Below are 57,135 nucleotides of genomic sequence, written 5' to 3'. Positions count from 1 at the left end.
ACCGTCTTGCGCTGATGCGCGGCCCAGGACGGCGCCTTCTTGGCGTCGGTGCCGAGCGGCGTCACCACCACGGGGCCGCTGTCGGCGACGTGGTGCAGGTAGCTATTGGTGGCCTGGATGTAGTTGCTCGGCGTGACGATCAGGCGCAGCTGGCGGTTGTTGCGGAACAGCGAGGCGAAATCCTGGTAGGCGAAGAACACCACCCCCAGCAGCACCGCCACGCTCACCAGCAGCGTCACCAGCCGCACCCCCAGCTCGCGCAGCGGCGGGCGGTAGGCGATCGGGGTCTTCCACAGCCACAGCGCCGGCAGCACGCCCAGCCCGAGCGCGAACAGGCCCATCTTGACGGTGAGCAGGTCGCGCGTTTCCGCCGGATCGGTCTGGAACACGTTCTGGATCATGTGCATGTCGACCATGATGCCGTACTGGTTCATGAAGTACGTGACGAAGGCCGTGCACACCAGCAGCAGCGTCATCACCGGCTTGAACACGTAGGGCCAGGCCAGGAGCGCCAGCACCAGGTTGAAGAACGCCAGCAGCAACACGAAGGCTTCCGCCAGCAGCACCGGGCCGTGCCCGCCCAGGCCGGCGGTGATGCGGCCCATCTCGTGCCAGAACGGCACGTTGTAGAACACGATCAGCGCCAGCGAAAGCAACAGCGTCATGCGCTCGGGGCGCAGGGGTCGAAACAGGAACATGCGATCTTTATTCAGCAAGTAGAGGAATCGTAGGGTGCCCGGGGCACCCGGAAAGCCGCCATACTAACGCACCTCGGCCGTCTTGGTACAAATACCCCCTATTTATCAGGGGGATGGCGTGTACGATCGCCACAAAAAAGCCCCCGCCACGACGGGGGCCAACGAGACACGCCAACCCTGTCCGCAGACAGGGCCAGGGTCTGGTCGCTTGCTGCTCCGGTTGCCCTGAGAGCCTAGCTTAGAGTCGGCCGCGGCGCGGCGGTTCCGGGGCCGGGCGCACGGAACGGCGGCGGGAGCCGTGCCGCGACCAGGACAGCCGCCGCCGCGCGGCGGACGAAATAAACGAGGGCGCGTACGCCCTCGCCTGATCATGCCCTCAGCGGGCGTCGGTGTACGTCAGACCGGCGCGATCTCGACCATGCCGGAATGGCGCAGCAGCGCGTCGATCTGCGGGTCGCGGCCGCGGAAGGCGCGGAACGACTCCAGCGCCGGACGCGAACCGCCCACGGCGAGGATTTCGTTCCAGAAGCGGCGCCCGGTGTCCGGGTTGGCGCCGCCCGCCTCCTCGAACGCGGCGTAGGCGTCGGCCGACAGCACCTCCGCCCACTTGTAGCTGTAGTAGCCCGCCGCGTAGCCGCCGGCGAAGATGTGGCCGAAGCTGTTGGGGAAGCGGTTGTATTCCGGCGGGAAGTTCACCGCCACCTCCTCGCGCACCTTGCCGAGCAGTTCCAGCCAGTTGCCGTGCTCGGCGTCGAAGGCGGTGTAGAGCAGCATGTCGAACAACGCGAACTCGAGCTGGCGCACGGTCTGCATGCCGCTCTGGAAGTTCTTGGCGGCGAGCATCTTGTCGAACAGCTCACGCGGCAGCGGCGCACCGGTCTCGACGTGGGCGGTCATGCCCTGCAGCACGTCCCATTCCCAGCAGAAGTTTTCCATGAACTGCGAAGGCAGTTCCACCGCGTCCCACTCCACGCCGTTGATGCCGGCCACGCCCAGCTCGTCCACCTGGGTCAGCATGTGATGCAGGCCATGGCCGAACTCGTGGAATAGCGTGGTGACCTCGTCGTGGGTGAACAGCGCCGGCTTATCGCCGACCGGGCGGCTGAAGTTGCAGGTGAGGTAGGCCACCGGGGTCTGCAGTGCGCCGTGGCGCACGCGGCGGCCGCGCGCGTCGTCCATCCAGGCGCCGGAGCGCTTGCCTTCACGCGCGTAGAGGTCGAAGTAGAAGCTGCCGACCACGGCGCCGTCCTTGACGATGTCGAAGAAGCGCACGTCCTTGTGCCAGGTCGGCGCCCGGCTTTCCTGCACCGTCACCCCGTACAGCGTGTCGACCACGCCGAACAGCCCGGCCAGCACGCGCTGTTCCGGGAAATACTGCTTCACTTCCTGGTCGGAGAAGGCGTAACGCGCCACGCGCAGCTTCTCGGCGACGTAGGCGAGGTCCCAGGCCTCCAGCGTCTCCATCCCCAATTGCTCGCGCGCGAAGGCCTCCAGCTCGACGCGGTCGCGCAGCGCGAACGGCTTGGCGCGCTGCGCCGGGTCGCGCAGGAACGCCACCACCTGCTCCGGGGTCTCGGCCATCTTGGTGGCCAGCGACAGCTCGCCGAAGCTGGCGAAGCCCAGGAGCTGCGCCTCTTCGCGCGCCAGTTGCAGCTTCTCGCGGATCACCGGGGTGTTGTCGAGCTCGGCCGGGCCGAACTCGGAGGCGCGCATCACGTAGGCGTCGTAAAGCTGGCGGCGCAGCTCGCGGTTGTCGGCGTACTGCATCACCGGCAGATAGCAGGGGAACTGCAGGTTGAGCTTGTAGCCTTCTTCGCCCTCGGCCTTGGCCATCTCGGCCAGCATCGCGATCACATCTTCCGGCAGGCCGGAGAGCTCGGCCTTGTCGGCCACCCGCAGGCTGAAGGCGTCGGTAGCGTCGAGCACGTGCTGCTCGAACTGCGCCGACAGCTCGGCGAGGCGGGTCTGGATCGCGGCGAAGCGGGTTTTCTCGGCCTCCGGCAGCTCGGCGCCGGAGAGGCGGAAGTCGCGCAGGTCGTTGGCGATGATCTTCTTCTTGGCGGCGTTGTAGCCGGCGTACTCCGGTTGTTCGGCCAAGGCCTTGAAGCGCGCGAACAGCGCCAGGTTCTGCCCCAGTTCGGTCCAGAACGCCGACACCGCCGGGATGTTGGCGTTGTAGGCTTCGCGCAGTTCCGGCGTGTTGACCACGGCGTTGAGGTGGCCCACCACGCCCCAGGCGCGCGACAGTTTCTCGGTGGCGTCGGTCAGCGGTTCGACGAAGTTGTCCCAGCTCGGCGCGGCGCTCTGAGCCGTGAGCCGCGCCACGGCGGCGCGCGCGTCGGCCAGCAGTTGTTCGACGGCCGGGGTAATGTGGGCGGGGGTGATCTCGGCAAAGCGCGGCAGACCGGAGAGATCAAGCAGCGGATTCTGGCTCATGGGCGTGGCATCCTTGGACGGTTCGGCTGATGGACTCCTCGACAACGCCTCCGCCGTGCCGGCCGGCAACGCCCTCCACGGACCGTTTCGCCTGTCCCATCAAGGACATGCCATGCCGAAACGGTCCATGCGCGCCGGATCGTGCACGGAAGCTGAGGTTTTGCGAGGAGCCCCTGTATCATAATGATGGTTTTTAGATGAGGACGTTCCGATGAATCGCAATATCCGCCGCTACGACGGCCACACCCCGCAGGTTCCCGCTTCCTGTTTCGTCGACCCCTCCGCCGTGGTGATCGGCGAGGTGACGCTGGGCGAACGCGCCTCGGTCTGGCCGTGCGCGGTGATCCGCGGCGACGTCAACAGCATCCATATTGGCGAGGGCAGCAACGTGCAGGACTTCGCCATGCTGCACGTCAGCCACAAGCGCGACGAGGACCCGCTGGGCGCGCCGCTGGTGATCGGCGACAACGTCACCATCGGCCACCACGTCACGCTGCACGGCTGCACCATCGGCGACGAAGTACTGGTGGGCATCGGCAGCACCGTGCTCGACCGCGCGGTGATCCAGCACCAGGTGATGATCGGCGCCGGCAGCCTGGTGCCGCCGGGCAAGGTGCTGGAGTCGGGCCATCTCTACTTGGGCAACCCGGTGAAGCAGGTGCGCCGCCTCACCGACAAGGAAATCGCCTTCCTGAAGTACTCCGCCGAGCACTACCAGCGCCTGGCGCTGAAACACCAGCAGGCGCTGGACGAGGCCGACGGCGCCACGGGCTAGGGCCTGTTCAGGATCTGTCGCGAGCGGCCCTCAGCGGGGTGAAGAGCAGCACAGGAACCGGAATGTACCAGTAGTACATGAGGATTTCGCGCAACGAATGAACCCCGATCAGGGATCGCGCAGCAAGATCATGAATAGGTTCTAACGCGCACTGTAGCTGATGCCGTTGGGGCCGTCCCCGACGGGATGGGTGGCCACTACCTTCCGGCTGGCGGTGTCGATCACCGAGAAGGTGCCGTCCTCGAGATGGCTGACGAAGGCGTAGCCGCCGTCCTGGCTCATGGCCACGCCGTGCGCCCCGCGCCCGACCTGGATGGTGGCGAGGAGCCGGCGCGTGGCCGGGTCGATCACCGACACCCGGTTGTCCGGGGACTCCGCCGTGCCCTGGTTGGCGACGTAGAGCTGGCGCCCGTCGGGTGTGGCGAACAGCTGCACCGGCAGGCGGCCGACCGCGACCTTGCCGAGCAGCCGGCGCTGCGCCCGGTCGATCACGCCCACCTTGTTTTCCGCACTGAGCGAGACGTAGACCTGCTTCCCATCCGGGGCAAAGCCGACCTGCACCGGGGCGTGTCCGACCGCGATACGCGCCGTCTCTTCCTGCTTGGCGACGTCGATCACCGACACGCTGTCGTCCTTCATGTTGGCGACGTACAGCTCCTTGCCGTCCGGGCTCAGGCGCAGGCCGTGCGGGTAGCGCCCGGTCGGGATCGCGCCAACCCGGGCGCGGCTGGCGAGGTCGAACACCAGCACGGCGTTGGCGCCGGAATCGCTGACGAAGGCGAGCCGGCCCGCCGCGTCGCTCACCACGTGCGCCGGGTGGCTGCCGGCCGGCAGCACGAAGGCCGGGCGCTCCAGATCGGCGGTATCGAACACCAGCAGCTGGCCGGCGTCGCCCGCCGCGGCGTGATGGCCGGCGTGGGCGCTCATGCCCACCGCGAGCAGCCATTGCCCGTCGGGCGTGACCTGCACGTTGTGCGGCGCGATGTCGAGCGCAACGGTGCGGGTGGCGCCGTCGGCCAGGTGCACCGCGCTGATCGAGCCGCCGCGTTCGTTGGCGGTGAACACGGTGCCGCTCGGCGCGGCACGGCTGATGACGCTGGCCAGCAGCAGCGCGCCGGCCAGCAGGGTGAATCGGGGGAAAAGCATGCTTGAGACTCCGGCAAGACGGTGAAGGAACAAGGGCCAGGCAGGGGCCTGCCACGGCAGACCCCTGCCCGGCTGCCGCAGCAGCGGCGAGCAACTCCGGATGGATTACGGCCGCGGCGGCATGCGCGCGTTCTCGCGGTCCATCATCATCTGCATCATCATCTGCATCATGTCCATGCGCTTCATCATCATGGTGTTGCCCGTCTGATCGCCCATCATGCCCATGCCGCCGCGCGGCCCCATCATGCCGCCCATGTCCTTCATCATGCCCATGCCCTCCTGCATCAGCTTGGCCTGCTCATCCATCAGCTTCTGGCGTTCCTCGGGCGTCTTGGCGGCCAGCATGCGCTCGTGCATGTCCTGCATCCGCTTCATGTGCTCGTCCATCAGGCGGAACGACGGCCCCTGGGCCGCCGGGGGCTTGGGGGCGTCGGGCGCTTTGGCCGCCAGCAGGATACGCGGGCTCGCCGCCGGCGCGGCGTCGGCCGGATGGTGGGTTTCGTTGGCCCAGGCGGTGCCGGCCACGAGCGGCAGGAGGGTCGAGGCGGCAACGACAATGATCTTCTTCATGGTGTGACTCCTGAGTGATGTCGGGGAAACAGCAGGGCTTGCGCACCGTGACCGGCCCGGACGGATCGGACGGCCGTGCGCCTCCCGGCCCTGGGGCGGGAAGGACGGTGAAACGGCAGGCTAGTTATTGAAGCGGTGGAAACGGATGGTTGGCGGTGGATCGCCGACGATGGTGACCTGGGCATCGGCAAGGCGCCGGGCGGGCATCGCCAGCGGCAGGCTGGCAAGGCGCATCACGCTACACAGCACCAGGATCAGCATGCCGAGCTGGAAGAGATCGGAGGCTGGCGGCTTCAGCACACCGCCGAGGCTGTCCTCGCAGTGCTTGGCACAGGCCACGCGTGCGCCGGCGTCCGGGGCGGCAGGAACGGCAAGCTGGGCATGGTGCGGGTGCGCCGTCGCCAGCTGCGGCATCACCGCGTTGGCCGGCCACGCCGGCTGCGGGGTGAAACACTCGCCCAGCATGCCCGCCGAGAGCGAAAACAGCCATAGCGCGGCCAGCAGGCCGCACAGCAGGAGCAGGTGTTTTCGCAGGAAGGGCATGTCGTCGCCTTGGCGGAGGACTGTTTTCAGCCTAGCAGGCGTGGCGCCGATAATCATTGCGGCAGATCAAGGGGGGACCGCGGGGGCCGTCATGGTCGTGTCATACAGGCACGCTAGACTCAGTCGTCTATCATTGCGGCGCTCCCCCATGACCCTCGTGAAACGCTTGTGGCTGACGGTGCTGTTCAGTGTCGCCAGCCTGATCCTGGTGCTGGCGCTGGCCGGCTACCAGCTCACCTCCCTGACCCGCCAGTTCGAGCACTACCGCGAACGCCGGGCGCTTTCGGCCAACCTCAACGAACTGAAGGCCGCGGTGCTGTCGCTGGCACGCGCCGACCCGCTGCTGCCGGACACCCCGCAGCGCCTGGCCGGCATCGAGGCCAGCGTGTCACGCTTGCGCCAGCGCATCGTCCCCGCCCTGCCTGCCGCCCAGCGCCAGGCCGTCGGCGCGGCGCTGGACAAGCACTGGGGCGAATTCGCCAAGAACCTGAAGAACGCCATAACCATCGCCGAGACCGCGCCGCAGGACGCACTGTCGATCCCCGAGCAGGCCTACCAGCTGCATATCGTGCCGCTGGTCGAGCTGATCGACGCCCGCTTGCAAGGCGAGCAGCAGGCACTCACCGGGGAAGAGGCGCGCATGCAGAATGCGCTGGGCGAACTGGCGATCATGGTGCTGGGGCCGATGGCGCTGGCGAGTGCTCTGGTGGTGCTGATCCAGCTGGCGCTGGCACGCCACCTCAAGCGCCAGCTCGGCGCCATGTCACAGGCGGCCGACCGCCTCGGCGAAGGCGACCTCGGGGTGCGCCTGCCGGCGCACGGCAAGGACGAGCTGGCGCAGGCATCGGCCCGCATCAACCGTTTTCTCGACCAGCTCGGCAAACTGATCCGGGCGGTGCACGACAATGCCCAAAGCGGTGAGCGGCACAGCCGCCGAGGTGCGGCTGCTGACCGTGCAGGTGGAAGAGGAAACCCGGCTGCAGGCCGCCAAGAGCGAGGACAGCCGGCTCGCGGTGGGGCTGATCGCCGAGGCTTCGGCCAACATCGCGCGCCACGTCAGCCACGCCGGCCTCGGCACCCAGGACGCCGCCAGCCGCACCGAGGACGCGCGCCGCGTCGGCGCCGCCAGCGCCGAGGCCATGGCCCTGCTGGCCGAGCGCATCCAGCACGCGCTGGCCGACATGCAGGCGCTGCGCCAGTCGATCGGCGACATTTCTCAGATCAGCACGCTGATCCGCGACATCGCCGAGCAGACCAACCTGCTGGCGCTCAATGCCGCCATCGAAGCGGCGCGCGCCGGCGAGGCCGGACGCGGCTTCGCCGTGGTGGCGGATGAAGTGCGCAAGCTGTCGGAACGCACCTCGGACGCCACCACACGCATCTTCACCACGCTGCAGCAGGTCGAGAGGGCCACCCACACCCTGCAGCAGACCATGGACGAGGCGCGCGGCGCCAGCGCCGAGAACACCGCGGCGCAGCAGACGCTGGGCAGCGCCCTGCTCGCCGTCGACCGAGGCGCTCGCCGAGGTCAACCAGCTGATGAACGACATCGGCCAGGCCACCGAGGAACAGGGTCAGACCAGCCAGCAGATCCGCCAATCGGGCCAGGAAGTGGCCGAGCTCGCCGCCGGCATCAACCGCCAGATGCAGGAAATCACTCCGGCCATGGAGCAACTCTCCGGCGCCGCGCGGGAACTCAACCAGAACCTGGCCTGGTTCCGCCTGGACGGACGGGCGGACACGCCCCAGCCGGACGCCACCCTGGCGACGGCGCAACCGGCCTACCTGGCCGGCTGAAACGACGGCGGCAACGAAAAAACGGGGCGAATCATCGCCCCGTTTTGCATGCTGCCTCGAACCGGCTTACAGCGCGGCCAGCGCCGCGTCGTAGTTGGGCTCGCTGCCGATCTCGGCCACCAGTTCGCTGTGCAGCACGGCGTTGTTCTCGTCCAGCACCACCACCGCGCGCGCGGTCAGGCCGGCGAGCGGGCCGCTGGCCAGCTTCACGCCCAGTGCCTCGGCGAATTCCGGATGGCGGAAGGTGGACAGGGTGGTGACGTTGTCGATGCCTTCGGCGCCGCAGAAGCGCTTCTGCGCGAACGGCAGGTCGGCCGAGATGCACAGCACCACGGTGTTGTCGCGGCCGGCGGCCTTCTCATTGAACTTGCGCACCGAGGTGGCGCAGGTCGGGGTGTCGATGCTCGGGAAGATGTTGAGGATTTTCTTCTTGCCGGCAAAGGAAGCCGAGGCTGACTTCGGACAGGTCGGCCGCGGTCAGGGTGAAGTCGGCGGCGCTGCCGCCTTGGACCGGGAGTTGGCCGGCGACGTCGACCGGGTTGCCGCGCAGGGTTACGGTTGCCATGGTGTGCATCCTCGAGAGTGGGTGGACGAATCCCGTAAGTGTGGGGGAACACGCCAGGATTTCAACCCCGCCGGCAACAGGGTCGGCGCCGCGGTCGGGCGTAAATAGCCTATTTTCCGGATGGAAAATCCCTGCTCAAGCTGGCATACTCCCGCCCCTTTCACTGGGTATGGGGATGATTTCGATCATTTTCATGACACCCGGCTGTACATATCGTTACAGAACTCAGGACGGCGCCGCTCTACAGTGCCGGACTTTCATCCAAGGCAGACCTACAAGAAACCGGCCACGATCCGGGCGCATGACGGAGCCGTACCACGGCCCCTTCCCAACACACAGACAGGAGAGTCTTCCCTTGAATCACCAGCATTCCCGCCATATCGGCCCGATCGCCCTGATGCTGACCGGCCTCGGCTCCATCATCGGCTCCGGCTGGCTGTTCGGTGCCGCGCACGCGGCGCAGATCGCCGGGCCGGCCGCCATCGTGGCCTGGCTCGTCGGCATGGTCATCATTCTGTCGATCGCCCTGAGCTACGCCGAACTGGGGGCGATGTTCCCGGAATCCGGCGGCATGGTGCGCTACGCGCGCTATTCGCACGGCTCGCTGCTCGGCTTCATCGCCGCCTGGGCCAACTGGATCGCCATCGTCGCGGTGATCCCGATCGAGGCCGAGGCCTCGGTGCAGTACATGAGCTCGTGGCCGTGGCCGTGGGCGCAGGCGCTGTACCAGCACGGCGAGCTGAATCCGACCGGCCTCGGCATCGCCGCGGTGCTGGTGGTGGTGTACTTCCTGCTCAACTACTGGGGGGTGAAGCTGTTCGCCAAGGCCAACAGCGCCATCACCGTGTTCAAGCTGGTGGTGCCGGCGCTCACCGCGCTGGCGCTGATCGGCAGCGGCTTTCACAGCGGCAACCTGGGCAGCGCCACGCCGGGCGGCTTCGCCCCGTTCGGCTGGGCCAGCGTGATGACGGCGGTGGCCACCAGCGGCATCGTGTTCAGCTTCAACGGCTTCCAGAGCCCGATCAACCTGGCCGGCGAGGCGCGCAATCCGGGCAAGAGCATCCCCTTCGGCGTGATCGGCTCGATCCTGCTGGCGGCGGTGATCTACGTGCTCTTGCAGGTCGCCTTCCTCGGCGCGCTGACCCCGGCCGACCTGGCGCACGGCTGGCAGGGCATCGACTTCAGCTCGCCGTTCGCGCAGCTGGCACTGGCGTTCGGCCTGAACTGGCTGGTGATGACGCTCTACTTCGACGCCTTCGTCAGCCCGAGCGGCACCGGCGCCACCTACATGGCCACCACCTCGCGCATGATCTACGGCATGCAGAAGAACGGCACCATGCCGGCGCTGTTCGGCCACATCCACCCGCTCTACCGCATCCCGCGCGCGGCGATGTGGTTCAACCTGGCGGTGTCGTTCGTGTTCCTGTTCTTCTTCCGCGGCTGGGGCACGCTGGCGGCGGTGATCTCGGTGGCCACGGTGATCTCCTACCTCACCGGCCCGATCAGCGCGGCCTCGCTGCGCCGCGCCGCGCCGGACCTGCCGCGCCCGCTGCGCCTGGCCGGCCTGAACCTGATCGCGCCGTTCGCCTTCGTCTGCGCCTCGCTGGTGCTGTACTGGGCGCGCTGGCCGCTGACCGGCCAGATCATCTTCCTGATCGTGGCGGCGCTGCCGGTGTACTTCTGGTACCAGGCCAAGGCCGGCTGGCCGGACTTCGGCCGTGAGGTGAAGGGCGCGCTGTGGATGGTGCTGTACCTGCCGGCGCTGGCGCTGCTGTCCTACGTCGGCAGCACCGACTTCGGCGGCATCGGCCTGCTGCCGTACGGCGTGGACATGGCGGTGGTGGCGCTGATGGCGCTGGGCTTCTACGCCTGGGGCGTGAACAGCGGCTGGCGCACCCGCTACCTGGAGCAGGAGCATGACGCCGCCGCCGTGGCGGCGATGCACGAAGCGTCGCAGGAAAGCAAACGCGCCGGCCGCCTGGCCGGGCAGAGCGCCTGATCTCCGCCGTTTGACAAGCCTGTAATAGCAAAACGGCCAGCTTCGCTGGCCGTTTTGCCGTCCGGGCTACGGTTCGTCGGGCAGTTCCAGCCCGAGCTCGGCCAGCACCTCGCGCGCCGCGCGCACCGCCTCGAGCATGGCCGGGGCGCCGGCGTAGACGGCGGAATGCAGCAGCACCTCGCGCAGTTCCACCAGGCTGGCGCCGTTGTTGAGGGCGCCGCGCACGTGGCCTTTCAGCTCGTGGCTGCGCCCCAGCGCGGCCAGCATGGCGCAGGTGACCAGACTGCGCGTCTTGAGGTCGATGCCCTCGCGCTGCCAGGTGCTGCCCCAGGCGTGTTCGTTGATCCAGTCCTGCACCGGGCTCGAAAAGCCGTCGAGCTTGTCCATCGCCCGCTCGACGAAGGCTTCGCCCATCACCCGGGTACGCATCGCCCGGCCATTGTCACGGTCTTGCTCGCTCATCGCGAAGTTCTCCTTGTATATAGTGGTGCTCAGCTCTTGGCAAAACGGGTGGACAGCAGCACGCCGGCCAGGATCGCCGCGATGCCCGCCACGTGGTAGACGCGGATCGCCTCGCCGAGAAACAGCAGCGACAGCAGTGCGCCGAACGCCGGCATCAGGTGGATGAAGGTGCCGGCCCTCGCCGCGCCGACCTGGGCCACGCCGTAGTTGTAGCAGTAGTACGCCGCCACCGAGGGCAAGGTGCCGACGTAAAGGAAGGTGGCCAGGGTGGCGGCGTTGAGCGGGGTGGTGCGCCCGCTCGCCAGCTCGGCGGCGAACAGCGGCGCGATGCCGGTGAGCCCGACCGCCACCAGCACGGTGAGGATGCCGATGCGGTCGAGCCCCGCCGGCAGGCCGCGCAGCAGCAGGGTGTAGAGCGCCCAGACGACCATCGCGCCGAACACGATGGCGTCGCCATGGTTGATGTCGAGCTCCAAGAGCCGTGCCGGCTCGCCGTGCGCGACGATCGCCAGCACGCCGAGAAACGACACCGCGATGGCGCCCGCCTGGCGCAGGGTGAGCCGGAGACCGAAGCCCAGCGCGCCGAAGATCACGATCAGGATGGGGATGAAGGAATTCATCAGCACCGCGTTGGTGGCGGTGGTGCTCTGCAAACCGAGGTAAACCAGCGAGTTAAAGCCGCCCACCCCCAACAGACCGAGCAGCAGGATGCGGCGCCAGTGCGGCAGCCACAGCGCACGCTGGCTCCAGGCCGGGCGCAAACCGAATGGCAGCAGCAGCAGCAAGGCGATGCTCCAGCGCACAAAGGACAGGGTCATGGGTGCGACGCTGGCGTGCATGGCGCGTGCCAGCACGAAATTGCCGGCCCAGAACAGCGGGGCCAGCGTCAGCGACAGGTAGGCGAACGAGGGGAAGAGCGGGTGGTCATCGCATGACCATGCCATGCTCCCCCTGCGGCTGGCAAGCCCCCGTCACCGTCGGCGCTCAGACCTCTGAGCCGCGCTCGAGGAACAGTCCTTCCTGCTCGACCTTGTGCTGCCGCTCCCGGATCGCTTCGGCCAACTTCGCCAGGGGCGGCGGCAGCGTGCCGCCCTCCAGCCGCGCCAGCCGCACCGCGTCCTGCTCGGACAGGGGCTGCGCGCCGTTGGCCAGCGTCAGCGCCTCGGCCTCCATCTTCCACGGCTGCCAGGCGCAGCCGACCTGCTCCGCCACGGCGCCGACCTGCAGCGCGATGGCGATGCCGGCCGGGTCGAGGTCGCACCCCACCTGCAGCGGCAGACGCAGCAGCGCCAGCAGGTGGCCCACCGCCGTGCACCAGCGCCGGTGCGGGTAGCCCGGCACCCACACGGTGAGGAAGGGCTGCGCCGCGCGCGTCAGCCCCTCGAACACGCTCAGGTTCTGCACCACGCGCACCCCGCGCACGCTGCCCTGCAGCGCCGTCACCGCCAGCAGCGCCTCCGGCGCCAGCGCCACGCCCTGGCCCAGCAGGTTGGCCGAAGCCAACGGCTCGGCGCCGGCCACCAGCGTCAGCGGCCCGGACAGGAACAGGTGCGGGGTGTGTGCAGAGATGCCGCAGGCTTCCAGCTCGATGCCGTGGCCGGCGAGCCAGTCACGGTCGCCGGCGTTGAACGCCTTGCTGCGGCCGAAGGCGTGCTGCGAGAACTGGCGCTCGCTGCCCCACTGACCGGCGCTGAGCCGGGCGTCCAGCGCCTGCGCCAGCTTGAGGCGGCGCTCCAGCGTCGAGGTCGGTAGGCGGCTGCCCAGGCTGTCGGCAAGTCCCGCCAGCTCGGCGTTGTGCGGCTGCCAGCCGCGCCACAGCGCCACCGTCTCGGCCTGCTCGCGCGGATCGACCAGCCCGGCCAGGCTGCGCAGCCCGTACATGTCGCGCCAACTCACCCAGAACGGTTGCAGCGGCGACTGGCGCAGGCCGGCTTCGGCGTGCAGCTCGATCTCGCACCAGCCCGCCTCCAGCAGGCGGCGCAGCAGGTCTTCGGCCAACCCCGGGTTGGCCGTGGCGGCCAGCAGCGTGCTCCAGCGCACCCGGCTCGCGCGCGAGCCGAGCCGGTGCCGATCAGCAGCGCCTCCTCGGCGCCGAGCAGCACCGGGCGCGGCTCGCCGCGCGGCGTCAACAGCAGGTTGTGGCCACGCACGCCGAGCGGGGTGCGGGCGACGTGGTCGGGGTCGATCAGGGCGAGCCAGCGGGACATGGGCGATTCCGGAAACGGAGGGGTGGAAAGGAATAGACCGGGCGGGCGGCGACGGTTTCCGCCGCCCGGCAAAAAAATCGGCCGCCCCGGGCGTGGCCAGCACGCCGGGGCGCGAGCTCAGAACCTGTCACGGCGCCGGTTCCGCGCCCTCCACCCGCCGCCGCGCCTGCAGGATCGGCGGCGCCCAGGTTTCGCCCGGGCGTTTCTTGCGCGTCGCCAGGGTCAGCTCGGACGGCGCGAAGATGTTGACGTTATGGGTGTTGGGCGTGGTGATCAGGTACTGCGCCTCGGTGGCCTTGAGGAAGCCGGCGACGCGGTCGATGTTGAAGATGTCGAGGTGCGCGAACGGCTCGTCGATGAACACGAAGCCGGACGGGTTGGCCTCGTCCATCATCAGCGCGATGAGCAGGATCAGCGACTTCATCACCTGCTGGCCGCCGGACGCCTCGCCGTCGTTCATGCCCATCATGCCCTTCTGGTCGAAGTTGAACTTCAGCACCAGGCCGGCCTGCGCCAGCACCGCGTCGTCGTTGGCGAGCTGCGGCAGCTCGACCTCGACGCCGATGCCGGCCAGTTCGCCGAGCCGACGCACGTTCTGGCCGTAGGCACGCACCGTGGCGCGCAGCTTGCCGATGTAGGCGGCACGGGCGTCGTCGGTGAGCTCGCGCGAGCGGTCGACCTCGGCCTGGCGCCGGCTGCGCTCACGGTCGATCTGCGCCAGGTCGTCGACCAGCTTGTCCTTGAGCTGCAACACAGCGTCGTCGGTTTCCCACTCGCCGTTGCCCAGCCGTTCTTCCAGATAATTGAGCTGGTGGCGCGCGTCGGCGGCACCGTCGAACTCGTCTTCCAGCGCGGCGATGTGCTCCGGCGCCAGCGCGCCGTCGGGCAGCCGCGCCGCGCCCTCGCGCAGCTCGGCCAGCAGCCGGCGCAGCTGGCGGCGCGCGCCGTCCACCTCCTGGCGCTGCTGCTGGTAGGCGGCGAGGCTGTCCTGCTCGCGCTGGCACACGCGGTCGTGCGCCAGGCGGGCGTCGCCGTAGCGGGTGTCGGCGGCGCTCTTCTCGGCGGCGGCCTCGGCCAGCACGGCGCCGAGGCGGGCGATTTCCGCCTCCAGCGAAGTCTTGCGCGCTTCCAGCGCGGCGAACTCCTCGGCGCGGCCGTCGAGCTGGCGGATAGCATCCATGCCGGACAGGTAGTCGGCCGAGGCCGGCCGCCTCGCGCGTCGCCGCCACCAGTTGCTCCTCGTCGGCGAGGATCTGCACGTTGAGGCGCTTCAGCTCGTCGCGCAGCGCCAAGAGGCGCGACTGGCGCGCCGCCTCGCCGAAGGCGAAGTCGTGCGGGGCGACGCCGATGTGACGCGCGCCACGCCGTTCGCGGAAGTAGCCGTCGCGGGTGATCCAGTCGCCGTCCACCTCCGCCCCGGCACTGGCGTCCTCGACGCGCGTCACGCTGTTCATCTGGCGGTAGAGCCAGTCCGGCGCCTTGGCCGAGAAACGCACCACCTCGAGCAGGCTGCCCGGCTTGGCCGCCGGCGAGCTGGCGCGCTCCGGCACGATGAAGTGGCGGTAGCGCTGGCGCTCGCCCAGCTGCCAGGCGGCGCGGCGGTCGGCAGGGTCGTCCAGCAGCACCACGTGGCGATACGGCCGCAGCAGCGCCTCGACCGCGCCCTGCCAGCGCGCGTCGGTAACCTCGACCAGTTCGGACAACATGGCGTGGCCGATGCCGGCCTCGTCGAGCGCGGCGCGGAAGTGGCGCACCTCGTCCGGGGCACGGCCGCGTCCCAGCTCGAGCGCCTCGAGCTGCTGCGATTTGTCCTCACGCTGCTGCTTGAGCGCGCGCAGGCTGTCCTTCAGCGTGTCGGCACGGTCGCGCAGGCCGGCCAGTTGCGCCGCCAGCGCCGCCGCGTCGGCGCCGTATTCCTTACCGGCCAGCGCCTGCAGGCGGTCGCGCTCCTTGAGCTGGCCGGCCACGCCGGCATGCTCGGACTTGGCCGTCATGAAGGCGTCCTGCGCCGCCTGGCGGGCGCTTTCCGCGGCGCCGCGCGCGGCGTCGGCGGCGACCTCGGCGGCCTTGAGCCGCGCCACCAGCTCCAGCGTGTCGGCGTGCTCGCCGCGCGCCCGGTTCAGCGCGTGGTAGCCGCTGCGGTAGCCGCGCCACAGCCCGGCGAACGAGGCCTTGCCGTCGAGATAGCCCAGCACCGGCAGCGCCTCGTCGCGCAGGCGGGCGATGCTGTGCTGCAGCTGGCGCCACTCCAGGTGGCGGTTGGCGCGCGTCTTCATGGTTTCGACGCGCCCTTCCAGCAGCTCTTCCTGGCGCGTCAGCGCCTCCAGCTCCAGCTCGGTGGCGCGCTGTTCCTCGCGTGCGCGCTGGTAGTTGTCGAGCACGTCCTTGTCGCCGAAGACTTGAAAGACGAGGTCGAGCAGCTGGCGCGGGCTGTACTCGGTGAGCTTGTCGGTATCGCCCTGCTCCAGCGCCAGCACTTCGGCCACCGCCGGGGTCAGCCCGGCCGCTTCGAGACGGCGGCGGTACTCCTGCACGCCGAGCCACTGCGCCTGGCCTTCGGCCAACTCCAGCGCCACGTCGCCGTCGAGGATGGCGTAGTGGCGCACCCAGTCGCCGCCCTGCTTCTTGATGCGGCACAGCAGCGTCACGGTGTCGCTGACGATGGGGAAGAACGGCGTCGGGTAGAGGCCGCCGGAGGGGCGGCGCGGGTTGTCGACCACGCCGCGCAGGTAGGCGAAGGCCTCGCGGTTGTTGCGCACGTAGCGCTTGTAGTCGCGCTTGCCGGAGCACTTGATCGCCAGCAGCGTGCGCATCGCGTCGAGCAAGGTGGTCTTGCCCGAGCCGTTGGGGCCGATGATGGTGACGATCTGGGCGTCGAGCGGCACCGTCAGCCGCTGCCAGAAGTCCCAGTGCACCATTTCCACCGCTTTCATCTGGAACATCAGCGCGTCTCCTCTTGCTCGAACAACGGGCCGTCACCGGCCGCGGCGGGGTCTTCGGCCAACGTGTCGGCCTCAAGGTTGGCCGAAGCAGCGGATTCCAGCGCCTTGTCGGCCAGCGCCGCGCGCCCCTCGCGCTGGCGCAGCACCTCGGCTAGCGCGCCGTCGATGATGCGCGGCGCGAGCTGGGCGTAGTCGATCATCAGGTCCAAGAGCGGCCCCTCGTCCAGCCACTTGTTACGGCGCACCACGAAACCCAGGTTGACCAGCCGCCCGAGGTTGGCGTTGAAGCGGGTACGCCCCCAGCGCCTTGCCGAAATCGGCGTACAGCGCCTCCTCCGACACCCCGGTGGAGACGGCCTCGCCGGTTTCCAGCGGCTTGTGCGCGCCGAACATGTCGTGCTGGCTGTCGCGGCCAGCCTCGACGCGGGCGATCTGGCGCTCGCGCTTGGGCAGCACGATCAGCGCCCACAGAATCACCAGCAGCGCCACGCCGTCGCGCGGCAGGCCGAGGTTGTTGTTGAGCCGGGCCTCGCCCGAGCCGAACACCGGCTCGGTCATCTCCGGCAGCAGCGCCACCGCGACGTGTTCGGCGTAGGGGTTTTCCACCAGGCGCAGGCCGACGTCGGCGAGACGGCGGTCCAGCTCGCTGCGGAAGTTCTCGTCGAGCAGGGCGCGGCGCGCCAGCGCATCGGCGCGCGGCAGCACGCGCTGTGCCAACAGGCGCGCGGTGAGGGTCTTGAGTTCCAGTTCCATGGCTCAGTTCGGGGTATGGGGCCGCAGCCGCGCGTCGGACAGCGCGGCCACTTCCGGGTGATCGGGTTCGATGACGGCTTCGCCGCCGGCCAGTTGCAATGGCAGCTTGGCCAGCGCGGCGACGATGCTGGCGTCGCCGCGGCTTTCCGGGTCGCCGAGCAGCGACAGCAGCGACAACCGGTAGGCGGTCTCGTTGTAGCTGTCGGCCAGCACGGCGCGCGCGATCGGCAGCTCGGCCGCCCCGCTCTCGCCCAGCTCCAGCCCCAGTTGCAGCAACTCGTCGTACATCGCCTCGGCGGCGAACAGGCGTTCCACCTCCGGCGCGTCGGCCAGCGGCGCGGCCTCGGCGCCCGGCAGCACCGCCACGCCGGCCTTGGCGCGCTCGCGCGCCAGCAGCTCGAATTCGGCCACGTCGGCCAGCTCCGGGGTGGCGAGGAAGGCCGGCTCCGGGCAGATCGACAGGCAGCCCGACAACTGCGTCGCCAGCTGGCCGACCTGCTGACGGCGCAGCCAGTCGGCGATGTCGGTCGAGGTCAGCCCGGAGCTGCCCAGGTGCACGCGCTGCGCCGCCAGCTGCGCCAGGCGCCGCTCGAAGGTGCCGGCCAGCGCCAGCATGCGGCTTTGCGCCAGCGCGATCGCCTGCGCCTGGTTCAGCGTGGCCAGGTCCAGCGTGTCGTCGGCGGTGAGGCGGCGCACCACCTCGGTCGATTTGGCCACCCAGCGCCACACCGCGTCGAGGCGGTGCTGCGCAGCGCGGATGCGGAACTCCGACTGCGACTCCAGCGCCGCCTCGAACTCGGCGTACAGCTCGTTGAGCCGCGCCAGGAGGTGGCGTAGCGCCTCGTCCGACACCTGCCCCACCGCCTGCCCGGCGGCGACCTGGCTGGTCAGATAGCCCAGCTCCACGTCGTCGCCGGCGAAGTCGATCATGGTGGCCAGCGCCGCCAGCGCCACGCGCGCGCCCTCGGAGAGCTGGTAGCGGCCGCCGTCGGACTCCCACACCAGGAGCTCGCCCTCGCGCAGGCGCTTCAGAATGGTGTCGAGCTTAGTCGGATTGAGGTAGGCGAAGCGCTGGGCAATCTCGGCCGGGGTCCACAGCGGCGCATCGGCGCGGTTGCCCAGCTCGCGCAGCACCAAGAGGCGCAGCAGCACTTCTTCGTCGCCGCCGCGAAACAGCGTGATGAAGACGGAAAGATAGGGCCAGGCGGCGGTCAGGCGATTGACCGAGGACAGGCCGTCCGGATCGATGCCGGGCTGGAAGAAATCGGAAAGCGAGTGCACGGACAATCCGGTCATGACAAAAACCGGATTGTCCGAGCGGAGGGATTACTCGTCAACGCCCGCGGTGCGGGTGATCACGTTCTGGCGCGCCGCCTTGGCCGCGGCCTTGGCTTCGGCTTCGCGCTGTTCGGCCAACTCGGCGGCGGCGCGCTCGGCCTGCCGCACGCGCTCGATGTATTCCATCATGGCGTAGGTCACCGCCTGCGTGCCCTCGCCGGTCAGCGCCGACACGGTGAACACGCGCGGCGCTCCCATGTCAAACTCGAACTCGTCGTTGGGCTGCTGTTTCGGCCAACCGAAGGCCTCGAGGAAGGCGGCGATGCGCTCCTCGCGCTCGTCCTCCGGCAGCATGTCGACCTTGTTCAGCACCAGCCAGCGCGGCTTGTTGTACAGCTCCTCGTCGTACTTCTTCAGTTCTTCGACGATGGCATGCGCTTCGCGCACCGGGTCGACCTCGGGGTCGAACGGGGCGATGTCCACCACGTGCAGCAACAGGCCGGTGCGGGAGAGGTGCTTGAGGAAGCGGTGGCCGAGGCCGGCGCCTTCCGCCGCGCCTTCGATCAGGCCGGGAATGTCGGCGATGACGAAGCTGCGGGTATCCTTCATGCGCACCACGCCCAGGTTGGGGTGCAGCGTGGTGAACGGATAGTCCGCCACCTTGGGCTTGGCGGCGGACACCGCGCGGATGAAGGTCGACTTGCCGGCGTTGGGCATGCCCAACAGGCCGACGTCGGCCAGCACCTTCAGCTCGAGGCGCAGGTTGCGGCGCTCACCCTCCTCGCCCGGCGTGCACTGGCGCGGGGCGCGGTTGGTCGACGACTTGAAGTGGATGTTACCCAAGCCGCCCTTGCCGCCGCGCGCCAGCATCACGCGCTCGCCGTGACGCGCCAGGTCGGCCACCACCTCGTCGGTATCGGAGTCGATGATCACCGTCCCCACCGGCATTTTCAGCTCGATGTCGTCGCCGCCCTTGCCGTAGCAATCGGCGCCGTGCCCCTTCTCGCCGTGCTGCGCCAGGTATTTCTTGACGAAGCGGTACTCCACCAGGGTGTTGACGTTCTCGTCGGCCACCGCGTACACGCTGCCGCCCTTGCCGCCGTCGCCGCCATCCGGCCCGCCGAACGGCACGAACTTCTCGCGGCGGAAGCTGGCCGCGCCATTGCCGCCCTTGCCGGCGATCACTTCAATACGGGCTTCATCGATAAACTTCATGGGTCCTCCAGATAAGTCCAGTGAGGAGTCAGGCGTCAACGGCCGCGGCCAGCCGCTCACGCCTCACGCCTCGTGAAAAAACAAAAAAGCCCTATCGCCAGGATAGGGCTTTTAACCGGTAACTGACGATTACTCGCCGTCTACACCGGTGTACGGAACCACGTTCACGGTCTTGCGGCTCAGAGCACCCTTGGTGGTGAACTCTACATAACCATCGACCTTGGCGAACAGGGTGTGGTCCTTGCCCATGCCGACGTTTTCGCCAGCGTGGAACTTGGTGCCGCGCTGACGCACGATGATGGAACCGGCCGGAATCAGTTCGCTGCCGTAAACCTTAACGCCCAGGCGTTTGGCTTCGGAGTCACGACCGTTGCGGGAGCTACCGCCTGCTTTCTTGTGTGCCATGACTGTTTACTCCTTACTTGGAAATCTCGTCGATGCGGATTTCGGTGTAGTTCTGACGGTGACCCTGGTGTTTCTGGTAGTGCTTACGACGACGCATCTTGAAGATGCGAATCTTCTCGCCACGGCCATGAGCGACCACGGTCGCCTTCACGGTCGCGCCAGCAACGCGCGGAGTGCCCACAACAACCTGTTCACCGTCAGCAATCATCAGCACTTCTTCAAGTACGATTTGGCTGTCGACGTCTGCAGGTATCTGTTCTACTTTAAGTTTTTCGCCGACGGCAACTTTGTACTGCTTGCCACCAGTTTTTACGACCGCATACATTCGCTTAGCTCCTGAATAGGGAATCCAAATTCCTGCACCAGGCACGCCCGACACAGGAAGCCGGGAATCATACTTAAGTCACTGAAACATGTCAATTTTTTTACCCGCACTACACCATGCGAGTGGTGCATGGCGGGAACAGGGGCTTTTCTGGTAACATCGGCCGGGATTTTCGGCCAACGAGCCTGTCCCAGTTGTAGGCGAGCGAGCCAAAGCAGGTTGAGTGCCGCCAGAGCACAGGAAGCGGAATGTACAGACCGTGCATGAGCATTCCGGGCACTGCCGGCGCTCACGATGCAAAGGCGCAGCCGCCTAATCGAATGGGCTCCAAGTACAACATAAACAACCGGTTTACCATCGTGTCCACCACCCCGCTCTTCCGCTCCCTGCTCGCCGACGACATGCAAACGGTCGACCGCGTCATCCGTGCCCGCCTGCACTCCGACGTCGTCCTGATCCGCCAGGTGGCGGAATACATCATCTCCGCCGGCGGCAAGCGCCTGCGCCCGGTGCTCACCCTGCTTGCCGGCAAGGCGCTGGACTATCGCGGCGAGCACCTGCACGAACTGGCGGCGATGATCGAATTCATCCACACCGCCACGCTGCTGCACGACGACGTGGTGGACGAATCCGAACTGCGCCGCGGCCGCGAAACCGCCAACGCGCTGTTCGGCAACGCCGCCAGCGTGCTGGTCGGCGACTTCCTCTACACCCGCGCCTTCCAGATGATGGTCACCACGCGCAACATGGCCATCCTCGAAGTGATGGCCGAAGCCACCAACATCATCGCCGAAGGCGAGGTGCTGCAGCTTCTCAACATCGGCAACACCGACGTCACCGAGGCGCAGTACCTGCAGGTGATCCAGTACAAGACCGCCAAGCTGTTCGAAGCCGCGAGCCGCGTCGGCGCGCTGATCGCCGCCGCCTCGCCGGAGCAGGAGAAGGCGCTGGCCGACTACGGCATGCACCTGGGCACCGCGTTCCAGATCATCGACGACGTGCTCGACTACTCCGGCGACGCCGAGACCATCGGCAAGAGCCTGGGCGACGACCTGGCCGAAGGCAAGCCGACGCTGCCCCTGATCCACACCATGCGCCACGGCAGCCCGGAAGCCGCCACCACCGTGCGCGACGCCATCGAGAATGCCCGTGGCGACCGTTTCCACGAGGTACTGGCTGCGGTACAATCCTGCGGCGCGCTGGACTACGCCAAGAGCGAAGCGGTGCGTGCCGCCGAGCAGGCGGTCGCCGCCATCGCCGGCCTGCCGGACAGCCCCAGCAAGCAGGCGCTGGTCGAACTGGCCCGGCTCTCGGTCGAACGCAACAGCTGACCCCGTTTTCAGGCCGTCCCTGTAGTTAAATGGATATAACAGCCCCCTCCTAAGGGGCAGTTCCAGGTTCGATTCCTGGTGGGGGCGCCAAACCACTTTCCCAAGCAGTCCGAAACATACCGCCAAACCCGCACAGCACAAGGCTCTGCGGGTTTTTTCATGTCCTAACCGTTCCGACCGATACCAACAGAAGCCGTCATTTTGTGTTGGTATATTTGTTGGTATCTGGTAAAAATGACAATGTAGATACCAACAGATACCAACGGGAGCGATACCAACATGCCGCTGACCGACGCCACCATCAAGAACGCCAAGCCGCGCACAGACGGGAAACCCGACAAGCTGGCCGATGGCGACAGCCTGTTCCTATGGGTGATGCCCAACGGCGCCAAGTACTGGCGCATGGCCTACCGCTACGCCGGCAAGCAAAAGACGCTGGCCTGTGGCGTGTACCCGGAAACCTCTCTCAAAGAGGCCAGGACCAAGCGCGATGCCGCCCGCAAGCTGCTGGCCGATGGCATCGACCCCGGCGAACAGCGCAAGGCCGAGAAGGTCAGCGCCCGCGTAGCCGCCGGCAATACCTTCGAGGCCATCGCCCTGGAGTGGCACGACAAGGAAAGTCACGAATGGTCGGCGGTGCACAGTGAGCGCGTCATGTCCGCCATGAAGCAGCACCTGTTCCCGTTTATTGGCCATCGCCCGGTAGCGGAGATTCTGCCGCTCGAGCTGCTGGACGTGCTACGCAAGGTCGAGCGGGCCGGCAACATCGACACCTGCAAGCGGCTGCGCCAGCGCTGTTCCGCCGTGTTCCGCTTGGGTATTCTCACCGGACGCTGCACCACAGACCCCGCCGCCGCGCTGGTGGACGCGCTCAAGACGCCCCAGACAGAGCCGCGCAAGGCGCTCAAGCGCGAGGACATCCCCGACTTCCTGGACGCCCTGGCCAAATACGACGGCACCCTACAGACCAAGCTCATGATGGAGCTGCTGTTGCTGACCTTTACCCGCGTCGGAGAGATGGCCACCGCCAGGTGGGAGGAAATCGACTTTGACGGCGCTCTGTGGACGATCCCGCCCGAACATCGCAAGCTGACCGAGAAGGCGAAGAAAACCGCCCCGCCACACCTGGTACCCTTGTCACAACAGGCCCTGTTCATCTTCCGACAGTTACAGATGATCAGCGGCGGACGCGAGCATGTTTTCCCGAACCGTAACGACCTGAACCGCCCTATGTCGCCGGAAACGCTGCGCCGTGCGCTGCATCGCATGGGCTACCGGGGCAAAGCCGACGTACACGGCTTCCGTTCGACCGCCTCGACCATCCTGAATGAAACCGGCTTCAACCCGGATGCCATCGAGCGCCAGCTATCTCACGCCGAAGGTAACAAGGTGCGCGCAGCCTACAACCGTGCCGAGTACATGGAGGAACGCCGCACCATGTTGCAATGGTGGGGAGACTACATTGACAGCATCAAGGCAGGCGGCAAAGTGATTCCGTTCCCGACCAAGGCCGCCTGACACACCATCTTTGCCGCACCTACTCCGACCGGAGGAAAACCGGGATACCCTGCCCGGCTGGTATGGCGATCTATTTACAAGGGTGCTGAGGGGGTGCGATGGAGAATCCAAAGAATGACGTTATCAAACATCCGAACTTGCCCAAGCTAAAAGACGATAATCTGCCGCCAAAGGCTTATTACCGCCTAGACGAAGCGGCTGAAATCATGGAATGTAACGTAACCGACCTAATTCACTACGGAGCCATTGGAAAACTGGAACTGGTAACGCCGAGACCATCAGGTTTGAACGTCATCCCAAGAAACATTTCTACCGGTGAGACCGACGTACCTTTTATTAACCCCAATCTACTGGTACTAGATAGTCACGACTGCATGGATATTGATCTGAATGGGCGAACAACCATATCAACCTTCCGTTCAGGTTACGAGTTTTGGACTGATGTACCTGAAAAATCATTTGCATATACGCAAACCATTAATGCCAATGACATAAACGAAGCTTTCCGCTGGGTTTCACCCTGGCCAAGGACTGGCGCTCCGATCAGATAGAAAGCATTACTATCAGTCCTGAGCAGCTTCTTCTCATTGCGTTCGAATTACACCGCTTCAAGACTGGTGCGCAGCCTACGATGGGTGAAGCCCCACCAAAGGAGCGGCAAATACCCCCTCAGTTCAATAAATCCGAAAAACTCACAGTACTCAACCACACTTTTACTAAGTATTGGGGCAATGCCGACCCCCTTGACCGCACGAGCCATCCCGACAATAGGGTCGTTGAAATTTGGCTGATAGCGCATGGTTATAGCGATAGCCTTGCCAGAAAGGCCGCTTCAATCATCCGCCCTGAATGGGCTGGGACCGGGCGCAAGCCCGAGAAATAGGGACACCAGAAAAGCTTTGCCGGACGGGATTTTCCGAATAGGGACACCCTTTCGAGAAAACCCCTTTCCGTTTTTTTCCGATTCCATTCCACCACCATTCAGCCATCGAAACCGCAACAGCCCGTGGAGGGCAGACGATGGCCGCACTCAACCAACAGCATCACACAATCCTGCGCCGTAAAGACGTGGAAGTCCGTACCGGGCTTTCTCGCACCACGATCTACGACAAGCTCAACCCCAAGTCGCCTCGCTACGACCCGACGTTCCCGAAGCAGATCAGCTTGGGGGCGGAGTCTGTCGGCTGGATCGAGTCCGAGCTAAATGCCTGGATCGAATCACGCATCGCCGCCAGCCGGCACGCGGCGTAAGGGGGCGAGCGATGAAAAAGAAAAACGCCCGCCCCGCCGAAGCAGTAACGAGCGCCAACACATGGCCCCATCGTAGCACCGCCACGCCGCCCGCCGTCAGCGGCCAATGCGCCGAGGTGCTCGCCATCCTTCGTGAACGTCCCACATACAACGTCGAATTGAAGATGGAATACGGCATCACCGAGTCTGCCGCACGAGTATTTGAGTTGATCGGACAGGGCTTCAACATCGTCACCATGATTGAGCCGGAAATTACCTACAAAGGCCGTGTACGCCGCCGAGTCGCCCGCTACACGCTGCGCACGCCGGCATGGCCGCGCCCTGGCTTTCTGACCGACGAGGGGGATGCCCACGCACACAAACAAAAACCGCTCACCGACAAAACCGGGAGCGGCAGCAAGTCCACACAGGAGAGGAGGAGACAACTGCTTTCAGTATTAGCTCCGGTTTCCAGTTTCGCTAGTCATATCGGCCAACTGGCAGCCATCCGCCTGCTCTACGCGCTGCGCTGGCACCTGGGCGCCTACGACACCAGCGAGGACAGCCAAGAGCCCGCCGTGGCGTTTCTGGACGGCTTCTGCGACGTGTTCGCCAGCCAGATCGACGAAGCCATGCAGCGATCAGGGCCGGACGCCGTGCCGGCGCTGTACCACGCCATTGCCCGTGACACGTCCGACCTGATCCAGCGCCTCGACCGCTGACCCCCACTGACAAATGAGAATCTAAGGCCGCTCCCCAAGGCCGAGAATGGGCAAACGGGAGCGGCACGTTCGGAGAACATGAATCATGTCTCGAATCGACCTTCAAGCAGTGCGCCGCGCCGCCTTCGGGCGCTGGCCTGACCTCCTCGCCGCACTCGGCATCCCCGGCGAGGTGCTGAGCAAGAAGCGCAACCAACCCTGCCCGGCGTGCGGTGGCACCGACCGTTTCCAGTTCATCGACAAGGGCCAGGGCCGTTTCGTCTGCCGCGCCCTGGAGGGCCAAGGGGGCGACGGCTTCACCCTGGCCATGCACTGGCTCAATGCCGACTTCCCGACCGCGCTGCGGGCCGTGGCGGGGGCACTGGGCATGGAGTGCGGCACCACCCCACCAGCCAGAACCGCGCTCGCCCCCGTTACTGCGCCGGCACCCCGCGACGACAGCGCCAAGCTGCGCCGCCTGTGGGGCCAAGCCCAGCCGATCCAGCACGGCGATCCGGTAGACCGCTACCTGGCCGGGCGCGGGCTGGTGCTGGGAAGCTACCCCGCCGCGCTGCGCCACCACCCCGCCTTGCCCTACTGGTGCGAGGTAGACGGCCAGGCGGTGCGGCTGGGCACCTTCCCCGTCATGCTCGCCGCCGTCACCTCGCCGGCTGGTGAACTGGTTGGCCTACATCGCACCTACCTGACGCCCGAGGGCCAGAAAGCCCATCCCATGCATCCGGCGACCGGCGAAGCCCTGGACGTGAAAAAGCTGCTCACCGCCTTCGACGGCGCGACCAAGGGGGCGGCCATCCGGCTGTACCCGCCGCACCATGGCGAGCTGGCCGTGTGTGAGGGCATCGAAACCGGCTTGGCCGTCTGGCTGGGTTCCGGCCTGCCGGTATGGCCGTGCGTATCGGCATGGGGGCTGGAACACGCCCAACTGCCCGAGTCCGTCAGCGACGCGCACATCATGGGCGACAACGACGTGAGCGGCACCGGCCAGCGTGCGGCCCAGCGCCTGGCGCAAAGGTTGGCCGAAGAAGGCCGCCGCGTGCGCGTCCACATCCCCACCACGCCCGGCACCGACTGGCTGGACGTGTACCAAGCCCGAGAACAGGAGGCCGCATGAGTGCCGCCCACGACTTTGACCGACTGAGCCAGGCCGGTGACGCCGCACCGGTAGACCCCCTGCAACTCGAAACCGAGGACGAGCTGATAGAACGCCTGGCCGGGCTGTCGGTGCTGGCCTACGAGCGCACCAAGAAGGCCGCCGCCGAACGGCTGGGGCTGGATCTATCCGGACTTAAGCGCGTGGTGGACGAACAGCGCAAGCGCAGCCAGGCCGCCAACGACGAGGACGCCGCCGGGCGGGGAATGCTGTTCGAGGACATCGAGCCGTGGCCGGAAGCGCTGGACGGCTCCATGCTGCTGGACGATCTGACCGCCGCCGTGCGCTGCTATGTGATCTGCCAGCCGGAAACCGCCCAGGCCGCCGCCTTGTGGGCCTGCATGACCTGGCTCATCGACGTGGTAAACGTGGCGCCGATTGCCAACATCACCGCGCCGGAGCGCAACTGCGGCAAGTCGGTGATGCTGTCCACGCTGGCCAAGCTCGCCAAGCGCCCGCTGATGGCCTCGAACATCACCCCCGCCGCCCTGTTCCGCGCCGTCGAGCAGTGGCAGCCGACCTTGTTCATCGACGAGGCCGACGCCTTTGCCGACGACAACGAGGAGCTGCGCGGCCTCATCAACTCCGGCCACACCCGCGAAACCGCCTTCGTGGTGCGCGTGGTGGGCGACGACCACGAGCCGCGCATGTTCACCACCTGGAGCGCCAAGGCGATGGCCGGCATCGGCAAGCGGGCCGGCACCATCGAGAGCCGGGCCAATCCGCTACGCCTGCGCCGCAAGCTGCCGCATGAGAGCACCGCCCGGCTTCGCTCGGCGGACGCTGACGAACTGTTTGCCACCCTGCGCCGCCAGGTGATGCGCTGGGCCACCGACAACGCCAGCAGGATGGCACGCCACGTTCCCGCTATGCCCGAGGCGCTACAGAACCGCAACGCCGACAACTGGGAGCCGCTGCTGTCCATTGCCGACTTGGCCGGGGGGCATTGGCCGGCGACGGCTCGCCATGCCGCACTGACGCTCTCGGGTGTGGAAGATGCGCCGAGCGTGGATCAGGAGCTGTTGGGCGACATCCGGGAGGTGTTCGAGGTCAGAGGCGTGGCGCGGCTGTTCACCGCCGATCTGCTCGCCGCTCTGCTGGAAGATGAAGAAAAGTCGTGGGCCACCTACAACCGGGGCCGCCCAATGAGCGCCAAGCAACTAGCGAACCGGCTGAAGGGCTACGGCATCAAAGGCGGCACCGTTCGCACCCATCACGAGACGCGCAAGGGCTACAAGCTGGAGGACTTCGAGGACGCTTTTGCGCGTTACCTAGCCACACCCGCCGTTTTATCCGTCACACCGTCACAACCCAATAACTACGCGGGTTTCGGTGTGACGGGAGAGGATGCGGCAAGCGTCACACGTCACACTGCCGTCACGCGCAAACCCGCGCCGGATAAGGCTTGTGACGTTGTGACGGGAGAAATCCCCGTATCGGCGCAATCCGACGCTGAATGGCTGTCCGACTACGCCACTGCCGAAGCGAAAGAGGAGCGGTTCTAATGAGCATCACACTCCCCGCCGCCACCCTGTTGCGTGAACTGGCCGCCGCTGGTGTAGAGCTGTCGCTGATGGATGGCGACACGATCAAGGCGCGAGGCAACCCGGCAGGCATCGACCGGCACCGCGACCAGATCAAGACCAACAAGCCCGCCCTGCTGGCTTACCTGAAGCAGCAACACCAGCAGGTTGGGCCGCGCCCAGTGGCCGACCTGACTGCCGCTGTCACCACAACCGCTGTGCTCAAGCAGCCGCTGCTCGACCGTAGCCTCGCCCCCACCCACCGCACCACCGCCCCGCTACTGTTCCACCAGCCGGGCAAGGGGCCATTCCTGATTGGTACCGGCGAGCTGGTGCACGTGTTCCCGTCCCTGTTCGCCGCCAAGGCTGCCGGCCTGCCTGCCGAGGTGTGGCAGGCGCTGGGCGAATGGGCGGCACAGAAGAACACCGAGAAGGGCTATCGGCTGGTATGGATAGAAGGCGATCTACGCGGCGTGCATCCTGACCATCTGGAGGAGCTGGACCAATGAGAGGTACTGCCAACATCCATGTAACGCGGGCGTTTCCTGCCAAGGGGTTTCCACTAAATTTGACTGATGATTTCGTATGGCCAAGACACTAACCAATGACCTGCGACATGTGGACGTGCGCCGCCTGGCGCGTGACGGCCTGCTTGTACCAGGGCATCCGTTTAGCTGGGAATGGCGACGAGATGGCGAGGTCGTTGCATCGATAGGACTGCACGTCCACGATGGTGCGGTAACGTTCGACTACAGCATCGGCAGCGGGGAGGAGCGGCAACCGGTACGCCAGCGGGTGCGGCTGCTGGCCACGCCCTGCACCTACGGCGGACAGCGGCTATGGTTCACCTGCCCGTACTGCGACAAGCGGGCGGCCTTGCTCTACGTCGGGCGGCAAGTAGCCTGCCGGTGCTGCTTTGGCATGGCCTACCAAGTACAGCGTGAGAGCAAGCACGACCGCGAGGTGCGCCGCCTAGACACGATCCGCGCCCACCTTGGCTGGGAGCCGGGCTTTCTCAACGGCGACGGCTGGAAACCCAAGGGGATGCACTGGCAGACGTTCTACCGCCTGAAAGTCGAGCATGATCAACTCGTGCTTTCTGTGGTCGGCGCTATGGATGCCCGTCTTGACCGGGCTTATGAGCGGATAGCACGCCTGCTAGGTGGGGACGACTGGCTGACATCCGTCTACAGTAGAGGCAAGTAGATGGCTGCGGCTGGCATCTCGTTTGAAAAACAATCAACGCTTATCAAAACAGCCGACACGCCCACGTAGCTGGCATTTAATGCCAAAAACATGTTGCACAATGTCAGTCATGCTAACATCAACTTGTTTGAGCTGAAGGAGTTTGGCATGAAGAAAAGGCTATTGGCCTCCGTTTTGTGTCTAATGGCGGCCACCGCAGCCCATGCAGCTGAATGGCGCCCTATAGCAAGCGGATCTAAGGAGGTTTGGTTTCTTGATTCGTCCAGCTTAGCAACCGTGTCTGGATCAAAAATTGGCTGGGTGAGAATTGTTAAGAAGACCGATAGTGTTGCAATAGGTAGCACTAAGTACTCCATCAGCAAGTATGCAGCCCACTGCAAGACAAGACAGCTACAAATACTGTCTTGGGCTGAATACATGTCAGATGGAAAAGTAAAGACATCAGGCAATATGTCGGCACCCAGTGAGGTCTATCCAGATAGCGTTGGAGAACAACTTTTTGCCTACATGTGTGGGTCAACTGCAAAGTTGACCAGTATTTCCGAAATAAAGGACACGTCAGATTTCACTGATTGGTTCTTTAGCAAGGAACGCCAGTAATTTTTTGCAATATTTCCAGCTAACATGGAACCCCGAGGGGGACCAGTCCATGACAGATGTAACACATCATACCCCCCTCGGGGTTGGCCTATTGATACGTGTTCAGTAGCCCCTCGTGGAGCAGCTTGGAAAGGCATACACGTCAAAAGCAACGCCTGAAAAAAGATGGGAAGTGCCATAAGGTGACGCCCAGCGAGAGGGGCCTTGTTAGTCCCGAAAAAGAGGCTTGCTGGACAGAAAGTCGGGCAGCAACACAAGTTTGTTGGTATATTTGTTGGTATATTTTGAACTATGCAAACAAAGCCCCCTTATCTGGCGTGGCTTACAGACCACAGTTCGATTCCTGGTGGGGCGCCACCAAATACCGCCAAGCAAAACCAAGAAGATCGACAAAACCCGCAGAGCCTGTGCTGTGCGGGTTTTTTCATGTCCTAACCGTTCCGACCGACACCAACAGAAACCGTCATTTTGCGGCAAACGTTTTCGCCTGCTGACGTGTCTATGGGTACCCCCCACTCAAGCCTCGGGCAAGCCGACCAACGACAGGCGTAATGCCCCCGAGCTCGCTTGATACCTGCAGATAAACCCCTGTGAGATCAATCGATGGCCAGGCGGGCATGCCGCCACAAAAATGACAAAAACCGAAAAATGGCAAAAATACCATGTCGAATGGGCAATTTATCGAATAGCCATCAAAACGGTGAACGTTTCGAAACCGCCTCATAATGAATGATGTAGCATCACTGGCTTTACCATTCTGGACCGCCACAATGCGACGCCTCTTCGCTTGCATTCTGATTGCCGCCCTTTCCGCGCCGTCCCTGGCCCAGGCGCTGTCAGAGAAGGAAGCCTCTGATCTGCTCACCGTCACGGACTACTTGAATGGCGAATGCCGCAACGGCATTGGCGACGATCAGAAAACACTGAAGGCCTGCAATATGCGCGACGTGATGTTTACCCACGTCAAGAACAATGGATGGTGCTATGGCGCCCCCACCGCACCGACCGCAAAAGGCAAGTGGCAGCCCTGCAAGACCACCGCAAAAAAGATCAGCCAAGCCAAGGCACCATCACGTCAGGTTAAACCGCCATCGCGTCAGGCCAAGACGCCCCGTTTAGCCCGCCGTGCAACGCCCCGCCACGTCACGTACAAGCACGCATAACGGCGCCCCCGCGGACAAAAAGCGGGGCAGCACCGCGCGTTTGTTGGTATATTTGCCGGTAAATTTTGAACGGCGCACACCAAGATCCTTGTCTGGCGTGGCTTGCAGGCCACAGTCCGGTTTCTGGTGGGCACCATTTCATTTCCTGCGTCCGCGCCCGGCCCTTGCGCCGCCGCGGCTTTACCGTCTGACATCATGTACGCCGATATCGACCGCACCAGCACCTGGTTCAAGTACAAGGATTCGTTGTGCCACGACTGCATGGCCAGCTGCTGCACCATGCCGGTCGAAGTCCGACTGCCCGACCTGATCCGCATCGGCGTGGTGGACGAGTTCGAAACCGGCGAACCGCCCAAGAACATCGCCAAGCGCCTGATGAAGCAGGGCGTGATCGAGCACTTCAACTTCAAGCGCGAACTGTTCACCCTGGCGCGCCGCGCCAACGGCGACTGCCACTACCTCGACAAACACACCCGGCGCTGCACCATCTACGCCCAGCGGCCGGACACCTGCCGCAACCATCCGCGCATCGGGCCGCGCCCGGGCTACTGCGCCTACCGCAAGAAAACCACCGCATGAGCACGCCGCAACCCAACAACCCGCTGCACGGCATCACGCTGGAAAGCATGCTGACCGAACTGGTGGCCCACTACGGCTGGGCGCGGCTGGGCGAGCTGATCGAGATTCGCTGCTTCAACCACGACCCCAGCCTCAAGTCCAGCCTGACCTTTTTGCGTCGCACTCCCTGGGCACGCAGCCAGGTCGAGGCGCTGTACCTGCAGCTCAAGCGCGCTCCCGCCGCTCCGTCGGGCGGCAAGGCCGGCTTCATCAAACCACGCCGCGGCTGAACACCCCGCCAGCCCGTCCCACAACTCGCGCAAAGAAAACGGCCCGCTCAGCTGCTGCCGACCGGGCCGTCACCTTCATCCTATCGCTGCCAAGGTTGGCCGAAGCCTCGACCCACCCCGGCCGACACTCAGAACAGCAGCTCCTTGACGTTCTCCACCGCGTCACGCGCCGGCGGCGTCTGGCCATCACCCTGAGGCTCGGCGCCGCCATTGCTGGCATCGCTGGCCGCGCTGCCGCCCGGCACGGTACCGGAGTTATCCAGCCGCAACTCCGGATTGGTGTGCTGGAACTCCTCGTAGTAGTACTCGTCGCCGCCACGCAAGCCGCCTCCCGGACGCACCACCACCCCCGGCGGCGGCGGCAGATCGATCTCGGGCGACCCCTTCAAGGCGTTGGCCATGTAGTTGATCCAGATCGGCAGTGCCGCGGTACCACCGTAACCGTAACGGCCCAGGCTGCGCGGCTGGTCGTAACCCACCCACACCACGGCAGCCAGATTCGGATTGAAGCCGGCAAACCAGGCATCGCGGAAATCGCTGGTGGTACCGGTCTTGCCCGCCAGATCCTGGCGTCCCAGCGTCATGGCCCGGTTGGCGGTCCCGAAGCGCACCACATCCTTCATCATGCTGGTCATGATGAAGGCGTTACGCGGATCGATCGCCTGCGGTGCATTCTGACCCGCCACCGTCGGCACGGTCTTGGCCAACACGCGGCCGTTCACATCCTCGATACGGTCGATAAAGTAGGAACGGGTACGATAACCGCCGTTGGCGAAGGTGGAATAGCCCTCCGCCATCTGTAGCGGCGTGGCCGAACCGGCCCCCAGCGCCATGGTCAGGTAAGCCGGGTGCTGCTTGGCGGCAAAGCCGAAGCGCTGGATGTACTGCTGGGCGTAGTCAGTGCCGATGGCCATCAGCACACGGATCGACACCAGGTTCTTCGACAGCGCCAGCGCACGGCGCATCGGGATCATGCCGGCGAACTTGCCGTCGTCGTTCTTCGGCTCCCAGCGCTGCCCGCCCAGCGCCTGCGGATCGATCGTCAGCGGCGCATCGTTGATCAGCGTCGACGGCGTGAAACCCCGCTCGATGCCGGCCGAGTAGATGAACGGCTTGAAGGTGGAACCGGGCTGACGCCAGGCCTGGGTCACATGGTTGAAGCTGCTGCGGTTGAAGTCGAAGCCCCCCACCAGCGACTTGATTGCGCCGGTGCGAGTATCCATCGACACGAAAGCGCCCTCCACTTCCGGCATCTGGCCGATGCTCCAGTCCCCCTTGCTCTCGGCCCGCACACGCACGATGGCGCCCGGCCGCAGCTGCTGCGCCGGGGTCAGCTTGCTGCTCAGTGCACGGCGTGCAAAATCCAGGCCGCGCCCGCTCACCGACACCTCCTGCCCGCCACGCAGATACACCTTCACCGCGCGGTTCGACGCTTCGAGCACCACGCCCGGCTGCAAGTCGCCGCTATCGTGGATCTCCGCGAGCGCCTCGTCCAGCGCCTCGATCCGGTCATCACCCTCCAGCCCGGACAGGTCGACGAACCCCTCCGGCCCGCGGTAGCTGTGGCGGCGGTCGTAATCCATCAGGCCGGCACGCAGTGCGTCGTACGCCCACTGCTGATGCTTGCTGTCGATGGTAGTGAAGACCCTGAAGCCCTGGGTGTAGGCCTGGTCGCGGTAACGGTCATACATGGCCTGGCGTACCATTTCCGCCACATATTGAGCCGGCATGCTGGCTTCCGCCCCCTGCCCCGCCACGTGCAGTTTCTCCGCCAGCGCGTTGTCGTACTGTTCCTGGCTGATGAAGTTCAATTCGTGCATGCGGCGCAGCACATACTGCTGGCGCAGACGGGCCCGCGCCGGGTTCACGATCGGGTTGTACGCCGACGGCGCCTTGGGCAGACCGGCGAGCATGGCCATTTCCGCCACACTCAAGTCTTTGATTGATTTGCCATAATAGGCCTGCGCCGCCGCGGCAAAGCCGTAAGCACGTTGCCCCAGGTAGATCTGGTTGAAATACAACTCGAGAATCTGGTCCTTGGAGAGTGCGTGCTCGATCTTGAAAGCCAGCAGCGCCTCGTTAAACTTGCGGCTAAAAGTCTTTTCACTGGAAAGGAAGAAATTTTTTGCCACCTGCATGGTGATGGTACTGGCACCAGAGCGCGCATGGCCTGATACGATATTGCCGACGGCGGCACGCATCACGCCGACATAATCGATACCGCTATGCTGATAGAATCGATCGTCCTCGGCGGCCAGCACGGCCTCCTTCATCAGCACCGGGACCTCCTGGATGCGCATGAATGAACGTCGTTCTTCGCCGAATTCGCCGATCAACTGGCCATCCGCGGCAAAGACGCGCAGCGGCATCTTCGGCCGGTAATCGGTAAGGACGTCAAGACTGGGAAGACGCGGATACGTTATGATGATTGCGATTGCCAGGCCACCTGCAGCAAGGATGGCACCACCAATAAGCAAGCCGGCAAAAATCGCAAAAATTCGTTTAAGCATGATCAGAATGGGCTTTCGCTGGAAAGCGGATTATAACGTCTTGTAAGTCAGGACAAGACACAACATTAGATTGCGATACCGTCCCGACGGATCGCCACTTAAAAATACTTGGGGCCCTCACCGATGCTATCCGACAAACTTGGATTCGGCGCCAACTGGTTGAGCCTGGTTGGATTAGGGAAATCCGGCAATGTTCCGCTGCTAGGACTGGATATCAGCAGCAGCGCCATCAAGCTGGTAGAACTTTCCCGTTCCGGCAACAGCCTGCAAATCGAGCGTTACGTCATCGAGCCCCTGCCCAAGGAAGCGATCACCGAGGGAAACATCAACAATATCGAAGGCGTGGCAGAGACCATCCGCCGCGCCTGGCAGCGCCTCGGCAGTTCAGCCCGCAACGTCGCCGTCGCCATACCCACCACCATGGCGATCTACAAGAAGATCCTGGTGCCGGCAAACCAGGCCGACGACCTCGAAGCACTGACCGAAACCGAAGCCAACCAGATCATTCCCTTCCCGCTGGAAGAGGTCAACCTCGACTACCAGATTCTCGGCCCCTCGCCTGCCAGCGTCGACGACCTGGAAGTCCTGCTGTGCGCCGCCCGCAAGGAGAAGGTGGAAGAACGGGTGGCCGCGGCGGAAATGGCCGGACTCAAGGTCAAGATCGTCGACGTCGAGTCCTTCGCCATGATGACCGCGTTCGAGCAGATCCAGTTGCACTTGCCCGAACAAGGCCACAACCAGACCTTCGCCCTGTTCGATATCGGCAGCAGCAAGCTGCACTGCAGCGTGCTGCGCAACGGCCAGCAGATCTACTTCCGCGAACAGGCCTTTGGCGGCCAGCAGCTGACGCGCGACATCCAGCGCCGCTACGGTATCTCGTTCGACGAAGCCGAATCCGGCAAGCGCGCCATGACACTGCCCGACGGCTACGAATCCGAACTGCTGCACCCCTTCGTCGACTCGCTGGCGCAGGAAATCCAGCGTGCCCTGCAGTTCTTCTACACCACGGTCAGCGTCTCGCAATACCTGCGGGTCGACTACATCCTGCTGGCCGGCGGCTGCGGCATGTTGAGCGGGCTTGACGACACGGTGGCCGCACGCACCCAGATCAGCACCATGATCGCCAACCCCTTTACCACCATGGTGCAGTCCTCCTCCATCCGCCTGAAGGAGCTGCTGCTCGATGCCCCTTCGCTGCTGGTTGCCTGCGGCCTGGCCATGAGGAGGTTCGACTGATGATACGCATCAATCTGTTACCGCACCGCGAGCAGAGCAAGGAAGCGCACCGCCACCGCTTCCAGCTCCTCCTGGCCGCCGCCATCCTCATCGCCGGTGTGGTGGTAGCCTCGAGCTATCTAGTGCTGAACAGCCGGATCGGCCACCAACAGCATCGCAACCAGTACTTGCAGGATGCCATTGCCCAACTGGACGGCCAGATCAAGAAGATCGAGGGACTCAAGAAGGAACGCGACGAGCTGCTCGCCAGGAAACAACTGGTCGAACAATTGCAGCAGGGTCGCAACGAGGCCACCCACATCTTTGACCAGCTGGTACGCCAGACCCCTGACGGAGTCTACCTCAGGGACTTCAGACAGACCGGCCGCAGCTTCGACCTGTCGGGCTACGCCCTGTCCGGCGCACGCGTCTCCAACTACATGCGCACCCTGGCGCAATCCACCACGTTCGACGCCCCGGTCCTGGTCGAGGTCAAGGCCGCCATCGTCAACAACCAGCGTGTCAGCGAGTTCACCTTGCGACTGGGCATGAAAGGACAAGAAGCCGCCGCACCCGCCCCAGGCAAGAAAGGAGCACGGCCATGACGCTCGACGAATTGCGCAACCTCGACCCCAAGGACATGCCGAACTGGCCGCTGCCGGCCCAGCTCGGGGCTCTGGCCGGCCTGATCGGGCTGATCGTTTTCCTCGGCTATTACCTGGTCCTGGGAGATCAGCTTGACACCCTGAACAGCGCCCAGCACCAGGAAGAACAACTCAAGCAGACCTATCTCGACAAAAAACGCCAGGCCATCAACCTCGCCGCGCTGGAACAGCAGCTGGCCGAGATCCAACGCTCGTTCGGCGCCCTGCTCAAGCAGCTCCCCAGCAAGTCCGAAATGGAATCCCTGCTGACCGAGATCAACCAGGCCGGGATCGGCCGCGGCCTGCAGTTCGAGCTGTTCCGCCCCGGCGGAGAAATCAAGTCCGCCGAAATGGCCGAGCTGCCCATCAGCATACGTCTGACCGGCAATTACAAGGAGCTGGCCTCCTTCGTCAGCGACGTCGGCCAGCTCTCGCGGATCGTCACGCTGAGCGATATCAAGCTGGCCCCCCAAGACGCCAAGGGGCCGACCAGCACCCCGCGGTTGAGCATGGAGGCCACGGCCAAAACCTACCGCTCGCTGGAACCGGAAGAACGCCTCGCCGCCATCAACAAGAAAGAGGCCAAGAAATGAACAAACACTGGCTTCTTGTGTCTGCTGCTGCTCCTCGCCGGCTGTGGCAGCAACAGCACCGATGACCTCGACCGCTGGATGAACGAAGCCGGCAAGGGCCTGGCCGGCCAGATCGACCCCATCCCGATGGCACAACCCTATCAGCCCTTCGTGTACCAGGCCTTCGACCTGCGCGACCCGTTCGACCCGCAAAAATTGCTGGCTGCCAAGCGCCAGAACAGTGCCAACGCGCCGGACTTCGATCGTCCGCGCGAGACGCTGGAAAACTACGACCTGGACAAACTGAAAATGGTCGGCATCCTGAAGCGCGGCGGAGTGACCTACGGCCTGATCCGCACACCGGAGAACACGGTCTACCGGGTTCAGCCTGGCAACTTCGTGGGGCCCAATTTCGGGCAGATCAAGCACATCTCCGAAGCCGGAATCGAGTTGGCCGAAACAGTGGAAGACCTGAACGGCGAATGGGTACAGCGCACAACGACCATGTACCTCGTAGAACAAGGGCAGAAATAATGAACACGCATGCCATCAAACTGCTATCCGGACTGGGTCTTGCCCTCTCCTTCAGCCTGGCCCATGCCGGCGTTGCCATTACGGGGATCAACATCAGCAAAACCGACGGCAACGAACAGGTTCTTCAGCTGACTTTCGACGGTCCGGCCCCCAAGCCCAATAGTTTCGCCATTTCCAATCCCCCCAGGATCGCGCTCGACTTTGCCGATACCGAGATCAAGCTGCCCAACAGCTTCACCGAACTGGGCAACCCCCTGGTTCCCTCTGCCGTTGCCATCGCCAGCAATGGCCGCGCTCGTATCGTATTGAATCTGGCCAAGAACGCCTCTTATTCCACCAAAGTCAGCAACAACACGCTGCTGATCAGCCTGAACGGCAACCTGCAGGCAGAGCAGCGGACCGCCGTTCCGCTGGACACCACCCCCGCCAGCCCGACACCAACGGCAAGTACCTCCTACCGCACACCGCTCGCTCTCGACTTCCGGCGGGGCCATAACGGCGAGGGCCGGGTCGAGATCAACCTGCCATCGAACGATGTCCCGGTGGATATCAAACGCCAGGGCAAGAACATCGTGGTGGATATCCCGGGCAGCAATCTGCCTGCCGGCCAGGATCGCAAGCTCGACGTCACCGACTTTGGCACTCCGGTCAGCAAGATCGACGCCATGAACCAGGGCAGAAGCAGCCACATCGTTATCCAGCCACAAGGCGACTGGGACTATTCCTCGTACCAGACCGACCGCAAACTGGTGGTCGAGGTGAAGAAACTGACCCAGGATCAAAAAGCACAGAACGAGTTGGACAAGCCGGTCTACAAGGGCGACAAGCTCTCGCTCAATTTCCAGGATATCGAAGTCCGTACCGTGCTGCAGGTCATTGCCGAATTCACCGGGCTCAACATCGTCACCAGCGACTCGGTCAACGGCAAGATCACACTGCGCCTGAAAGACGTGCCATGGGATCAGGCGCTCGACCTGATCCTCGACAGCAAGGGCCTGGACAAGCGGCGTAGCGGCAACATCATCCGTATCGCCCCGCGCGAAGAGCTGCTGGCCCGGGACAAGCAGGTTTACGAGGCCAAGAACCAGCTCACCACGCTGGAACCGCTGCGTTCGGAAACCTTCGTGCTGCGTTACCGCAGCGCCGAGGATTTCAAGAAAATCCTGGAAGAAGACAGCAAGGGAGGCACCGGTAGCGGCAGCGGACGACGCAGCACCCTGCTCTCTGATCGTGGCAGCGCCCTGATCGACCCCAAAACCAACACCCTGATCATCAACGATACGACAACGGTTATCGACAAGATTCGCGACCTGATCACAAAAACCGACACCCCGGTCAAACAGGTCGTGATCGAGGCACGCATCGTCGAAGCCACCGACAACTTCAGCCGCGAACTGGGCGTCAAGCTGTCGTACGACCGAATCGGCCGTCTGAGTCTGGGCGGCAATATCGCCGGAGCCGGCAACGGCAGCCTCACCGACACCTTAGTAAATCTGCCGACCAACAGTGCGGCTACAGGGACCATCGGCGCCGTCTACAAGGCCGGTGCCAGCAACCTGATCGGCCTGGAGCTGCAGGCATTACAAACCGAAAGCCAGGGCAAGATCGTCGCCAGCCCGCGGGTGCTGACTTCCGACCGTACCGAGGCCACTATCGAGCAGGGGCAGGAGATTCCTTATCAGGAAGCCACCTCCAGCGGCGCCACCTCCACCTCGTTCAAAAAGGCGGTACTGAGTCTGAAGGTGAAGCCCCAGATTACCCCTGACAGCACCATCTTGATGGACATCCAGATCAACAACGACACCGCCGACTTTGCCAACCTGTCGAATGGGGTTCCCTCGCTCAAGACCAAAAAGGTCAATACCCAGGTGCTGGTCGAGAACGGGGGTACCGTGGTTATCGGTGGCATCTACACCCAGGACGAAAATGAAGGCCTCAGCAAGGTACCCCTGCTTGGTGACATTCCCCTGCTGGGCGCCCTGTTCCGGAGCAGGACGAAGAAAGACAACCGCACGGAGCTGCTGGTTTTCCTGACGCCACGTGTCGTCAGCGATTTCGACATAAACAGCCGCTAGGACAGCGCAGACGATCGCGCGTGCTTCCGCTACAATGCCTGCCATGGATACACTGGCAGGCAATTTTTTTCTTGTCGGACTGATGGGAGCCGGCAAGACGACGGTAGGCCGTGCGCTGGCGCGCAAAACCGGCAAGACCTTTTACGACTCCGATCACGAAATCGAGGCCAAAACGGGCGTCAAGGTCGCCACCATCTTCGAAATAGAAGGCGAGCAGCGTTTTCGTGATCGGGAGAGTTGCGCCATCGCCGAACTGGTGCAACGCGACAACATCATCCTAGCGACAGGAGGCGGGGCCATCCTGCGCCCGGAAAATCGCCAGTTGCTGAAAGACAATGGAGTCGTGATTTACCTGCGTGCCAATATCGATGACCTGTTGGCCCGAACCCAGCATGACCGCAACCGTCCCCTGCTCCAGACCGCTGACCCCAAGGCCAAGCTGGAAAGTCTGCTCAAGGAACGCGACCCGCTCTACACCGAGGTGGCGGACCTGATTGTCGACACCACCCAGCAAAACGTCAACCTGCTGGTCAGTCAACTTGAAGCGCAGCTGCTCGAGCGCCAACACCGCCATCAAGACTCCCGACCATGATCACTCTAGACCTGAAGCTGCCCGACGCCCACTACCCAATCCATATCGGCCGCAACCTGCTGACACGGACCGATCTGCTCAAGCCCCATCTGCCCATTCCCAGTGTTGCCATCGTCACCAATAGCACCATTGCCCCGCTGTATCTGGCACCGCTGGAACAGGCACTCAAGGCGGAAGGAATTGCAACGCGCGTCGTGGTGTTGCCCGATGGCGAGTCGTACAAAACCTGGGGCACCCTCAACCTGATCTTTGACGCCCTGCTTTCCGGCAATTGCGAACGCAAGACCACGCTGATCGCACTCGGGGGAGGCGTCATCGGCGACATGACAGGGTTTGCCGCCGCCTGCTACCAGCGCGGGGCACCGTTTATCCAGATTCCGACTACGCTGCTCGCCCAGGTCGACTCGTCGGTCGGAGGCAAGACCGCCATCAATCATCCACTCGGCAAGAACATGATCGGGGCGTTCTACCAGCCGCGAGTGGTCATCGCCGATATGGTGCTGCTGGATACGTTATCAGACCGCGAGCTGTCTGCCGGTTTGGCCGAGGTCATCAAGTATGGCCTGCTGGGTGATGTCGAGTTTTTGGTCTGGCTGGAAAGCAACATCGAACAGCTGCGGGCCCGCGACCCCGCTTCGCTCGAATATGCCGTGAAGCGCTGCTGCGAAATGAAGGCGGAGATCGTCGGGCAGGATGAAAAGGAAAGCGGCGTGCGCGCCTTGCTGAACCTGGGCCATACCTTCGGCCACGCCATCGAGGCCGGGCTGGGGTACGGAGCCTGGTTGCACGGCGAGGCGGTGGCGGCCGGAATGGTCCTGGCATCCGCGACCTCGCAGGAGCTGGGCTGGCTGAATGCCGCCGATGTCGAACGCGTGATCTCGCTCATCCAACGTGCCGGCCTACCCGTCAAGGCTCCCGACCTCGGCCTGACAAACTGGCTGGAGCATATGGGGCACGACAAGAAAGTCGAACAAGGCAAATTGCGCTTCGTGCTGCTGAAGCAGCTTGGCCAGGCTATCATCAGCAGCGAGGTCAGCCATGACGTGCTGCAACGGGTGTTAAGCGGACAGAACGTCACCGCTTGAGCCACCGACACTACGAATTTCTACGGATTGATCGGCCCGGCTACTAGACTTGATAATCCTCCGACCGCTTTTAAACAGACAGGGGGAAAAGCAATGGACGTTCTGGCAGGATTGACCGCAAGTTTGGTGCTCATGGTGGCTTTCTCCCTTCTACGCAAGCTGTGGAAGGCAATCACGTATAAGCCGCCCAAGGCCCGAGGCATCGACCCCGTGGCCGAAGCCGAAGTGTTCCTCGCCTACGGTAAAACCGGCGAGGCCGTCAGGGTGCTCAAGGACGTGCTGGACGAAGATCCGGATAATATGCCGGCCAAGGTCGCCCTGCTCCGTGCCTACTCCAGCAACCGCAATGCCAAGGCTTACTCGCAGCTGGCACGCGATGTCCACGCCCGTCTTCACGGCCAACCGGTCTGGAAGACCATTCAGCAGAATGGCCGCGACCTCGACCCGGCCAACCCATTGTTCAATGCCTGAGCCTGGCTGAGCTGCAAGCTGAATCAATATAAAAAAGCCTGTCGCACCCGACAGGCTTTTGTCATTTTAAGCGGCAGTAGCCTCTAAAGAAGAGCCACTGCCACCACTCACAGGCGCCAGTAACGCGCCCCGGCCTCCGACAGCGCAGCTTTATCAAGCCTCCCCTTGACATCGATGATGACCGGCACGCCACGGCATTGGCGCAGCCAGTCGGTTGCCGACAACTCGGCGAACTCGTGGTGGGCCACGGCAACGATCACCGCATCCGCTGGAGCCAATTGCGCCATCGGCACCAGATCGACGCCATACTCGTGGTGAGCCTCGGCGGCATCGGCCTGCGGGTCCGCCACCTGTACCTGGACACCGAACTCGCGGAGTTCGGTCACCACGTCGATCACGCGCGAATTGCGCAGATCGGGGCAGTTTTCCTTGAAGGTCAGGCCCAGCACCGTGACAGTACTGCCGAGGATGTTGATGCCGGCATGGATCATCTCCTTGATGGTGCGCTGGGCGATGAAGGTGCCCATGCCATTGTTGATGCGGCGTCCGGCATGGATCACCTGCGGGATGTAGCCCAGTTGCTCCGCCTTGTAAGTGAGGTAGTACGGGTCGACACCGATGCAGTGGCCGCCCACCAGTCCCGGGCGGAACGGCAGAAAGTTCCACTTGGTACCGGCCGCTTCCAGCACGTCCAGCGTGTCGATGCCCATCTTCTCGAACAGCACAGCCAGCTCATTCATCAACGCGATGTTGAGGTCGCGCTGGGTGTTCTCGATCACCTTGGAAGCCTCGGCCACCTTGATCGAAGACGCCTTGTGCACGCCGGCTGTCACCACCGAGCCATATACGTCCGCGACAATCTCGAGCGTTGCCGCATCCTGACCGGACACGACCTTCTTGATCTTGGTGAAGGTGTGTTCCTTGTCGCCCGGATTGATCCGCTCCGGACTGTAGCCGACGGTGAAATCCACCCCGCACTTGAGACCGGATACCCGCTCCAGGATCGGCACGCAAACTTCCTCAGTCACCCCCGGATAGACGGTGGATTCGTACACCACGATCGCACCGGGACGCAGCGCCTTGGCGACACTCTCGGACGCTTTCTCTACCGGCGTCAGATCAGGTTGGTGCGCATCGTCAACGGGGGTCGGCACAGCGACGATATGGAAATCTGCCTCGGCCAGCACCGTAACATCGTCGGTGTAGACGATATCTGCCGCCGCCAGTTCGGCATCTTCCACTTCCAGCGTACGGTCATGGCCATTCCTGAGTTCGGCCAAGCGCTGCTGGTTGATGTCGAAGCCGATCACACGGCTTTTCTGGCCGAAGGCAACGGCGACAGGAAGGCCCACGTAGCCCAGGCCAACGACAGAGACTTTGCGATCCGGCACGATTCGATTCTCTCAATACGAAAAATGGGATGATTATACTCCTCCCTCCCCTGTATTTAATGGAATGGAAGGTCTTGCCAGTATGGCGCTATCGAACGGACACCACATTCGATGGGGGGGACTGGTCAGGGAGCGCAAGCAGTAGTCGGTGAAAGGCCGCGGTGGCCTGCTCCACCGTGATATCCGTCACATCCTGCGATGGGGGCTGCAGCAGCTGGTACGGTTCGTTCCAGGGGCGCCAGTGGGTTGCATCACTACCGCCGAAGAAACATACGATCGGTTTTCCCAAGGCATTGGCCACGTGCATGGCCCCTCCATCGCTGCAGATCACACTGTCGCACAGGTCCAGCCCGGCCATCAGCTCGTCCAGAGAGGAGGTCACAAAAGGCAGTACAGGCAGGCCATCCAGCCGGGAAAGCAGTGTGGAGGCCTTTTCATCGTCGCCGGGGTGGGTAGGGTTATCCGCGGCGCCCGGCGCCCAGAACAGCAGGAATTCGGCGTCCAGTTCCGCATGCAATTGACGGATCAATGCTTCGAAACGCTCGACGGGCCAACGCTGGGAGGGTTTGCGTGCCGAAATATGGATACCCACCCTGAGTGGGGCACGTCCCATTGCCATACTGGCGGCCAGTCGATCCCGAGCTTGCCTGGCGGCCTTCCCGGGTACCACGATTCTGACGGCACCGGGCTGTTTGTCGACAGCCAAGGCCGAGGCCAGATGCGCCGTCGCTTCGACGTGATGACAGGCTGACGGCAATGGGCTGACAGGGTGATCCACCTCCTGAGCGCCTTGCCCCGGGCGATAGCCCACCACGCTTTTTGCTCCGATCAAGCGGGCGAACTTGGCCGCCTGGGCCGAATAGGTCGAGCCCGCCAGAATCGCAAAATCGTACTTTTGCCGGCGCAACAAGAGGATCAATTTGAACGTCTGCCACCAGACCGCCAGTTTGGACTCGTTCGCATGGCGGTGCTTGGCCTTGCGGTAGATATGCACCGCATCGACCGGCTGCCCCTCCATCACAACGGGAGCATTGTAATCATTGACCAAAAGATCGATCCGCGCATCGGGATAACCGTCGCGAAGCAACTGCAGCAGCGGCGTGGTACAGATCAGGTCGCCAATATTGTCGCGGCGGATGACGAGTATGCGTTTTTTTTGCTCGACCATAAGAAAACCGATCAATCAAGACGTACCGGGGTGCGCGATGGAAAACCATCGGAATACGCCAACGCCATCCCAAGGAAAAACATCGCCGCTACCGGAGTGGCAAAAATCATAAAATCATCGGTCTGATTCTTTAGCAAAATAGCGAACAAAGAGAGGAATGGTGCAGCCCAAAATATATCCATACCCGAGTTCATGAAGCCTCTATAGGCCTTACTGAGCAAGGAAGCAATCAAAGCCCCGTAAATCAGAAGTCCGACAATGCCAAGCTGAACGAAAACATCAAGGAATATATTATGGCCATGCTGAATTATGTTTCTATCTATCGCCAAAAATTCAGGAGGAACTGAGCTCCCATAAAGGTAATTCAAAACACCACGTCCAAAGCCAATCCCAATCCAAGGCGCTTTCCAAGCAAGAGAAATCCAGTAGCCCCAGATGACAAACCTTGCATCTCTGGAAAACATATTACCAAACCCCTCCAACCCTCCATCACCACCCCGCCCTATATAGATAAAGTACAATGGCACAAGCATAATAAGCAGCGCGGAAAGCCCCAGAAAAATCACTTTCTTCAGATTCAGGGAATAATAGAAAAATATAAATGGCAATAAGATCGCAAACAATACCACCCAGAACATTCTATTGCTCGAGATCAAGCCTACAGCCAAAAGCATCAACACATGCCATCCAGCGATCCAACGCCAGGAGGTATCGCTACCCCAAAGCATGCCAAGCCAAAAAGGGATAACAGCCAAGGCCAATGTCGAGGATATGCCAACACCGCTATAATAATAGGTAAGTGTCTTGTTACCAAGTAAATAACCTACAGCCGTCAGAAAAAGCGTCCACGTGAATACGGCCAGACAGGGTTTAAATAATTTTCCGGCAACCTCGCGACACGACCACCCCCCGCCAGGGCCAGAACCGGAATCAAAACATCCGAGAACCAATGGCGCTCCGTCAGATCGGGTGCTACGGACCAGAACCACGAAACAAAGGAAAAAATACTCCACGCAGCTGCGGCATAAACGACCCACCCCAATCTCTGCCACTCCACCTGGCGAAGTTCTTTTGAACCAAGCAGAAAAACAATAATAACACAGAAATACCTCAAAGCAGGAGTATGTGCCAGCGGCAAAATAGCCGCCAACAAAATTAAGAAAAAAGAAGAGATTGAAACTTTCATAGACAGGGCCACCAATTTTCCAAATTTTAATAATATTCAAAATCACCAAAGCAGCTCTTCCAACCTGTAAATTAATGCTCCCTCACCTCAGGCAACCCTTCCAATTTATCGGATATCTCCATAACACAGGCACGTTTCCCAAGCTTGCACAAATAAGGTGCATCGAATGCATGCGAGTCGGGGCTTAGGGAACCTAATTATCAAAAATTTATACCCCATTCAAGATAACCCTAGATTTTCCAAACCCATGATAGGTCTAGATATCAGATATCTTGTGACTCAACACGCGGGAACACCCCCAGTGCCATGATCTGCTCGACAATGTCTTGTACGCGGACGGACTGGATGCACTCTCGAGTCCCGGTGTGACAGGCATAGGGGGCCTTGAATACGAAGGCACAGGGGTAGCAAGGCGGGCGCTGAATGACGAAGCGGACATTCTTCCCCAGGGGGCGCTGCTCGCGCGGATCGGTCGGCCCGACAATGGAAACAATTGGGATGTCGAACGTGTCGGCAAGATAGGTCAGGCCGGAATCCACACCGACAAACACTCTCAGACGCTGCATCAAGGCCGGGAGCTCGTCCAGCCGGAAACGGCCGGTTGCATCGATCAAACGCGGATTCCCATTCAGAGCGGCGCGCAGCGCAGCGGCCAAGGCGCCATCTTCGCCCCCCCCGATCAAGACGATGGGCACCTCGAAACGGACCAGCAGTTCCCTTAGCAAGTCACGTAATTTTTCTTCACCCAACTCTTTGAGTTTGTTGGCACTGGAAACGGCGATACCGATAGCATGGTGCCCCTGGTTTAACCCCAGATCCTGGCACACCTTTTCTCCGCTATCAGCCATGCTCATGGTCTTGTTAAAGCCAAGGTCTATCTTCTGTCGGCCCAGTAGCCGGCGCACCGTTTCCAGAACCAGCTCCCCGCCATTATGTGTTTCGTGATCGGTCAGCAAGGGAGCGGCCCAGCGGTAAGAACGCCCCGGCCTGGTCGGCAACAATGACAAACGCCGCGGAATTCCCGCCCAGCACAACGCCAAGAGCAACGGCAAGTTGGGCGACAGAACGATGGCCATATCATGGTTTCCCGCAGCCAACATCCTGGCAAGCCTGAACTTGCCGGTCAGCCCTTTCCAATCTCGAGACTGCACAGGCAGGCACTGATCCACTTCGGGCAGGCCCGCAATCAAGGCGCGGGTAACAGGAGCATGCAGTACGGTCAGCCGTGCGTCGGGATAGCGGGCCTTCAACGCCCGGATCACCGGTGTGGCGCACAGCATATCGCCGATTTTGGCGGTCTGGATCAGCAGGATATGGGCTGGCTCCCGCTTCCGGGTCAGCAGCAAACGGAGGGCCAGCAGGGGCGACGCAAACCAGGTCAATAACAGGAAGAGCACCTTAGCACTCCATAGCGGCGGCGAGCACGCGTTCAACACCATCCACATAGGCGCGGATGGTGTACTGCCGGGTCACGATCGCTCGCCCTTGCTCGCCCAGTTGACGACGGCGTTGCGGTTCGCTCAACAGTTGCTGCATGGCACAGAACAAGGCATGGCTGTCGGCATAGGGAACGAGCAGCCCACTTTGCTGATCGGCCACCAGTTCGCGCGAGCCGACGACGTTGGACGCGATGGCGGGTTTGGCCAGCAGCATGGCTTCGAGCAGGACTCTGGGCAGCCCTTCGCTCTGCGACGCCAGCAGACAAACATCCATCGCCGCGACGAAAGGCAACGGTGCCGGCTGGAAACCGGTAAAGATCACCCGGTCGGCGACACCCAGCTGCTCGGCCAGCGTCTGTAACTCGGCGCGCTGCGGACCATCACCCACCAGCAAGATGCGGAAAGGCGTCTTTGCCGCATTCAACTTGCTGGCGGCCTCCAGGACATAACGGATGCCCTTGCGCTCGATCAGCGACCCCACCGCGCCAAACACCACCTCCTGTTCACCGATACCATACTGACTGCGTACAGCCTGACCATCCGGCAGCGGCTGGTCGGGATCAATGCCGTTGAATACCGGCAGGCATTTGGCAGGCTCGACGCCAGCCTGCAGCAAGGCGTTGACCACACCATTGGATACGCCGATGACCTTACGGGCCACCCGGTTGACGAGCCGGGAAGTGGCTGCATCCATCACCGGTTCGATGCGACAGTGCTGCACCACCGGGATGCCGACAGTCTCGGCCGCCAGATAACCTTCGATGTTCGAACGCGGCTGGTTGTTCATGTAAAGCAGATCATAACCGCCGCTCTGCAACTCACGGGTCAGCCGGTCGACGTTGGGACGGATGCGCCACGTTTGTTCGACCCGGGCGACCCAGCGTTCACGCGCCGGCTTGTGCCAGGCCAGCACTCCACGCCCCAGCTCCTTGGCGAGCTTCGCCCACAGCGGCTGGCGTCGCTGCGGCAGCAGCTTGAGTTCGATGCCGATATTGGCCAGCTCCCGGCCAAGACTGCTGTCCTTGCCTTTGGGGTAGTCATGATAGAACAGGCAGGTCACGTGGAAGCGTTGACGGTCGATGCGCTTGAGCAGTTCGAACATGCTGTTGGTGCCGCCGCCCCACTCCTTGCCGGTATCCAACAGCAGAATACGTTTTTGTGTCATGCCAGACTCTCAGCAGCAAGTCCCGATTTGGCAGCGTGTTGCCGACAGGCGTCGAAGACTTCCGTCACGGTGATATTGTCCATGCAGGGTGGCGCGGTATAGCGGCAGCGCTTGCCCAGACAAGGTTCGCAAGTACGCCACTTCTGAATCACGATGTGGCGCTCCAGATCCGCGCTCGGCCCGGAACGGGACCAGTGCGCGGCGGCGAACAGGCCGACGATCGGTGTGCCGACCGCCAACGCCAGATGCATGATGCCGGTGTCCGGCGTCACCAGCCAGGCAAAGCGCTGCACCAGTGCCGGCATGTCCGTCAGTTTGACTTCGCCCGCCGTGACCGCCACGCGTTCATTACCAATGGCCTGCGCCACCTGCTCGGCCAAGCCGCGCTCCTGTGGCGAACCGGTAATCACGATTCGTAGCTCGGGGTACGCTACCAGCAGTTGCCGGCCCAGTTCGGCGTAACGCTCGGGCCGCCAGCGCCGGCTGGCGGTCGAGGCGCCGACCTGGAATCCCGCGACGGGTACGCCATCGGCAATGCCGTGCTTGCCCGCCAGGAAATCGCTCATCGACTGGTGTGCGACATCACTTACCGGCATCACCATATGGCGGTCGAGACCCGTCGCACCGGCGGCATGCGCGACCGCCAGGCGCTGATCGATACCGTGCGGGAAATCGTCCCAGCCCTTGACCGGTTCGGTATTGCTCAGCAGGAAACGGAAACGGTTGTTGTTGGGCCACTTGAAACGCCAGCGCGCCCCGCTCAGATAAGCCAGCGGAGTGGCCTGTGGCTCGTTGCCGTGCAGAATGGCGACCAGATCGAAACGCTCGCGACGCAGCGCCCGCGCCAGGCGGAAGAAACGGCGATAGCCGCCGGGATACGCGATAGTGCCGTCGATATCGGGGTTGCTCGCGAACAGCCCTTGGTAGGGAGCATTGACCAGCAACACGATATGCGCCGCCGGATAGGCTTGGCGCAGACTGCGGATGGCCGGCGTCGACAGCAGCGTGTCGCCAATCGCCGTGGACGAGATCACCAGGATGCGGGCAATGGCCGGCGTACCTAGTTCAGCAGGATCGGGATGGCGCCGGTCGAAATGCCGGATCAACCCGAGGCCGCGCTCGAGCAAGGCTTCACGGATGCGGGTGCCCATCGTCACTTTCCCCGCAGACGCACGTAGAGCCCGCCCAGCAATGGTCGACGGTAAATGGCCATACGCCGGGCAAACCAGCCGTCATCGGCCTCCTTGGTGACGATGCGGCCGATCCGTCGCGGGTCGGTCGTGGCGGTATTGATATGCTTGTCGACGGTATACAGATGTCGGAACCCGGCCGCCCGCGCCACGTCCAGATAATCGTCGTCGAAATAGCCCTGCGGCCAGCACAGGTGGTCGCTGACACCGCCCAGCCGTTCGATGAGCGTGCGGCGCGAGGTGGCGAGGTCTTCGGCCAACCTGTCGCGCTTCTCGGCGGCACTGGCGCACAGCTTGTCCCAGCGGGCATGGCTGTGGGTGTGACTGTGGAATTCGAAGGTACCGGCGTCGCGGGCGGCCTCGATCTCGCTCCAGCGCATCATCACGGTGTCGGCCCTGCCCTCGTCCACCGCGCGCTTGCAGGCCTTGTGGTCGGGGGTGTCGGGCAGCGCCCGGCCGCTGGCGGCATGCGGGCGCACTGCGCCGTCGCCGATCCAGCCGGTGATGGTGAACAGCGTGGCACGTTGGCCGAAGCGTTCCAGCACGGGATGGGCGTATACCCAGTTGTCGAGGTAGCCGTCGTCGAAGGTGACCAGCACGCTCTTGTCCGGCACCGGACGCCCAGCCAGGAAGCCGGCGAAGTCGTCGGTGCTCAGGGTGGTCCAGCCGTGCTCGGCCAGCCAGCGCATCTGCGCTTCGAAGGTGGCCGGCGACACCGTCACCAGGCCCTTGCTGGGGCTGACGTGGTGGTACATCAGCACCGGTACGGCGCGGGCCGGTTTCATCGCATCCCCCTCGCGGCCAGCAAGCGGCGGTACAGTGCCAGCATGTCGCGGCACATGGTGTCGACGTGGAACACCGACGACACCAGCTCGCGGCTGCGCGCGGCCATGCGGGAGTGCAACAGGTCGTCGCCGAGCAGGCGGATCACGGCGGCGGCCAGGCTGGCCACGTCGTCCGGTTCGATCAGCAGGCCGTTGTCGTCGTGGCGGACCACTTCGGGCACACCGTCGACGCGGGTGCCGATCACCGGCAGGCCCATCGCCATCGCCTCGATGAAGGAGGTGCCGAGCGCTTCCTGCTCGGTCGGCAGCAGGAACAGGTCGCAGCCGGCCAGCACGTTGGCGATGTCGCGGCGCAGGCCCAGCAGATGGAAGCGCTCGTTCAATCCGGCGGCGGCGATCTGTGCCTTCAGGTTGTCCAGCTGCGGCCCGTCGCCGGCGAACACGAAGTGCACGTCCGGGCAGGCGGCGAGGATGGCCGGCGCGGCCTCGACGATGCGCTGGTGGCCCTTCTTCTTGCGCAGGATGGCGACGGTGCCGACCAGCTTCGCGCTGTCCGGCAGCCCCAGTTCGGCACGCAGCGTGGACGCGCCGTCCAGCACCATCGCTTCCGGGTCAATGCCGGTATAGATGGTGCCGATGCGGTCCTGCGGCACCCCCTCGCCCTCAAGGTAGCGACGCACGTGCTCGCTGACGCTGACCACGTGGTGCGGCAGCGTGGTGTAGGTGAAACGCGAGGTGATCGGCAAGGCCAGATGGCGCGTGCGCACCACCAGCCGTCCGGCCATGCGGCCGGCCAGCCCGCCGAGGATGCTGTCGCGCCCGCTGTGGGTGTTGACCACGTCCACCCGCTCACGGCGCATCAAGGCGGCCAGTTTGGCAACGGCGGCGAGATCGACACCGTTGCGCATGCGCACCTCGAATACCTCGAAACCGGCTTCGCGCGCCCGCACGGCGAACTTGGCGCCGGGCTGGCAGGCCAGCAGCAGGCGCTGGCCGAGCTTGCGCAAGCCCACCATTTCCTTGAAGGTACGGTGCTCCTGCCCGCCCCAGCCGAGCGAGGACTCGGTGTGCAGGATGGTCAGCCGCTCAGCCATGCTGCGGCTCCTTGAACTGCATGCGGTGCAGGTTGGCGTAGAGGCCGTCGTGCGCGATCAGTTCGCCATGGCTGCCGACCTCGGCCACCCGACCCTGGTGCATCACCACGATGCGGTCGGCGCTCTCGATGGTGGAGAGGCGGTGCGCGATGACGATGGTGGTACGGTTTTGCATCAGGCGCTCCAGCGCCGCCTGCACCAGCCGTTCGGACTGGGTGTCGAGCGCGCTGGTGGCCTCGTCGAGGATCAGGATCGGCGCGTTCTTCAGCAGCGCGCGGGCGATGGCCAGGCGCTGGCGCTGGCCGCCGGACAGGCGCACGCCGTTCTCGCCGATCAGGGTGTCGAAGCCTTCCGGCATCGCCTCGATGAAGTCGAGCGCGTTGGCGGCGCGCGCCGCGGCGACGATTTCCTCGCGGCTGACCTGGCCGATGCGGCCGTAGGCGATGTTGGCGGCCACGCTGTCGTTGAACAGCACCACATCCTGGCTCACCAGCGCGATGTGGCTGCGCAGGCTGGCCAGTTCGATGTCGGCGAGCGGCACGCCATCGAGGCTGATGCTGCCGGCGTCCACGTCGTAGAAGCGGGGGATCAGGCTCACCAGCGTGGTCTTGCCGCTGCCGGAGCTGCCGACCAGCGCCACGGTTTCACCCGGCTTCACGTCCAGGCTGAGATCGACGATGGCGTCGCGCTCGGCGTGCGGATAGCGGAAGTTGACGTGGCGGAACGACAGCGCGCCACGGGTTTCGGCCAACCTCTTGCGGCCATGATCGGCTTCCGGTGCCTCGTCGAGGAAGCCGAACACGCTCTCGGCGGCGGCCAGGCCGCGCTGCAGCGACTGGCTGATGCTGGTGATGCGCTTGACCGGCGCGAACAGCATCAGCATCGCAGTGAGGAAGGACATGAAGTCGCCGGCGGTGAAGGCGCCATGCTGCGCGCGCACCGTGGCGAAATACAGGATCAGCGCCAGCGCCATCGAGATCACCAACTGGGTGACGCCGGTGTTGAGCGAGGACATCGAGCTCTGCTTGACCGCGTTGTGGCGGATCGACTCGGCGGCGTGCTGGAAACGCTCGGCCTCGTAGGTCTGACCGCCGTAGATCTTCACCACGCGCTGGCAGTCGATGGTCTCGCCCAGCACCTGGGTCAGCTGCGCCATATTGTGCTGGTTCTGGCGTGACAGGCCGCGCAGGCGCTTGCCGACGATGCGCACGATCAGCGTCACCAGCGGCAGCACCGCCAGGCAGATCAGCGTCAATTGCCAGTCGGTGTAGAGCAGCAGCCCCAGCAGGCCGAGCACGGTGATGCCGTCCTTGACCACCACGGTGATGATGTTGAAGCCGGCCTCGGTAACCTGGCTAACGTCGAAAGCAATGCGCGACAGCAGACGCCCGGACGGGTGATCGTCGAAATAGCGCACCGGCAGCTGCATCAGCTTGCCGAACATTTCCTCGCGCAGGCGCTGCACCAGGTGGCCCGACAGATAGCTGGTGGAGTATTCGTTGATGTAGCTGGTCACACCGCGCAGGATGAACAGGCCGACGATGGCGAGCGGCGTCCACACCATGGCCGTGTGGTCCTTCTGAACGAAGCCACCATCGATCAGCGGCTTCATCAGCCGGGCGAAGGCCGGCTCGGTGGCGGCAGCCACGATCATGGCCAACAGTGAGGCGACGAATACGCGCCAGTAGGAGCGCAGGTAACGCAACAGCCGCTTGTACAGCACGAGGCTGCCGATCTCTTTGGAATCCGCCATGCGGGTAAAAGGTATCCAGTAAAAACAGCGGATTATACCGCGATGTGGGGGCCGGGGAGGAAACGTTGATAGACATTAACCAATTGCGCGGCCATCGCCTCCAGCGTCAGGGGCTCGGCCGTGGCGCGGGCGGCGGCAGCCAGTTCTGGCCAGTCGGTGCGCCGTGCCAGCCAGGCGCGCAGTGATTCGACCAGGCCCAGCTGGTCCAGCGCGTCATGCACCCAGCCGTTGCGTCCCTCTTCGATCAGCTCAGCCGCGCCACAGGTGGTGGTGGTGAACAGCGGCAGGCCGCAGGCCAGCGCCTCGACGCAGACGTTAGGGAACGGATCGTACAGGGTCGGCAGGATGAAGGCATCGGCCAGGCCGTAATACGGCTTGACGTCGCCCTGGGCGCCGGTGAAGCGCACCCGTTCGGCGATGCCCAGTTCTTCGGCCAACCTTTGGTAGCGCGCAGCGTGCTTGTCCTTGCCCACCACCACCAGGTACACCCCGTCCAGCGCCGCCACGGCGCGCACGGCGCGCTCCACGCCCTTGCGTTCGAAACCGGAACCGACGTAGAGCAGCGTCGGCGCCTCGGCGGGAATGGCCAGCTCGGCACGCCGCCGGGCACGGTGCTGCTCGCGCAGGCGCGGGTGGAAAGCCTCGGTGTCGACACCGTTGTAGATCACCGCCAGCTTGTCCTCGGGCAGGCCAAAATGCTGCTGAATCTCGCGCTTGATCAGGTGCGCGTTGCAGATCACCAGCTTCAGGCGCGGATCGAGGAACATGCGCCGTTCGGCGGCGCAGACGTAGTGGTGATAGGGATTCAGCTTGAGCGCGCAAGCGGACCAGCCGGACAAGGCGCGGCGGCGGTGCTGCAGCCAGGCGGCGTGCACGCCGTCGCCGGCGCGGTAGATGTCGCAGCCGGGAATGCGCTCGTGCGACTGCACCAGGTCGAAGCCCTCGCGCTGCCACCGCTGGCGGGCGGCATGGGCGAAGCCCCAGTCGCGCCAGACGTTGCCGAGGTAGAACGGGTCGGCGGTCAGCGCCGCCACCCCATCCAGCTTCTCCCAGCGCCGTGCGATCAGGCTGACCTCCAGCGCGCCGTTGGCCTGCAAGGCCGCCAACGCGCGGCTGACGAAGCGCTCGGCACCGCCGGCCGGGTTGTACTTCTGGCGCACGATGGCGAGCCGGGTCATGCCCCCACCTCCGCCAGCACGTCGTCGATTGCCGCCAGCACGCGCTCGGAGCCGATCAGCGTCAGGCACTCGCTGACCTTGCCGCCGCCGCAGCCGTCGCGGCCACAGGGGCGGCACGACAGCGGTTCGGTGAGCACGCGGTGCGGCACCTTCCACGGCCCCCACTCGATGTCGCCGGACGGGCCGAACAAGGCCACGGTCGGGGTCTGCAAGGCCGCCGCCATGTGCATCGGCACCGAATCCATCCCGACGAACAGCCGCGCCTGATCGATCACCGCCGCCAGTTCCTTCAGCGTCAGCTGTCCGGCGAGGCTCGCCACCGGACGCGCCAGTTTCTGCTGGATCTGCTCCAGCATCGCCAGTTCGGCCGGGTCTGGCGCGGCAGTGAGCAACACCTGCTCGCCGCGTGCGGTCAGGGCGTCGATCAACGCCACCATATGCGCTACCGGCCAGGTCTTGAACAGCCAGCGCGAGGTCGGGTGGATCAGGATGTAGCGCTGCGGTTCGAGCCCCAGCGCCGTGAGCCTCGCCCCGGCCACCGCCTCGGCGTTGGCGCCGGGCACCAGCGTCAAGGCGCGCTCGTCGGGGCCCGGCTGGATGCCGATACGGCGCAGCGCGTCCAGGTGCAACTCGACGGTATGGCGCCGGTTGCCGGCCACGATGGGATAGCGATGCGTGAAACTCCTGGCGAACAGCTTGCCGTAGTTGCCGCTGCGCGCCACCGCCCAGCGTGGCTTGAGTAGCCGGGTGAGCCAGGCGCCGCGCTTGTGTTCGGTCAAATGCACCACCAGATCGTAGTGGCGCCCCCGGAGACGGGCGAGCAGCGCCAGCTCGGCCTTGAGTTGGCCGAACATGCCGAGCTTTTTCCACTGGCGGTCGATGGTAAACACCTGACTGACCGCGGGGTGCTGCGTGATCATGTCGCGCGTGTCGTGGTACACCAGCGCGTCGAGTTCGGCGTGCGGGGCGTGTTGCTTCAGCACCGAGAACACCGGGGAGGTCAGCAGTACGTCGCCGTGATGGCGCAGTTTGATGACCAGCACCCGCTTCACGGTGGCAAGATCGATGGCGTCCTTGAGCATAAGAAAAACAGCCGGCTGTGGGGCCCTTAAAATACGCCGACGCCGCCATTCCGCGAGCAGCGGAAGGCGGCGTCAGACCAGATGAGTCGGGACGGAGCGTCGCGCCGGGAGCGCGCAGCGCTACCCGAACGGTACGACTAGACAGCCGGCTCAGCGTTCAATTGTTGTAGCAGGTCGGCAATCTTATCAGGGTCCTCGCTTCTCAGCATGCGTCCGACGAGCGGCGCGATCTGGTCGAGGTGGGTCTTGAGCACGATGTCCTTGACCGACAGCAGGTTGGCCGGGTGCATCGAGAACTTGCGCAGCCCCATGCCCAAGAGCAGCCGCGTCAGGCGCGGATCGCCCGCCATCTCGCCGCACACCGACACCGGTGTGCCGGCCTTGATCGCAGTGCGCAGCGTGTGCAGGATCAGCTTGATCACCGCCGGATGCACCGGGTCGTAGAGGTGGCTGACCGAGTCGTCGTTGCGGTCGATGGCCAGCGTGTACTGGATCAGGTCGTTGGTGCCGATGGAAATGAAATCGACGTGCTTGAGGAAGCTGCCCACCACCAGCGCCGCCGACGGGATTTCGATCATGACCCCGACCGGCAGCTCGGCGGAATAGGCGATGCCCTCGTCGCGCAGCTCCTCGCGCGCGTACTCCAGCTGGACCAGCGCCTGTTTCAGCTCGTGCAGCGAGTTGATCATCGGGAACAGGATCTGCAGCTTGCCGAACATCGAGGCACGCAGCAGCGCCCTGAGCTGGGCGCGGAACAACAGCGGCTCGGCTAGGCAGAGGCGGATGCCGGTCAGCCCCAGCGCCGGGTTGTCGGCCACGCCGTGATTCAACCAGCGCGGATTCTTGTCGGCGCCCAGGTCCATGGTGCGGATGGTGACCGGCAGGCCCTTCATGTTCTCCACCACCTTGCGGTAGGCCTCGAACTGTTCGTCCTCGGACGGCAGCGTGTCGCGGCCGAGGAACAGGAATTCGCTGCGGAACAGGCCGACGCCGACCGCGCCGGCGGAGAGCACCCCTTCGACGTCCTGTGGCAGTTCGATATTGGCCAGCAGGTCGATCGGGGTGCCGTCCAGGGTCTTGGCGTTGGATTTGCGGATCGATGACAGCTTGCGCCGGGCATCGCGCCGGGCACGCTGACGGCGGCGGTACTCGGTCAGCACTACCTCGTCGGGGTTGATGATGATGACGCCGCTCTGTCCGTCGACGACCACCATTTCTTCCTCGCGGATCAGCTCGCGCGCATGGTGCAGCGCGATCACCGACGGCAGGTCCAGGCTGCGGCCGAGGATGGCGGTATGCGAGGTGGTGCCGCCGACGTCGGTGACGAAGGCGGCGAAGCTGGAATCCTTGAAGTACACCATGTCGGCCGGCGACAGATCGTGCGCCACCAGGATCATGTCGTCGTCGAACGCCTCCGGGGCGGCCAGCGACGAGGCCTCGCCCTTGAGGTTCTTGAAGATGCGCTCGACCACCTGCAGCACGTCGTGCTTGCGCTCGCGCAGGTACTCTTCTTCGATCGCCTCGAATTGCTCGACCAGCGCATCGCATTGCAGCTTGAGCGCCCATTCGGCGTTGCAGCGCTGGGTGGCGATGATGTCGCGCGGCTCGCGCGAGATCGCGACGTCGCCCAGCAGCATGATGTGCAGCGACAGGAAGGCGCCCAGCTCGGCCGGGGCGTTTTCCGGGATGCTGCCCCACAGCATCTCGAGTTCCTTGCGGGTCGCCTTGATCGCTTCGTCGAAACGGGCGATTTCCGCCGGCACCTCGTCCGCCACCAGCACGTAGTGGGTCACGTCGTCCATGCTGCGGGAAATCAGATGGGCGCGCCCGATGGCCACCCCCCGCCGATGGCAACGCCGTGCATGATGATGCTCATGGTCCCCGTCCCTCCGTTACCCGGCAGTTATCACTCTGCCTCGTCAAAGCGGTTGTTGATCAACGTCACCAACGCGTCCAGCGCGGCCTGCTCGTCGTCGCCCGACACTTCCAGCACCACGGTCGAGCCCTTGGCCGCGGCCAGCATCATCACCCCCATGATGCTCTTGCCGTTGACGCGACGCCCGTTGCGCGAGATCCAGACCTCGCTCTTGAAACGGCTGGAGGTCTGGGTGAACTTGCTGGAGGCACGCGCGTGCAGCCCGAGCTTGTTGATGATTTCAACCTCTGATTTAAGCATTTGCCTCCCCGGCAATAATATTGATCACGCCTTCCAGTCCGCCGGTCACGGCTTTCTTGACCACCAGATCCAGCGGCTGGCTGCTGTAACACAATGCCCGCACCAGCATCGGCAGGCTGACGCCGGCAATGGCCTCCACCCGCCCGCTGTCGACCAGGCGGCTGGCGATGTTGGACGGCGTGCCGCCGTACATGTCGGTCAGCACCAGCATTCCCTCGCCCTGGTCGAGCTGCTGGATCAGCGCCCGCGCCTGGGCCAGCTTGCGGTCGGGATCGTCGTTCTTGTCCACCGCCATGGTCGCCAGGTTTTCCGGGTTGCGGCCCAGAATGTGCCGGGCACAATCGGCCAGGCTGTCACCCAGCCCGCCGTGAGAAATAATCAGTACGCCAACCATGTCTATCCAGTTTCCTGCAACCGCCAGCC

53 protein-coding genes, 1 tRNA gene and 4 pseudogenes (1 of these 58 only partly in view) are annotated in these 57,135 nt (G+C 64.1%); 27 read left to right on the top strand and 31 right to left on the bottom strand.

Annotated elements, in window-relative coordinates; all coding sequences use genetic code 11:
* Both ABKF58_RS07620 and ABKF58_RS07615 read right to left on the bottom strand, forming a co-directional pair.
* A protein-coding gene (locus ABKF58_RS07620; RefSeq protein WP_482584022.1) for a phosphoethanolamine transferase crosses the window boundary here: on the bottom strand, positions 1-716 show its beginning. Its footprint begins 922 nt before the window's first position; 716 of the gene's 1,638 nt are visible here — the first part of the coding sequence; the start codon lies at positions 714-716; its stop codon lies beyond the left edge, outside the window.
* Between the two features lie 378 nt (positions 717-1,094).
* The gene (locus ABKF58_RS07615) at positions 1,095-3,134 is read right to left on the bottom strand and encodes a M3 family metallopeptidase (RefSeq protein WP_482584021.1); all 2,040 of its coding nucleotides are present in this window, start codon (positions 3,132-3,134) and stop codon (positions 1,095-1,097) included.
* Between the two features lie 211 nt (positions 3,135-3,345).
* Between ABKF58_RS07615 and ABKF58_RS07610 the strand changes: the two genes are divergently transcribed.
* The gene (locus ABKF58_RS07610) at positions 3,346-3,909 is read left to right on the top strand and encodes a gamma carbonic anhydrase family protein (RefSeq protein WP_482584020.1); all 564 of its coding nucleotides are present in this window, start codon (positions 3,346-3,348) and stop codon (positions 3,907-3,909) included.
* A 141-nt stretch (positions 3,910-4,050) separates the two neighbouring features.
* On the opposite strand, the gene ABKF58_RS07605 is transcribed toward ABKF58_RS07610, so the two are convergent.
* From ABKF58_RS07605 to ABKF58_RS07595, 3 genes are all read right to left on the bottom strand, one after another.
* Positions 4,051-5,055 (bottom strand): YVTN family beta-propeller repeat protein, encoded by a 1,005-nt coding sequence (locus ABKF58_RS07605; RefSeq protein WP_482584019.1) that lies wholly within the window; start codon positions 5,053-5,055, stop codon positions 4,051-4,053.
* Positions 5,056-5,160: 105 nt separating this feature from the next.
* Positions 5,161-5,625, bottom strand: a complete 465-nt coding sequence (locus ABKF58_RS07600; RefSeq protein ID WP_014088488.1) for a hypothetical protein — start codon at positions 5,623-5,625, stop codon at positions 5,161-5,163.
* A 120-nt stretch (positions 5,626-5,745) separates the two neighbouring features.
* Positions 5,746-6,168 carry a hypothetical protein gene (locus ABKF58_RS07595; protein ID WP_482584018.1) on the bottom strand — a complete coding sequence of 141 codons (423 nt, stop codon included), beginning with the start codon at positions 6,166-6,168 and terminating at the stop codon, positions 5,746-5,748.
* Here ABKF58_RS07595 and ABKF58_RS07590 point away from each other — a divergent pair.
* The 3 genes and pseudogenes from ABKF58_RS07590 to ABKF58_RS07580 all read left to right on the top strand — a co-directional run.
* A pseudogene (locus ABKF58_RS07590) lies at positions 6,089-6,985 on the top strand (methyl-accepting chemotaxis protein); the annotation flags it as partial. The gene ABKF58_RS07595 and the pseudogene ABKF58_RS07590 sit on opposite strands and share 80 nt — an antisense overlap.
* Before the next feature lie 394 nt (positions 6,986-7,379).
* A pseudogene (locus ABKF58_RS07585) lies at positions 7,380-7,595 on the top strand (methyl-accepting chemotaxis protein); the annotation flags it as partial.
* Positions 7,596-7,707: 112 nt separating this feature from the next.
* Positions 7,708-7,965, top strand: a complete 258-nt coding sequence (locus ABKF58_RS07580; RefSeq protein WP_482584017.1) for a hypothetical protein — start codon at positions 7,708-7,710, stop codon at positions 7,963-7,965.
* Between the two features lie 66 nt (positions 7,966-8,031).
* Here ABKF58_RS07580 and tpx read toward each other — a convergent pair.
* Positions 8,032-8,530, bottom strand: a pseudogene (tpx, locus tag ABKF58_RS07575) (thiol peroxidase).
* Between the two features lie 355 nt (positions 8,531-8,885).
* Here tpx and ABKF58_RS07570 point away from each other — a divergent pair.
* Positions 8,886-10,529 (top strand): APC family permease, encoded by a 1,644-nt coding sequence (locus tag ABKF58_RS07570; RefSeq protein ID WP_014088492.1) that lies wholly within the window; start codon positions 8,886-8,888, stop codon positions 10,527-10,529.
* A gap of 66 nt (positions 10,530-10,595) precedes the next feature.
* Here the strand turns inward: ABKF58_RS07570 and ABKF58_RS07565 are convergent, their stop codons facing one another.
* From ABKF58_RS07565 to rplU, 10 genes are all read right to left on the bottom strand, one after another.
* Positions 10,596-10,991 (bottom strand): carboxymuconolactone decarboxylase family protein, encoded by a 396-nt coding sequence (locus ABKF58_RS07565; RefSeq protein ID WP_482584016.1) that lies wholly within the window; start codon positions 10,989-10,991, stop codon positions 10,596-10,598.
* 29 nt (positions 10,992-11,020) lie between these two features.
* Positions 11,021-11,935, bottom strand: a complete 915-nt coding sequence (locus ABKF58_RS07560; RefSeq protein WP_482584015.1) for a DMT family transporter — start codon at positions 11,933-11,935, stop codon at positions 11,021-11,023.
* Positions 11,936-11,975: 40 nt separating this feature from the next.
* Positions 11,976-13,031, bottom strand: coding sequence for a DUF2399 domain-containing protein (locus tag ABKF58_RS07555; protein WP_482584014.1), 1,056 nt, complete (start codon positions 13,029-13,031; stop codon positions 11,976-11,978).
* An 868-nt stretch (positions 13,032-13,899) separates the two neighbouring features.
* Complete coding sequence (locus ABKF58_RS07550; protein ID WP_482584013.1) at positions 13,900-16,140, bottom strand: ATP-binding protein; 2,241 nt, start codon at positions 16,138-16,140, stop codon at positions 13,900-13,902.
* Positions 16,140-16,385: a hypothetical protein gene (locus tag ABKF58_RS07545; RefSeq protein ID WP_482584012.1), complete on the bottom strand. Its 246-nt coding sequence runs from the start codon at positions 16,383-16,385 to the stop codon at positions 16,140-16,142. Before ABKF58_RS07545 ends, ABKF58_RS07550 begins: the two co-directional genes overlap by 1 nt.
* Complete coding sequence (locus ABKF58_RS07540; protein WP_482584011.1) at positions 16,375-16,893, bottom strand: hypothetical protein; 519 nt, start codon at positions 16,891-16,893, stop codon at positions 16,375-16,377. Before ABKF58_RS07540 ends, ABKF58_RS07545 begins: the two co-directional genes overlap by 11 nt.
* A gap of 3 nt (positions 16,894-16,896) precedes the next feature.
* A complete protein-coding gene (locus tag ABKF58_RS07535) occupies positions 16,897-18,189 on the bottom strand; it encodes a hypothetical protein (protein ID WP_482584010.1) in 1,293 nt (430 codons plus the stop codon).
* 30 nt (positions 18,190-18,219) lie between these two features.
* Positions 18,220-19,386 (bottom strand): GTPase ObgE, encoded by a 1,167-nt coding sequence (gene obgE, locus ABKF58_RS07530; protein ID WP_482584009.1) that lies wholly within the window; start codon positions 19,384-19,386, stop codon positions 18,220-18,222.
* 129 nt (positions 19,387-19,515) lie between these two features.
* Entirely contained in the window at positions 19,516-19,791 is a 276-nt protein-coding gene (gene rpmA, locus ABKF58_RS07525) for a 50S ribosomal protein L27 (RefSeq protein ID WP_008952322.1), read from the bottom strand.
* 13 nt (positions 19,792-19,804) lie between these two features.
* Positions 19,805-20,116 (bottom strand): 50S ribosomal protein L21, encoded by a 312-nt coding sequence (rplU, locus tag ABKF58_RS07520; protein ID WP_008952321.1) that lies wholly within the window; start codon positions 20,114-20,116, stop codon positions 19,805-19,807.
* A gap of 356 nt (positions 20,117-20,472) precedes the next feature.
* On the opposite strand from rplU, the gene ispB reads away from it, so the two are divergent.
* The 14 genes from ispB (at position 20,473) to ABKF58_RS07450 (ending at position 31,407) form a co-directional block, all read left to right on the top strand.
* Positions 20,473-21,447, top strand: a complete 975-nt coding sequence (gene ispB, locus ABKF58_RS07515) for an octaprenyl diphosphate synthase (RefSeq protein ID WP_040652251.1) — start codon at positions 20,473-20,475, stop codon at positions 21,445-21,447.
* Between the two features lie 15 nt (positions 21,448-21,462).
* Positions 21,463-21,537, top strand: a tRNA-Arg gene (locus tag ABKF58_RS07510).
* 189 nt (positions 21,538-21,726) lie between these two features.
* A complete protein-coding gene (locus ABKF58_RS07505) occupies positions 21,727-22,965 on the top strand; it encodes a tyrosine-type recombinase/integrase (protein WP_482584008.1) in 1,239 nt (412 codons plus the stop codon).
* A 98-nt stretch (positions 22,966-23,063) separates the two neighbouring features.
* Complete coding sequence (locus ABKF58_RS07500) at positions 23,064-23,516, top strand: hypothetical protein (protein WP_482584007.1); 453 nt, start codon at positions 23,064-23,066, stop codon at positions 23,514-23,516.
* 469 nt (positions 23,517-23,985) lie between these two features.
* A complete protein-coding gene (locus ABKF58_RS07495) occupies positions 23,986-24,216 on the top strand; it encodes a helix-turn-helix transcriptional regulator (RefSeq protein WP_482584006.1) in 231 nt (76 codons plus the stop codon).
* Between the two features lie 11 nt (positions 24,217-24,227).
* Entirely contained in the window at positions 24,228-24,917 is a 690-nt protein-coding gene (locus ABKF58_RS07490) for a helix-turn-helix domain-containing protein (protein WP_482584005.1), read from the top strand.
* Between the two features lie 85 nt (positions 24,918-25,002).
* The gene (locus ABKF58_RS07485) at positions 25,003-26,028 is read left to right on the top strand and encodes a DUF7146 domain-containing protein (protein ID WP_482584004.1); all 1,026 of its coding nucleotides are present in this window, start codon (positions 25,003-25,005) and stop codon (positions 26,026-26,028) included.
* Complete coding sequence (locus ABKF58_RS07480) at positions 26,025-27,572, top strand: DUF3631 domain-containing protein (RefSeq protein ID WP_482584003.1); 1,548 nt, start codon at positions 26,025-26,027, stop codon at positions 27,570-27,572. The genes ABKF58_RS07485 and ABKF58_RS07480 overlap by 4 nt, the downstream gene beginning before the upstream one ends.
* The gene (locus ABKF58_RS07475; RefSeq protein ID WP_482584002.1) at positions 27,572-28,099 is read left to right on the top strand and encodes a hypothetical protein; all 528 of its coding nucleotides are present in this window, start codon (positions 27,572-27,574) and stop codon (positions 28,097-28,099) included. The genes ABKF58_RS07480 and ABKF58_RS07475 overlap by 1 nt, the downstream gene beginning before the upstream one ends.
* 76 nt (positions 28,100-28,175) lie before the next feature.
* On the top strand, positions 28,176-28,796 hold the full coding sequence (locus tag ABKF58_RS07470) for a hypothetical protein (protein ID WP_482584001.1): 621 nt from the start codon (positions 28,176-28,178) through the stop codon (positions 28,794-28,796).
* A 147-nt stretch (positions 28,797-28,943) separates the two neighbouring features.
* Complete coding sequence (locus ABKF58_RS07465; protein ID WP_482584000.1) at positions 28,944-29,396, top strand: surface-adhesin E family protein; 453 nt, start codon at positions 28,944-28,946, stop codon at positions 29,394-29,396.
* A gap of 770 nt (positions 29,397-30,166) precedes the next feature.
* Complete coding sequence (locus ABKF58_RS07460) at positions 30,167-30,559, top strand: hypothetical protein (RefSeq protein WP_482583999.1); 393 nt, start codon at positions 30,167-30,169, stop codon at positions 30,557-30,559.
* 195 nt (positions 30,560-30,754) lie between these two features.
* Complete coding sequence (locus ABKF58_RS07455) at positions 30,755-31,138, top strand: YkgJ family cysteine cluster protein (RefSeq protein ID WP_482583998.1); 384 nt, start codon at positions 30,755-30,757, stop codon at positions 31,136-31,138.
* The gene (locus tag ABKF58_RS07450) at positions 31,135-31,407 is read left to right on the top strand and encodes a VF530 family protein (RefSeq protein WP_482583997.1); all 273 of its coding nucleotides are present in this window, start codon (positions 31,135-31,137) and stop codon (positions 31,405-31,407) included. Before ABKF58_RS07455 ends, ABKF58_RS07450 begins: the two co-directional genes overlap by 4 nt.
* Before the next feature lie 128 nt (positions 31,408-31,535).
* Here ABKF58_RS07450 and ABKF58_RS07445 read toward each other — a convergent pair whose 3' ends face one another.
* Entirely contained in the window at positions 31,536-33,776 is a 2,241-nt protein-coding gene (locus tag ABKF58_RS07445; RefSeq protein WP_482583996.1) for a penicillin-binding protein 1A, read from the bottom strand.
* 264 nt (positions 33,777-34,040) lie between these two features.
* Here ABKF58_RS07445 and ABKF58_RS07440 point away from each other — a divergent pair, with 264 nt between their 5' ends.
* The 8 genes from ABKF58_RS07440 to ABKF58_RS07405 all read left to right on the top strand — a co-directional run bounded on the left by ABKF58_RS07440 (position 34,041) and on the right by ABKF58_RS07405 (position 41,105).
* A complete protein-coding gene (locus ABKF58_RS07440; RefSeq protein ID WP_482583995.1) occupies positions 34,041-35,153 on the top strand; it encodes a pilus assembly protein PilM in 1,113 nt (370 codons plus the stop codon).
* A complete protein-coding gene (locus tag ABKF58_RS07435) occupies positions 35,153-35,737 on the top strand; it encodes a PilN domain-containing protein (RefSeq protein ID WP_482583994.1) in 585 nt (194 codons plus the stop codon). The genes ABKF58_RS07440 and ABKF58_RS07435 overlap by 1 nt, the downstream gene beginning before the upstream one ends.
* The gene (locus ABKF58_RS07430) at positions 35,734-36,369 is read left to right on the top strand and encodes a type IV pilus inner membrane component PilO (protein WP_482583993.1); all 636 of its coding nucleotides are present in this window, start codon (positions 35,734-35,736) and stop codon (positions 36,367-36,369) included. Before ABKF58_RS07435 ends, ABKF58_RS07430 begins: the two co-directional genes overlap by 4 nt.
* Positions 36,370-36,384: 15 nt before the next feature.
* Entirely contained in the window at positions 36,385-36,882 is a 498-nt protein-coding gene (locus tag ABKF58_RS07425) for a pilus assembly protein PilP (RefSeq protein ID WP_482583992.1), read from the top strand.
* Positions 36,831-38,957, top strand: a complete 2,127-nt coding sequence (locus ABKF58_RS07420) for a type IV pilus secretin PilQ (RefSeq protein ID WP_482583991.1) — start codon at positions 36,831-36,833, stop codon at positions 38,955-38,957. The genes ABKF58_RS07425 and ABKF58_RS07420 overlap by 52 nt, the downstream gene beginning before the upstream one ends.
* Positions 38,958-38,991: 34 nt before the next feature.
* The gene (locus ABKF58_RS07415) at positions 38,992-39,549 is read left to right on the top strand and encodes a shikimate kinase (RefSeq protein ID WP_482583990.1); all 558 of its coding nucleotides are present in this window, start codon (positions 38,992-38,994) and stop codon (positions 39,547-39,549) included.
* Positions 39,546-40,634 (top strand): 3-dehydroquinate synthase, encoded by a 1,089-nt coding sequence (aroB, locus tag ABKF58_RS07410; protein ID WP_482583989.1) that lies wholly within the window; start codon positions 39,546-39,548, stop codon positions 40,632-40,634. The genes ABKF58_RS07415 and aroB overlap by 4 nt, the downstream gene beginning before the upstream one ends.
* Before the next feature lie 93 nt (positions 40,635-40,727).
* Positions 40,728-41,105 (top strand): type IV pilus assembly protein FimV, encoded by a 378-nt coding sequence (locus ABKF58_RS07405; protein WP_008952254.1) that lies wholly within the window; start codon positions 40,728-40,730, stop codon positions 41,103-41,105.
* 107 nt (positions 41,106-41,212) lie between these two features.
* Here ABKF58_RS07405 and ABKF58_RS07400 read toward each other — a convergent pair whose 3' ends face one another.
* The 14 genes and pseudogenes from ABKF58_RS07400 to ABKF58_RS07335 all read right to left on the bottom strand — a co-directional run bounded on the left by ABKF58_RS07400 (position 41,213) and on the right by ABKF58_RS07335 (position 57,106).
* The gene (locus tag ABKF58_RS07400) at positions 41,213-42,496 is read right to left on the bottom strand and encodes a nucleotide sugar dehydrogenase (RefSeq protein WP_482583988.1); all 1,284 of its coding nucleotides are present in this window, start codon (positions 42,494-42,496) and stop codon (positions 41,213-41,215) included.
* 88 nt (positions 42,497-42,584) lie between these two features.
* Positions 42,585-43,679: a glycosyltransferase family 9 protein gene (locus tag ABKF58_RS07395; RefSeq protein WP_482583987.1), complete on the bottom strand. Its 1,095-nt coding sequence runs from the start codon at positions 43,677-43,679 to the stop codon at positions 42,585-42,587.
* A complete protein-coding gene (locus ABKF58_RS07390; RefSeq protein ID WP_482583986.1) occupies positions 43,676-44,896 on the bottom strand; it encodes an O-antigen ligase family protein in 1,221 nt (406 codons plus the stop codon). Before ABKF58_RS07390 ends, ABKF58_RS07395 begins: the two co-directional genes overlap by 4 nt.
* 217 nt (positions 44,897-45,113) lie before the next feature.
* On the bottom strand, positions 45,114-46,247 hold the full coding sequence (locus ABKF58_RS07385; RefSeq protein ID WP_482583985.1) for a glycosyltransferase family 9 protein: 1,134 nt from the start codon (positions 46,245-46,247) through the stop codon (positions 45,114-45,116).
* 1 nt (position 46,248) lies between these two features.
* Entirely contained in the window at positions 46,249-47,430 is a 1,182-nt protein-coding gene (locus tag ABKF58_RS07380; protein ID WP_482583984.1) for a glycosyltransferase, read from the bottom strand.
* A 20-nt stretch (positions 47,431-47,450) separates the two neighbouring features.
* Positions 47,451-48,605: a glycosyltransferase family 9 protein gene (locus ABKF58_RS07375; RefSeq protein ID WP_482583983.1), complete on the bottom strand. Its 1,155-nt coding sequence runs from the start codon at positions 48,603-48,605 to the stop codon at positions 47,451-47,453.
* Positions 48,606-48,607: 2 nt separating this feature from the next.
* The gene (locus tag ABKF58_RS07370) at positions 48,608-49,429 is read right to left on the bottom strand and encodes a polysaccharide deacetylase family protein (RefSeq protein WP_482583982.1); all 822 of its coding nucleotides are present in this window, start codon (positions 49,427-49,429) and stop codon (positions 48,608-48,610) included.
* Entirely contained in the window at positions 49,426-50,523 is a 1,098-nt protein-coding gene (locus ABKF58_RS07365) for a glycosyltransferase family 4 protein (protein WP_482583981.1), read from the bottom strand. The genes ABKF58_RS07370 and ABKF58_RS07365 overlap by 4 nt, the downstream gene beginning before the upstream one ends.
* A complete protein-coding gene (msbA, locus tag ABKF58_RS07360) occupies positions 50,516-52,276 on the bottom strand; it encodes a lipid A export permease/ATP-binding protein MsbA (RefSeq protein ID WP_482583980.1) in 1,761 nt (586 codons plus the stop codon). The genes ABKF58_RS07365 and msbA overlap by 8 nt, the downstream gene beginning before the upstream one ends.
* Before the next feature lie 32 nt (positions 52,277-52,308).
* Positions 52,309-53,454 carry a glycosyltransferase family 4 protein gene (locus ABKF58_RS07355; RefSeq protein WP_482583979.1) on the bottom strand — a complete coding sequence of 382 codons (1,146 nt, stop codon included), beginning with the start codon at positions 53,452-53,454 and terminating at the stop codon, positions 52,309-52,311.
* On the bottom strand, positions 53,451-54,536 hold the full coding sequence (gene rfaQ, locus ABKF58_RS07350; RefSeq protein ID WP_482583978.1) for a putative lipopolysaccharide heptosyltransferase III: 1,086 nt from the start codon (positions 54,534-54,536) through the stop codon (positions 53,451-53,453). Before rfaQ ends, ABKF58_RS07355 begins: the two co-directional genes overlap by 4 nt.
* Positions 54,537-54,673: 137 nt before the next feature.
* A pseudogene (ptsP, locus tag ABKF58_RS07345) lies at positions 54,674-56,412 on the bottom strand (phosphoenolpyruvate--protein phosphotransferase).
* Positions 56,413-56,442: 30 nt separating this feature from the next.
* Positions 56,443-56,712 (bottom strand): HPr family phosphocarrier protein, encoded by a 270-nt coding sequence (locus ABKF58_RS07340; protein ID WP_014088526.1) that lies wholly within the window; start codon positions 56,710-56,712, stop codon positions 56,443-56,445.
* Positions 56,705-57,106 (bottom strand): PTS sugar transporter subunit IIA, encoded by a 402-nt coding sequence (locus ABKF58_RS07335; RefSeq protein ID WP_008952239.1) that lies wholly within the window; start codon positions 57,104-57,106, stop codon positions 56,705-56,707. Before ABKF58_RS07335 ends, ABKF58_RS07340 begins: the two co-directional genes overlap by 8 nt.
* Positions 57,107-57,135: the final 29 nt, after the last annotated feature.

Source organism: Pseudogulbenkiania sp. AW2-16, assembly GCF_056824575.1.
Note: the sequence above shows the minus strand (reverse complement) of the source record. Positions and strands in the feature narration are given on the sequence as shown.

Bases quoted from the DNA above. Each gene is read 5' to 3' on its own strand.
- ABKF58_RS07615 (WP_482584021.1), bottom strand. From the start codon at position 3,134: ATGAGCCAGAATCCGCTGCTTGATCTCTCCGGTCTGCCGCGCTTTGCC.
- ABKF58_RS07610 (WP_482584020.1), top strand. From the start codon at position 3,346: ATGAATCGCAATATCCGCCGCTACGACGGCCACACCCCGCAGGTTCCC.
- ABKF58_RS07605 (WP_482584019.1), bottom strand. From the start codon at position 5,055: ATGCTTTTCCCCCGATTCACCCTGCTGGCCGGCGCGCTGCTGCTGGCC.
- ABKF58_RS07600 (WP_014088488.1), bottom strand. From the start codon at position 5,625: ATGAAGAAGATCATTGTCGTTGCCGCCTCGACCCTCCTGCCGCTCGTG.
- ABKF58_RS07595 (WP_482584018.1), bottom strand. From the start codon at position 6,168: ATGCCCTTCCTGCGAAAACACCTGCTCCTGCTGTGCGGCCTGCTGGCC.
- ABKF58_RS07580 (WP_482584017.1), top strand. From the start codon at position 7,708: ATGAACGACATCGGCCAGGCCACCGAGGAACAGGGTCAGACCAGCCAG.
- ABKF58_RS07565 (WP_482584016.1), bottom strand. From the start codon at position 10,991: ATGAGCGAGCAAGACCGTGACAATGGCCGGGCGATGCGTACCCGGGTG.
- ABKF58_RS07560 (WP_482584015.1), bottom strand. From the start codon at position 11,935: ATGGCATGGTCATGCGATGACCACCCGCTCTTCCCCTCGTTCGCCTAC.
- ABKF58_RS07550 (WP_482584013.1), bottom strand. From the start codon at position 16,140: ATGTTCCAGATGAAAGCGGTGGAAATGGTGCACTGGGACTTCTGGCAG.
- ABKF58_RS07540 (WP_482584011.1), bottom strand. From the start codon at position 16,893: ATGGAACTGGAACTCAAGACCCTCACCGCGCGCCTGTTGGCACAGCGC.
- ABKF58_RS07535 (WP_482584010.1), bottom strand. From the start codon at position 18,189: ATGACCGGATTGTCCGTGCACTCGCTTTCCGATTTCTTCCAGCCCGGC.
- obgE (WP_482584009.1), bottom strand. From the start codon at position 19,386: ATGAAGTTTATCGATGAAGCCCGTATTGAAGTGATCGCCGGCAAGGGC.
- rpmA (WP_008952322.1), bottom strand. From the start codon at position 19,791: ATGGCACACAAGAAAGCAGGCGGTAGCTCCCGCAACGGTCGTGACTCC.
- rplU (WP_008952321.1), bottom strand. From the start codon at position 20,116: ATGTATGCGGTCGTAAAAACTGGTGGCAAGCAGTACAAAGTTGCCGTC.
- ABKF58_RS07505 (WP_482584008.1), top strand. From the start codon at position 21,727: ATGCCGCTGACCGACGCCACCATCAAGAACGCCAAGCCGCGCACAGAC.
- ABKF58_RS07500 (WP_482584007.1), top strand. From the start codon at position 23,064: ATGGAGAATCCAAAGAATGACGTTATCAAACATCCGAACTTGCCCAAG.
- ABKF58_RS07495 (WP_482584006.1), top strand. From the start codon at position 23,986: ATGGCCGCACTCAACCAACAGCATCACACAATCCTGCGCCGTAAAGAC.
- ABKF58_RS07490 (WP_482584005.1), top strand. From the start codon at position 24,228: ATGAAAAAGAAAAACGCCCGCCCCGCCGAAGCAGTAACGAGCGCCAAC.
- ABKF58_RS07485 (WP_482584004.1), top strand. From the start codon at position 25,003: ATGTCTCGAATCGACCTTCAAGCAGTGCGCCGCGCCGCCTTCGGGCGC.
- ABKF58_RS07480 (WP_482584003.1), top strand. From the start codon at position 26,025: ATGAGTGCCGCCCACGACTTTGACCGACTGAGCCAGGCCGGTGACGCC.
- ABKF58_RS07475 (WP_482584002.1), top strand. From the start codon at position 27,572: ATGAGCATCACACTCCCCGCCGCCACCCTGTTGCGTGAACTGGCCGCC.
- ABKF58_RS07470 (WP_482584001.1), top strand. From the start codon at position 28,176: ATGGCCAAGACACTAACCAATGACCTGCGACATGTGGACGTGCGCCGC.
- ABKF58_RS07465 (WP_482584000.1), top strand. From the start codon at position 28,944: ATGAAGAAAAGGCTATTGGCCTCCGTTTTGTGTCTAATGGCGGCCACC.
- ABKF58_RS07460 (WP_482583999.1), top strand. From the start codon at position 30,167: ATGCGACGCCTCTTCGCTTGCATTCTGATTGCCGCCCTTTCCGCGCCG.
- ABKF58_RS07455 (WP_482583998.1), top strand. From the start codon at position 30,755: ATGTACGCCGATATCGACCGCACCAGCACCTGGTTCAAGTACAAGGAT.
- ABKF58_RS07450 (WP_482583997.1), top strand. From the start codon at position 31,135: ATGAGCACGCCGCAACCCAACAACCCGCTGCACGGCATCACGCTGGAA.
- ABKF58_RS07445 (WP_482583996.1), bottom strand. From the start codon at position 33,776: ATGCCGCTGCGCGTCTTTGCCGCGGATGGCCAGTTGATCGGCGAATTC.
- ABKF58_RS07440 (WP_482583995.1), top strand. From the start codon at position 34,041: ATGCTATCCGACAAACTTGGATTCGGCGCCAACTGGTTGAGCCTGGTT.
- ABKF58_RS07435 (WP_482583994.1), top strand. From the start codon at position 35,153: ATGATACGCATCAATCTGTTACCGCACCGCGAGCAGAGCAAGGAAGCG.
- ABKF58_RS07430 (WP_482583993.1), top strand. From the start codon at position 35,734: ATGACGCTCGACGAATTGCGCAACCTCGACCCCAAGGACATGCCGAAC.
- ABKF58_RS07420 (WP_482583991.1), top strand. From the start codon at position 36,831: ATGGGTACAGCGCACAACGACCATGTACCTCGTAGAACAAGGGCAGAA.
- ABKF58_RS07415 (WP_482583990.1), top strand. From the start codon at position 38,992: ATGCCTGCCATGGATACACTGGCAGGCAATTTTTTTCTTGTCGGACTG.
- aroB (WP_482583989.1), top strand. From the start codon at position 39,546: ATGATCACTCTAGACCTGAAGCTGCCCGACGCCCACTACCCAATCCAT.
- ABKF58_RS07405 (WP_008952254.1), top strand. From the start codon at position 40,728: ATGGACGTTCTGGCAGGATTGACCGCAAGTTTGGTGCTCATGGTGGCT.
- ABKF58_RS07375 (WP_482583983.1), bottom strand. From the start codon at position 48,605: ATGGGCACCCGCATCCGTGAAGCCTTGCTCGAGCGCGGCCTCGGGTTG.
- ABKF58_RS07370 (WP_482583982.1), bottom strand. From the start codon at position 49,429: ATGAAACCGGCCCGCGCCGTACCGGTGCTGATGTACCACCACGTCAGC.
- ABKF58_RS07365 (WP_482583981.1), bottom strand. From the start codon at position 50,523: ATGGCTGAGCGGCTGACCATCCTGCACACCGAGTCCTCGCTCGGCTGG.
- msbA (WP_482583980.1), bottom strand. From the start codon at position 52,276: ATGGCGGATTCCAAAGAGATCGGCAGCCTCGTGCTGTACAAGCGGCTG.
- ABKF58_RS07355 (WP_482583979.1), bottom strand. From the start codon at position 53,454: ATGACCCGGCTCGCCATCGTGCGCCAGAAGTACAACCCGGCCGGCGGT.
- rfaQ (WP_482583978.1), bottom strand. From the start codon at position 54,536: ATGCTCAAGGACGCCATCGATCTTGCCACCGTGAAGCGGGTGCTGGTC.
- ABKF58_RS07340 (WP_014088526.1), bottom strand. From the start codon at position 56,712: ATGCTTAAATCAGAGGTTGAAATCATCAACAAGCTCGGGCTGCACGCG.
- ABKF58_RS07335 (WP_008952239.1), bottom strand. From the start codon at position 57,106: ATGGTTGGCGTACTGATTATTTCTCACGGCGGGCTGGGTGACAGCCTG.